Source organism: Nocardiopsis alba DSM 43377, assembly GCF_000341225.1.
Lineage (GTDB): Bacteria > Actinomycetota > Actinomycetes > Streptosporangiales > Streptosporangiaceae > Nocardiopsis > Nocardiopsis alba.
In genome coordinates this window covers 1-57,671 of record NZ_ANAC01000006.1, presented here as the reverse complement: position 1 = coordinate 57,671, position 57,671 = coordinate 1, and the positions used below count along the sequence as shown (strand labels likewise).

Here is a 57,671-nt window from a genome sequence, read left to right as displayed (position 1 = left end):
CACGCGGGGCCTTGTAGGGGTCGGCCTCGCCCGCGTGCTCGGCGCCGGTGGCCTTCTTGGCCACCTCCTCGTCGGACCTGCGCGCCTCGACCAGCAGCTTCTCGATGTGCTGGGCGTTCTCCTGGACCTCGTCGATGACGAAGGTCAGGCTCGGGGTGTGCCGAATGCCGGTCTGGCGACCGACCTCACTACGGATCAGGCCCTTGGCGCTCTCCAGAGCGGCGGAGCTCGCCGCCTTCTCCTCGGCGCTGCCGAACACCGTGTAGTACACCGTCGCGTCACGCAGGTCGGCGGTGATACGGGCATCGGTCACGGTGACGAATCCCAGGCGCGGGTCCTTGATCCGCCGGTCCAGCATCTCGGCGACGATCCGCTGGATCCTGTCGGCGATCTTCCGCGCGCGTGCGGCGTCAACCATCGTCAGTCTTCCTCTTCGTTGAAGAGCCGCTGCCTGGCGGACAGCAGCTCCAGTTCGGGACGGCCCGCGACGAAACGCTCGCAGGTGTCCATCTGGTCCCTGGCGTGGGCGGCCGTGGGCGCGACCACCGCGACACCGATCTTCGCCCGACGGTAGAGGTCGTGTTCGCCCACCTCCGAGACCGACACCGAGAACTTTCGGCGCAGATCGGAGACGACCGGTCGGACCACCGAGCGTTTCTGCTTGAGCGACTGGACGTCTCCGAGGAGCACGTCCAGGGTCAACGCCCCGACGTACAAGTGATCACCCGTGGTGTTGTTGTGCGGGCCGGCAAAGGCGGGGCCCCGGACACGAACGGTCCGGGGCCCCAGGTGGATGGCTCCACGACTAGTCGCGGGGCTTCTCCTGCATCTCGTAGGTCTCGATGACGTCCTCGACCCGAAGATCGTTGTAGCCGACACCGATACCGCACTCGAAGCCCTCGCGGACCTCGGTGGCGTCGTCCTTGAAGCGACGCAGCGACTCGACGTTGAGGTTGTCGGAGATGACGACCCCGTCGCGGATGAGCCGCGCCTTGCTGTTACGGCGGATGAGGCCGTTGCGGACGATGGAACCGGCGATGTTGCCGATCTTCGGCACCTTGAAGACCTCGCGGATCTCGGCGCTGCCGAGCTGGACCTCCTCGTAGACCGGCTTGAGGAGACCCTTCACGGCGGCCTCGACCTCGTCGATGGCCTGGTAGATGACCGAGTAGTACCGGATGTCGACACCCATACGGTCCGCCAGCTCGCTGTTCTTGCCCTCGGGCCGAACGTTGAAGCCGACGATGATGGCGTCTGCGGAGGACGCCAGGTTGATGTCGTTCTGGGTGATCGCACCGACACCGCGACCGATGATCCGGATGCCGACCTCGTCGCCACCGGCGTCGATCTTGAGCAGCGACTCCTCGAGCGCCTCGACCGAACCGGACATGTCGCCCTTGATGAGGAGGAGCAGCTCGGAGCGCTCGCCCTCCTTGATGGCGGACTGCCAGTTGTCGAGGGTGACCCGACGGGCCGAACGCGCCTGCTGGGCGAAGCGCTCGCGCGCCTCACGCTGCTGGGCGATCTGCCGCGCCACACGGTCGTCCTTGACGACCAGGAAGTTGTCACCGGCGCTGGGCACGTTGGTCAGACCCAGGACCTGGACCGGACGGGACGGCTCGGCCGACTGCACGTTCTGGCCGTGCTCGTCGAGCATGGCGCGAACGCGACCGTAGGCGTCGCCACAGACGATGGAGTCACCGACGTTGAGCGTGCCTCGCTGGACCAGGACCGTGGCCATGGAACCGCGTCCGCGGTCGAGGTAGGCCTCGATCGCCAGCCCCTGGGCGTCCATGTCCGGGTTGGCCTGGAGTTCCAGAGCGGCGTCCGAGGTCAGGACGACCGACTCCAGCAGGGTGTCGATGTTGTCGCCCTTGAGCGCGGAGATGTCCACGAACTGGACGTCGCCGCCGTACTCCTCGGCCACCAGGCCGTACTCGGTGAGCTGCGCGCGGACACGCTGCGGGTCGGCGCCCTCGACGTCGATCTTGTTGACCGCGACGACGATCGGGACCTCGGCCGCCTTGGCGTGGTCGATGGCCTCGGCCGTCTGCGGCTTGACGCCGTCGTCGGCCGCCACGACCAGCACCGCGATGTCGGTGACCTTCGCACCACGGGCACGCATGGCGGTGAACGCCTCGTGACCCGGGGTGTCGATGAAGGTGAGCTTGCGCTCCTCGCCGTCCACCTCGGTGGAGACCTGGTAGGCACCGATGTGCTGGGTGATACCGCCGGCCTCGCCGCTGACGACGTTGGTCTTGCGGATGGTGTCCAGCAGTCGGGTCTTACCGTGGTCGACGTGACCCATGACGGTGACCACCGGCGGGCGCGGACGCAGCTCGGCGGTGCCGCCCTCGTCCTCGCCGAACTCGATGGAGAAGGACTCCAGGAGCTCGCGGTCCTCGTCCTCGGGGCTGACGACCTCGACCTGGTAGCTGAGTTCCTCACCGAGGAGCTGAAGCGTCTCGTCGGGCAGCGACTGGGTCGCGGTGACCATCTCGCCCAGGTGCATCATGACCTGGACCAGCGACGCCGGGTTGACGTCGATCTTGTCGCCGAAGTCCGACAGGGAGGCGCCACGGGACAGACGGATGGTCTGGCCGTTGCCGCTCGGGATCTTCACGCCGCCGAAGGACGGGGCCTGAAGATCGTTGAACTCTTGACGCCGCTGCTTCTTGGACTTGCGGGCACGTCCGGGACGACCGCCCGGACGACCGAACGCGCCGGCCGTGCCGCCACCGCGGCCACGACCGCCGGGACGACCACCGAAACCGCCGGGACGACCGCCGCCGCCGCCACCGCCGGGACGCGGACCGGCACCGGCCGGAGCGCCGCCTCGACCGCGGCCACCGCCGCCACCGGGACGACCGCCACCGCGACCGCCGCCCGCGGGCGGGGTCGGACGGGACGAGGGCATGTTCATCGGGCTGGGACGCGGCCCACCCGGACGGGGACCGCCCGGACGCGGAGCGCCCGCGGCACCACCGGGACGCGGGGCGCCCTGGCCGCCGGGACGCGGAGCGCCACCGGGACGCGGGGCGCGCTGGTCGCCGCCACCCTGCGGGCCGCCGGGACGCGGGCCCGGACGGGGAGCGCCCGGACGCGGAGCGCCACCGGGACGCGGAGCGCGCTGGTCGCCGCCACCCTGCGGGCCGCCGGGACGCGGGCCCGGACGGGGACCGCCCGGACGCGGGGCCGCGGGCTTGGATCCCATGCCGGAGGCGTTGGACGCGAACGGGTTGTTACCCGGACGCGGACCCGGACGGGGACCGCCCGGACGCGGGGCACGACCACCGTCACGGCCGCCACCGGAGCGCTCGCCGCGCTGGGGACGGTCGGGGCGGTCGCCGCCGCGCTGCTGCTGTCCACCGGACGCGCCGGGCTTGGGGCCGGGCTTGGGAGCACCGCTCTTGGGCGCGGGCTTGGGGCCCGGCTTCGGAGCGGCCTCGAACGTCGGGACCGCGGGCTTGTCGACCGGAGCGGCCGGCTTCTCCGCGGGCTTGTCGGCGGGCTTCTCGGCCGGCTCACTCGGCTTGCCGGCGGTCGGCTTGGGAGCCGGACCCGGCTTCGGGCCGGGCTTGGGGGCCGGACCCGGCTTGGGCGCGGCGGGGCGCGCGGCGGACGGCTTGGGGCCCGGCTTGGGAGCCGGAGCACTCTTCTTGCCGCCGCCGTTGGAGCCCTCGTTGAAAGCTTCCTTCAGGCGTCGAACGACGGGCGCCTCTATCGTGGAGGACGCCGAACGGACGAACTCGCCCATTTCGTTGAGCTTGGCCAGCACGGCCTTGCTCTCTACACCGAACTCCTTAGCGAGTTCGTATACCCGGACCTTCGCCACTACTCTCCTTCAGCTTCGGTCCGGGACATGGGCTTGTGCCGGACCGTCGTTAGCTCGAGTTACTCATCGCTGCGTACTCATCAGGCGCTCATCGCAATCTCGACCTGCTTCCTCATCGCTACACAACAATGGGCCGGTGGATACGTGCCGACACAGCACTGTACGCCGACCTCGATCACTACAACCGTGAGGTCGGCCCGGACATTCCAACCCTATCCGGATCACGGCGCGTTCGATCACTCGGGATGTCATCGAACAGAGCCGCCACGCGTGAGACGTCCCACCCGGTGGGTGTCTCCTCGTTCCGGGCCCGGAAGGCGCGTGACCACACCCTGCGACGTTCGGCGAGTTCGAAGCAACGCCGATCGTGGTGCAGGTAGGCACCGCGCCCCGGACGACGACCCCGGGTGTCGGGCGTGATGGCCGTGCCCTCGGCCACCAGCCGCACGAGGTCGGACTGGACTGCCCGTGACCGACAGCCCACGCACGTTCGCACGGGACGGTCACGACCGTCTTCGGCCACCATATCGTGTCGAGGCATGGGCGCGACCCGTTTAACCGGCCGAAGAGGCGTCGTCGACGTCCGCGGCGCCGGAGGCGTCCTCGTCCTCGGCCGACCGCTCGGGCTCGGCGTCGGAGCGGATGTCGATGCGCCAACCGGTGAGTCGCGCGGCGAGGCGGGCGTTCTGGCCCTCCTTGCCGATCGCCAGCGACTGCTGGTAGTCCGGGACCACGACACGGGCCACACGGGCGGCCATGTCGATGATCTCCACCGAGTTCACCCGCGCCGGGGAGAGCGCGTTCGCGACGAACACGGCGGGGTCCTCGGAGTGGTCGACGATGTCGATCTTCTCTCCGTGGAGCTCGGCCATGACGTTACGGACACGACTTCCCAACGGACCGATGCAGGCGCCCTTGGCGTTGACGCCGCCCCGGTTGGAACGGACCGCCATCTTGGTGCGGTGACCGGCCTCACGGGCGATCGCCGCGATCTCGACGGTGCCGTCGGCGATCTCGGGGACCTCCAGCTCGAAGAGCTTGCGCACCAGGTTGGGGTGGGTACGGGACAGGGTCACCGAGGGACCGCGGTGGCCCTTGCGCACCTGGACCACATAGGCGCGCAGACGCTCGCCGTGGACGTAGTCCTCGGTGGGCACCTGCTCCTGCGGGGGCAGGATCGCCTCGAGCTTGCCGAGGTCGACCAGAACGTTACGGGGATCCTTGCCCTGCTGGATGATCCCGGACACGATGTCGTGCTCGCGCCCGGCGAACTCGCCCAGGGTCAGCTCGTCCTCGGCGTCGCGCAGACGCTGGAGGATGACCTGCTTGGCGGTGGAGGTCGCGATACGTCCGAAGCCGTTGGGGGTGCCGTCGAACTCTCCGACGACGCCGCCCTCCTCGTCGGTCTCGGCGACCCATACGGTCACGTGGCCGGTGGAACGGTTCAGCTCCACACGTGCCTTCTTGTCGGGGCCCTCCTCGCGGTGGTAGGCGATCAGAAGGGCGTCCTCGATCGCCTTGGCGACCAGTTCGACGGCGATGTCCTTCTCGCGCTCAAGGCCGCGAAGGACGCTCATGTCAATATCCACGGGGCTCCCCCTCTAGTCCGCCGCGTCGGTATCGGCTTCTCGGCGGAATTCCACCTCGACCTTGGCCTTGGCGATCGTGTCGTAGGCCAGGACGCGGGTACGGCCCTTGACGTCGAGGGTCACCCCTTGGTCGTCGGACTCGATGACGCGTCCGGTGAGGTTCCCCCCTTCGACGAGGGAGACCTTCACCAGACGACCGCGTGAGCGTCGCCAGTGACGGGGCAGGGTCAGCGGGCGGTCCACCCCGGGAGAGGTGACCTCCAGGACGTAGGGCAGTTCGCCCATGACGTCGGAGGCGTCCAGGGCCTCGTTGACCTCCTGGCTGACCTCACCGACCGTGTCCAGGTCGACCCCCTTGTCGGAGTCCACGATCACGCGCAGCACACGGCGTTTACCGGCCGGTGTCAGCTCGACGGCCTCCAGGTCCAGTCCGGCCTCGGCCAGGACCGGTTCCAGCAGCTCGACGATGCGCTCGTTGCGCGCCTGCGCTCCCATGCGTGTCAGCCCCTCAAGACGGCGAAATCCCGCCCGCTCGGCCGTGAGCCGTTGAACGGGGCGGTCCAGCTCTGTACATAGATCTGCGACGAATCCGCTCCGCACCCCCGAGAGGGGATGCGAAAGCCCCGCACGTCGTTCGCGACGGCGGGTGTGCTGCAAGGGTATCCACTCCCGGGTGCCTTCCAGGTCGCCGCGCGCGGGCCAGGCGCGTCGATGGACGTGGTCCCCCTTCCGAAGTCGCGTCCCGACAAGGGGTGTCGCCACGGATCGTGTCCCTCCGACGTCGTGGAAAGATGGGATCGACCGCCGTCGACGGCGGGAGCCGTCGGTCCCGTCCGGGACACCGGGCAGGGGGAGGAGACCTCGTGGGCCAGTGGAACGTCAGCCGTCGCACGCTGCTGGGTGCCACGGTGGCCGGTGCGGCCGCGGTCGGCCTGGTCGGCTGCGGCGAGGTCGACTGGTACCCCTACGCGGAGACGCCCGACGTCGCCGTCCTGCGCTCCCTGATCAGGGAGAAGGAACGCATGATCGCGCGGTACGAACGCGCTCTGGCCGACGGCGCGGGCCCCTCTGAGCTCCTGGAGGGGTTCCTGGGTCATCACCTGGCCCATGTGGACGCCCTGCTCGACGCTCTGCCCGAGGACGTCGGCCCCTACGGCGACCCCGAGAAGGGCGACGGAGAGACCTCCGCCCCTCCCGAGGAGGACCCGGGTCCGACCCCGGACCGGGCCGGTCTACGTCTGTTGGAGGCCGCCGCCGCGTCCGCCCGTCTCGACCAGGCCGCCGCCGTCACCGACGCGGCCCTGGCCCAGTTGGTGAGCGGGATCGGCGCCTGTGAGGCCGCGCACGCCCACCTGATGGACCGGATCTGAGCGGTGCCACCACCCATCGGAAAGGCAAGGTAGTCGGGTGAGCGACAGCCCCAACCCCGAGGAGACCGGTTCCCCGGAACCTCGCGAGGGTTCCGACCCCTCCGCCGAGGCCCTGGCCGAGGCCGTGAGCGCCGAGCACGCCGCCGTGTACGGCTGTGAGTTCGTCGGTGGCGCCGCGGGCGACGAGGGACGCCGTGAGCGCGCCTCGGCCTTCGCCCGTCAGCACAAGGCGCTGCGCGACACCCTGCGCGACGCCGCGAGGGAGCGCGGCTGGGAGGCTCCCCCCGCGAAGGCCTCCTATCCGCTGCCCGAAGGACGCGGCGACGAGGAGATGGACGCCTTCGCCGCGGAGCTGGAGCGCAGGACCATGGAGGCCCACCTGTGGCTGTCCTCCTCCCCCGACACCGACCTGCGGATCACCGCGGCCCGCGCCCTCCAGGAGGCCACGGCGCGCTCCCTGGACTGGGGCGCCGAACTGGACGCCCTCCCCGGCTTCGAACGCCTCTAGAGCCGGCCCCGTACACACGCGAAGGGGGCCTTCGCCCCACGACGAAGACCCCCGGTCCGTCCCTCGCTCCTCTACTGGGAGCAGGCGGCGACGGTACGCTCCACGATCTCCTCGACCGGGACGTCGGAACGCTCTCCACTGGCCCGGTCGCGCAGCTCGACGAGGCCGTCCTTGAGTCCCCGGCCCACGATGACCGTGGTGGGGATGCCCAGCAGCTCGGCGTCGTTGAACTTCACGCCCGGGGCGGCCTTGCGGTCGTCGACGAGCACGCGCAGCCCGCGCGCCTCCAGCTCGCCGCCGATGCGCAGCGCCTCCTCGACCTCGCCGCCCTTGCCCGTGCCGACCACGTGCACGTCGGCGGGGGAGATCTCACGCGGCCAGACGATGCCCTTGTCGTCGTGGGACTGTTCGACGACCGAGGCCACCGCGCGGGAGACACCGATGCCGTAGGAGCCCATGGTGACGCGCTTGGGCTTGCCGTCGGGGCCCAGGGCGTCGAGCTGGAAGGCGTCGGCGTACTTGCGGCCGAGCTGGAAGATGTGGCCGATCTCGATGCCGCGGGCGGTGTAGAGGGTGCCCTTCCCGTCCGGGGAGGGGTCTCCGTCGCGCACCTCGGCGACGTCGATCGTGCCGTCCGGGGTGAAGTCGCGCCCGGCCACCAGGTCGACGACGTGGTGGTCGGCCTCGTCGGCGCCGGTCACCCAGGCGGTGCCGGTGACCACACGCGGGTCGACCAGGTAGCGGACCTTGTTGTCCTGGAGGGCCTTGGGGCCGATGTAGCCCTTGACCAGGAAGGGGTTGGCGGCGAAGTCGGCCTCGTCCACGATGGCGACCTCGGTCGGCTCCAGGGCCGCCTCCAGACGCTTGAAGTCGACCTCGCGGTCGCCGGGAAGGCCGATCGCCAGCAGCTCCCACTCCTCGGTCCCGGGCGCCCTCGTCTTGACCAGGACGTTCTTGAGGGTGTCGGCCTCGGTGAAGTCGCGGCCCAGGTCGGCCCCGTTGAGGAAGTCCACCAGGGTCTGGATCGTGGCCGTGTTCGGAGTGTGGTGCTTACGGGCCTCGGGCAGCCCCTCCACGGAGCGGGGCTCGGGCGCCGGCACCGTGACGGCCTCGACGTTGGCCGCGTAGTCGGAACCCGTGCTGCGCACGAAGGTGTCCTCGCCGGTCGGCGCGACGGCCAGGAACTCCTCGGAGGCCGACCCGCCCATGGCGCCGGAGGTCGCCGAGACGATGACGTACTCCAGGCCGAGCCGGTCGAAGATCCGGATGTAGGCGGCGCGGTGCTTGTCGTAGGACTCCTGGAGGCCCTCGTCGTCGATGTCGAACGAGTAGGCGTCCTTCATGTGGAACTCGCGGCCGCGCAGGATGCCGGCGCGGGGGCGGGCCTCGTCGCGGAACTTCTCCTGGATCTGGTACAGCACGACCGGGAAGTCCTTGTAGGACGAGTACTCGCCCTTGACGAGCAGGGTGAAGAGCTCCTCGTGCGTGGGACCCAACAGGTAGTCGGCGCCCTTGCGGTCCTTGAGCCGGAAGAGCGTGTCGCCGTACTCCTCCCAGCGACCGCTGGCCTCGTAGTACTCCTTGGGGAGCAGGGCCGGGAGCAGCACCTCCTGGCCGCCCATGGCGTTCATCTCCTCGCGGACGACGCGGGAGACGTTCTCCAGGACGATCTTGCCCAGGGGAAGCCAGGTGTAGACGCCGGGGGCGGCGCGGCGGACGTACCCGGCGCGCACGAGCAGCTTGTGGCTCGGCACCTCGGCGTCCGCCGGGTCCTCACGCAGGGTGCGCAGGAACAGGTTCGACATCCGCAGTAGCACGGCCACTCCTCGGTGAACGCGTCCGGAAGAGGCCGGACGCGGGATCGGAACATCTGGGGAGACCCAGGCTAGCGCCCTCGACGGGGGTCTCGCGCGCCGGTTTCGCAGCCGGTCCACAGCGCCTAACGTTGGGGGATCTCGAAAAGTGAGGCGGGGACATGGGCCGACGTGTGCGTGACAGGAGCGAGCCTGAGGAGGAGCTCTCCCCCGTGCCCGGGGTGGATCTACTCGCCGACGCCGACCGGCCGAACTCGTGGTTCCTGTTGGTGGAGGGGACACCTCAGTCGCACGTCGACCTGGCCGACCCCTCCTACCTGGACTTCTCGTACGTACGTCGGATCGCCCACGCCGCCGATCTGGTCGCTCCGGAGGGGGAACCGATCGAGGCCCTGCACCTGGGAGCGGGGGCGTTGACGGTCGCCCGGTACGTGGCGCACACCCGCCCCGGTTCGACCCAGCGGGCGGTGGACGTGGACGCCGCTTTGGTGGAGATGGTCCGCCGTCGGCTGCCGTGGGATCGGCGGGCGCGGTTGCGGGTCGGGATCGACGACGCCCGCACGTGGATCGGGGCCCGTCACGACGCCTGCGCGGACCTGATCGTGTCGGACGTGTTCTCGGGCGCGCGGACCCCGGCCCGGTTGACGTCGACGGAGTTCTACGCCGAGGCGGCGCGTGTGCTGCGTCCGGACGGTCTCCTGGTGATCAACGTCGGCGACGGTTACGCGTTGAAGCACACCCGCGCCCAGGTGGCCACGGTGCGTTCGGTGCTGCCGCACGCGGTGCTGACGGCGGAGCCGGGGATCCTGCGCGGCCGCCGGTTCGGCAACCTGGTGATCGTGGCCGGCCACCGACCGCTGCCCGAGGAGGAGCTCGGCCGCAGGGCGCACCGGGACACCGAGATGGCCCGCATGGTCGCGGGCGAGGACCTGGACCGCTTCGTCTCCGGCCACGCCCCGGTCCACGACGCCGACGCGGTCGACTCCCCCGAGCCCCCCGTCGACCTCTTCTGACCCCGACCGGATGTGGACGAGATCCACCGAAAGGCGCGATGGTCTTCTACCTTCGTCGGCATGCGTCTCCTTCCCCGCCCCCCGGGCTTCGGCCGAGAGCCCCTGGAAACGAGCGCCTCCGGTGACGAGAGCCCGCCCAGGCTGTGGCTGCACATCGCCGTGACCTGGGTCATGGCCGGCCTGTGCATCGGAGCGATCGTGGGAGGAACCCTGTGGTTCCTCGGCTTCCCCGAGATCCCCAGGCCGGAGGAGCTTTCGCTGCGCGCCTTCGAGGCGGTCCTGGTCCGGGCGTTCGCCGTCATGGCCGGCCTCAGCGGTATCGCGCTTCTGGTGATCGCCTATCACCGACAGCGCAATAACGACCTGGAGAATCTGAGGGCCCACCGGGCGGCGGAGCGCGACGGGGTCAAGCTGTTCAACGACCGCTTCACCTCCGCCTACACCGAGCTCGGCAACGAGCAGGCCACCGCACGTCTGGGCGCGGTGTACGCGTTGGCCCACCTGGCCGACGACGCCCCCGACCCGGGGTTGAGACAGACCTGTATCGACGTACTGTGCACCTATCTCCGTATGCCGCACGCGCCGCGGCCCGGAGACGACGTCGAACCGGGCTCACCCGAGTATCAGGAGTACGAGGCCTTCAGAGAGGTACGGCGCAGCATCGTCCGGGCGATCGGCGACCGACTGCGCGACGAGGACTCACCCTGGCACGGGCACCGTTTCGACTTCTCCGACGTGGTCTTCGACGGCGGGACCCTTCGTTCGGTCCATTTCCTGCGCGGAAAGTTCATCTTCAATCGGGCCGTGTTCGCCGAGGGCGACCTGGACCTGCGGTACTCGCGGGTGGTGGACGCGAACATGAACTTCCGCAACGCGCGGTTCACCGGTGGCACCGTCAACCTGCGTCATGTCCGTTTCGAGGGCGGGTTCACCGACTTCTACAAGGCCGGGTTCGAGGGCTCGGAGGTGCTGCTGCACGACGTGCGGATCGCGCCGAAGACGATCAACCTGACCGGTGTCCGTTTCGCCTCCGGCCGGGTGGAATTCGACTCCCACCGCGGGGAACCCGCCCTGGGGGACCCGCCGGACGGTCTGCTCGACGCGGTGGCCGCGGGAGAGCCCGGTGTGGTCCGTCTACCCGGGTCCTGGACGTCGACGTCCACGGAGAACGGGGCGTTCGACGATCCGGAGGAGACGCCCTCTCAGGGGGAACGGGCGGGACGAAAAATGACCGGAACCGGACAACCGCACCTTTCCGGTACCGAGAACCTCTAGCTTGGAACCAAGCGCGCCACTCCCCCAGCGCCCTCCGAGGACCAGAGAGGCCCCCTTCTCCCCTCGGAGGTTTCTCGGCCGCCCGGAACCGGCCCCCCGGTACCGGGCGGCCGACGCATGTCCGGCGTGTACCACGAAAGGAGTAGGCCCGGCGGTCGAGTGACCCCTCCAGGAGGACGGACGATCGGAGACCGGGGCCGTACCTTCGAAGTCGTGGCAGCACTACTCCGAGCCGTTCCCCGTCCCACCCGCGCCGACCTGTGGATCACGATCACCCTGCTGGTCCTGTCCGTGGGCAGCACCATCGGGATCGAGATCGTCGATCCGGTCCCCGACGACCTGCGGCCGTGGCCGTGGGGGTACGCCCTGATGCTGGCGGCCTGCCTGCCACTGCTGTTGCGCACCCCTCTGCCCCGTGTCGTGGGTCTGCTCTCGGTGACGGCGTCGACCGTCTACTACCCGCTGGGGTTCCCCGACGGCCTGGTGATGCTGTGCACGGCCGTCATGCTCTACACCCTCGTCAGGCGCGGCCACCGGGTCTTCGGCTGGTCGCTGGGCATCGGCCAGTTCGTCTCGGTCAACGCCTACGAGTACCTCGCTCTGGGCTCGGTCCGCCCGGAGGCGATCGGGGTCGTGGGCTGGGTCCTGGTGCTGTTGTGCGCGGGCGAGGTCGTCCGGTGGCGGGCCGAGTACCAGCAGGCCGATCGGGAACGCGAGGAGGAGGCGGCCCGAGGCCGGGAGGAGGAACTCCTGCGCAGGGCGTCGGACGAACGTCTGCGGTTGGCCCGCGACGTGCACGACACCGTCGCCCACAACATCTCGCTGATCAACGTGCAGGCCGGGACCGCGCTCTACCTCATGGAGAAGGAACCGGAGCGGGCCGCGCAGGCGCTGAGCACCATCAAGCGGACCAGCAAGGAGACGCTCGTCGAACTGCGCGCCATCCTGGGGGTGCTGCGGGCGGTGGACGAGTCGGCTCCGCGATCCCCCGCCCCGGGACTGGACCGGGTCGACGCGTTGGTGGAGGGCACCCGGGACGCCGGAGTGGAGGTGGACCTGGAGATGGTCGGCGCCGAACGTCGGCTGCCCCGGGGGGTCGAGGGCGTGGCCTATCGGGCCCTCCAGGAGGCGCTCACCAACGTGGTGCGCCATTCGGGGGCCTCCCGGGCGAGGGTCCGGATCGTCCACGAGCCCTCGTGGACGACGGTGGAGGTCTCCGACGACGGTCGGGGGACGGTGGGTCCCCCCGCGGCCGGCAACGGGATCACCGGCATGCGCGAGCGGGCCGCTCTCGTGGGCGGCGAGGTGGACGTCGGACCGGCCGAGGGGGGAGGATTCCGCGTAGTGGTGCGGCTGCCGGTGGACGGCGGTCCCGACCGAGGAGAGGACAGACGTTGATCCGGGTACTGCTCGCCGACGACCAGGCACTGGTGCGTGCCGGGTTCGGTGCCCTGCTGAACAGCGAGCCCGACATCGAGGTCGTCGCCGAGGCGGGCGACGGTGACGAGGCGATCCGCCTCGCCCGTTCCACCCGCCCCGACGTGGTCCTGATGGACATCCGGATGCCGGGGACGGACGGACTGACCGCCACCGGTCGGATCCTCGCCGACCCGGCGCTGGAACGGACGCGGATCGTCATCCTCACCACCTTCGACCTGGACGAGTACATCTTCGAGGCCCTGCGCTCCGGGGCCAGTGGCTTCCTGGTCAAGGACACCGAACCCCGCGATCTGTTGCAGGCGGTCCGTGTGGTCCACGCGGGCGAGGCGCTGCTCTCCCCCGGGATCACGCGCAGGCTGATCGCCGACTTCGTCAAGAGACCGAACCGTTCTCCCGGCCCCTCTCCTCGGCTCAACGGTCTCACCGACCGGGAACGGGAGGTGCTGTCCCTGGTCGGCCGCGGGCTGTCCAACGAGGAGATCGCGGGGGAGCTGGTCCTGAGCCCGGCCACGGCGAAGACCCACGTCAGCCGGGCGATGGTCAAACTCGGGGTCCGCGACCGGGCGCAACTGGTGGTGCTGGCCTACGAGACCGGTCTGGTCACCCCCGGCCGGGCCGACCCCGGGTGACCCCTCGGGGGGACCCTGAGACCGGACGGGGTCGTCCCGTACACCCGAAGGCGTAGTCGGTCGTCCCGGGTGGACTCCCGGAGGACGATGCGCGCGGCCCGACCCTCGGCGGATGCTGTCTCGCGTCCCCACCTCCGAGAGTCGAAGGCGCCGACCGTGTTGCTCGAAGATCCTCTGGCCTTGGCCCGCCTCCAGTTCGCGTTCACCGCGGCCACCCACTACATGTTCGTGGCCTTGACCCTCGGCCTGGCCCCCTACATCCTGTTCACCCAGTTCGTGGCGGCTCTGCGCGGTGATCGTTCCCGCATGCTCTCGGTCCGTTTCTGGGGCGGCCTCTACCTGGTCAACTACGGCATGGGCGTCCTCTCCGGCCTGGTGATGGAGCTGCAACTGGCGTTGAACTGGAGCGGAATCCAGGAGACGTTCGGCTACACCTTCGCGGCCCCGCTGGCCATCGAGACGATGACGGCGTTCTTCGTCGAGTCGACCTTCCTGGGTCTGTGGATCTTCGGCTGGGACCGGATGGGCCGCTGGGCGCACCTGTTCTGCTTCCTGGTGGTCTCCCTCACCGCCTACGGTTCCGCCTGGTGGGTCCTGGTCTCCAACGGTTTCCTGCGTCACCCGGTCGGCTTCGAGATGGTGGACGGCGTCGCCCACCTGAGCGACCCGATGGCCCTGGTGACCAATCCGGCCGCGGTTTTCGCCTTCCTCCACGTGGTCACCGGCGCGATGACGGTCGGCGCCCTGGTGGTGGCCGCGGTCAGCGCCTATCACCTGCGCCGGGGGCAGGACGAACACGGGATCTTCCGGCGCGGAATCCGCTACTCGGCGATCATGATGTGCGTGATGCCGATGCTCGTGGTGGGTTTCGGTGGAGCCCAGTTCCAGATCTTCGGCCAGGATCCGCCCACCAGCGGGCTGACCTACACGGCCGAGGAGATCGCGACGATCGAGGCGTCGGGGGGTGGTGGTCTCGTGGCCGTGGCCAACCTGACCGGTGACGTCGTCATGATGACCTCTTGGGCGGTGATGTTCTTCCTCGGGCCGCTGATACCGCTGTTCCTGCCGCTGCTCTCCGCTCGACGCGGCCGGTGGGGGCGTCGTCTGGGGCTCGCGCCCGGTCCGGAGTTGTTCTCCCGTCCGCCGGCCCGATGGATCCGGTGGGCGCTGGCGCCCCTGCTCGTCTCCCCCGCCCTGCCCTACCTGGCGAGTATCGGCGGCTGGGTCTACCGGGAGACCAACCGTCAGCCCTGGGTGGTGGTGCACCACCTGACGACGGCCGACGCGATGACCCCTATGTCGCCCGCCGCCGCTCTGGCCTCGTTCACGTTCTTCACCCTCGCGTTCACCGTCCTGGCCGTGGTGACGTACACGCTCCTGTTCCGCTATGCCCGGCGCGGCCCCGAAGGGGGTCCCCTCGCCGAGCGACGCGCGGACGCCGACCCCGGGGCGGACGAGCCCGCCGCACCCGTCCACACGTTCTGAGACCTCCGGGAGACAGCCATGGACCTTCTCTCCGTACCCTCGCCCTCCGCCCTGCTCCTCGCCCTGTTCGTCGTGGGCTACCTGGTGCTGGCCGGGGCCGACGTGGGGCTGGGCATGCTCATGCCCCACGTGGCGCGCTCCCCCGATCAAAGACGCCGGGTGGTGGCGTCGATCGCCCCCTACTTCCTCGCCTCCGAGGTCTGGCTCGTCGCCGCGGTCGGGGTGATGGCCGGGATGTTCCCCGAGCTGGAACACCTGGTGGTGGCCCGGTTGTGGCCGGTCCTGGTCGTACTCCTGGCCGGGTGGCTGCTGCGCGACGCGGGCCTGTGGTTCCGTGCCCGGGTGGACACGCCTCGATGGCGCGGGCTCTGTGACACGGCGATCGTGGCCGGGAGTTGGACCCTGGCCGTGTCATGGGGGCTGGCGGTGGCCGGGCTCCTGACGGACGGGCTGTCGCCGTCCCCGTTCCCGGTGCTGTGCACGATCACGGTCGTCTGTCTGTTCGCGTTGCGCGGCGCGGCCTTCGGCGCCGAACGACTGGTGGGACCCTTCGAGGCGGAGAGCGCGGACGTGGCCGCGCGGGCGACCCGGTCTCTCGCCCGTTTCGCCTTGGGCGCGACGATCGCCACCGTGCTCGCGGCGCCGTGGAGCGGCGGCCCCTCCCCGACGAGTCTCGGGGCGGCCGTGACCTTGGCGGTGGTGTTGGCCGCGGCCCTGGCCCTGACCTCTGGCCTGACCGGGCCGATGTTCTCCCGGCACACGTCGGCGTTGGCCATCGCGATTCCCGGCCTACTGGTGGCGTCGACCGCGGGTCTGCCCACGTCCGGGCTCCCGGGCACGACGGCGGTGTTCGTGTGGTCGATGCTCCTGCCCGTGGTTCCGGTCATGCTCTTGGGGCAGGTCTGGTTGTACCGAATGACACGCCGACCGGCCACGGGAGCGACCTTCTTCGCCTGAGTCCGAAGCGGGGACAGCGCAGTTCAACCGGGCGATGGACGGTGCGCGCCCCGTCCATCGACGGGCGCGCCCCCGCATCGCGTCGACCGTCGCGGGTTGGCGGCGGAGGGTAGTGGGCACTCCATGTCTCGGAACAGGCCCCGTATCCCCGGGAGTGTCCCGGGTGCGACGGTGCGGGCGCCAAGACGAGCCCTGAGGAGGGACCGTGATCCACCCCCTGATGACTTCCCCGAGCCTGAGTTCCTGTAGCTGCGGGTCCGGCTGCTCCTGCGGTTGCCAGAGCGGCGGAAGCTGTAGCTGTGGCGGAAGCTGCTGATCCTTCCGACCGGGGCCGCCCCCGCCCCTCTGGGGGCGGCCTTCCCTGGTCGAGCTCGTCCGGCTTGGAGTCGGACGTCCCCATCAGGGCCCACACCTCCGGCATCGCGACAATGCGCAACGATATGTGTACTCTATGTCACAGTGCTTGCCCATGAGGGAAGCCGCTGCGTACCCACCTGCTGGGGGGAGATCAGCGATGTCGCCGTTCACGAGGCCGGCGGGCCGGAGAGGACGCCTCTCCGAACACGCGCGACTACTCGAATGCGTGCAGGGGATCCTCGAACGATCCGACCGCGCGGTGCCCTGGGAGCCGGATACCGTCGGATTACCCGACGCCCGCTCCGACAGTGCCCTGGCCCGGATCAACGACGTGGCCTTCTACGCCAACGCCCGCGACGAGGTCGCCGCGTTGGCCGGGGTCTGCGTGGACCTACTGCGACTGCACGGTCCCGCCGAGAACGACGAGGACCGCTGTCGGAACTGTCATCTGGACTGGCCCTGCCCGACCTTCGGAGAGATCTCCCGCCTTCTGCGCTGAACCAGCCCCCCGGACACGGACGCCGCCCGCCGGGGCCGGGGCGCGATCCGATCTCGACGGGCGGCGGTCCTGCGCGTGTCTGCCTCCGGCACCCCACGACCGAACTGTCGGGTGCCCTCACCGGACGAGGCGCACCCCGAGGCTAATACTGGAACCCGTTCTACCGCAATACCCGAATCAGGTTCGGAACAAGCGAGAAGCCCGGGGGAACGGACCCGCCGGGCTTTCTGGAACAGGATCCACCTCACCGCCGGTCGATGTCGGGGATCTCCAACTGGAGGGCGGACCGCTCGGCGAGCAGCGGTCGAACGACCGCGAGCGCGGCCTGGTGGTCGGGATGGTCCCGGTAGACGGCGTATCCGGCCGCGTCGGCGACGTCGGCCACCACCGCGAAGTCGAAATTACCCTCGGACAACCCCTCGTCCGGGCCGAAGGAGTAGTCGATGAGCTCGGGGATCGCCTCGGGCAGCGCCCCCAGCGCCTCGCCGACCCGGGAGATCTGCTCGGCCGTGGTGCCCTCGCGCCAGCGGAACAGTGCGATGTGTCGAAGTGCCATACCGCCGAACCTATCCGGCCCGGCGCCTCACGGACGTCGGGCCCAGGGGCGGGGGACAGCCCCTGGGACCGACCTCGGGATCGGCGCGGCGACCCGTGCCCCTCCAACGGTGAAGGGCCCTCCCCATGGACAGCGGGGCGCGCCGTACACCTCTGACATTAACGAATTGGCGGTAACGCGAACACCCCCTTCGGATAACCGGAACGTCTCGATTCATCCGGAGGAAACCGATCGGACCGGCACTGACCTGGGGTGTGACCCCGCCTTTGCGGCCTGACCGGCCACATCCACCGGACACGGGCCCCGCAGAACGGCTCACCCGAAAATCGGCGAAACAGAAAAAGCCCCCGCCGGAAAAACATAAGCCACTACCCTCGGCAACCTTCGGGGGAAAGGTTGCGGGGGGTTGCATTCCGGCGGAGGCCGGAGAGAACGACCTGTGTGCTCGAAGGTCGAGGTCAACTGACCCTGGTGGCCAGTAGATACGCTCCCGGCGAATCGGCGTCCACTATTTCAGTGACCCGCCACGCCTGACCTCCGATGCTGAAGACATCGCCCACACGAACGTCGATCATGGGCGTGGGTCGCCACTCCTTCGGACCACCGATCTTGGCCACCGGGCGGCCGTCGTCGTCGATCCAGAAACTGCCACCACCGACGGGACCGCCGGCGAAGCGGTCGTTGCGCCCGTAACTGATCTTCTCCTGCGCACCGATCTCGTGAACCAACGTGGATTCAGTCCCAACCGTCTCGGATCCATTGAAAACGCATCCATATTAACCCTCTCCCCACCATTACATGGGCAAGGGAGGACCTGGTTCAGCGTTTCATCAGAATAGACGACAAAAGTAATGCGCGGGCTAGGACTTTAGTCCTGACCCGCGCGAGCGAGAACGCAGGGAATGGCTCAGCCGCCGTTACTCGAACCCCGGTCGCCCTTGAGACGGCCCACCAGGGTCTCCAGCGCGGAGCTGAAGGGGTGGTCGTGGACCATGTAGGTCCACGTCATCGAAGGCCGTTTCACCCCGACCGAGCTCACGTCGAGCTCCCCGTCGACGACCTCCAGTTCGGCGAAGCTCTCGGCGGCCCGTGCGCGCGCCTGGTCGAGGAAGCCCTTGAAGACCGGGACCGCCTCGCGGTTGAACTCGTCCAGCGGGTCACGGCGCCCCAGGTACCGCAGGTGGATGCCCTCCCGCAGCTCCGACAGGAACGCGTTGTGGTCGGTCCAGCCCCGGTCCAGGTGGTAGAGCGTGATCAGCCGGGCCGCCGCGGCGACGCGTTCGGCGTCCAGCTCCTCGACCAGTTCCTCGTGCCGTTCCTTGCGGTCGAGCTTGACGTGCCGATCCCCCTGGTCACCGGTGAGGACCAGTTCGCGGTGTTCCAGGACCACCTCGCGCTGCACGTCGATGAGCTTGTTGTAACGCCAGGTGTTGCGGTGGACCTCCAGCAGGCGTCCCTCGGAGACCCGCTGCGCGTGGTCGACCACCGCCAGCCAGGCCTCGTCGGTGATCTCGCCCAGGGCCGTGGTCGTGTAGCCGGTGGTCTCCGACGCGTGCTCGACCAGCAGGTCGTCGTCCATGCTGACGAAGAAGATGGAGTCGCCGGGGTCTCCCTGACGTCCGGCGCGCCCGCGGAGCTGTCCGTCCAGACGGCTGCTGGGGTAGCGGCCGAAGCCCATCACGAACAGACCGCCGGCCTCGACCACCCGGTCGCGGTCGGACATGTCGCTGCCACCGAGCCGGATGTCGGTTCCGCGACCGGCCATCTGGGTGGAGACGGTGACCGCGCCGTAGGTGCCCGCCTCGGCGATGATGGAGGCCTCGTCGGCGTCGTTCTTGGCGTTGAGGACGACGCACTCCAGCCCCGCCTCGCGCAGCCGGTCGGCCAGGAGCTCGGACTCGGCGACGTCCTGTGTGCCGATGAGGATGGGGCGGCCGCTCTTGTGGACCTCCTCCGCCCGCGCGATGAGGGCGTCCTCCTTCTCCTCGCGCGTGGCGTACAGCCGGGTCCCGTGGTCCTCACGGATGTTCGGCTTGTTGGAGGGGACGACCGCCACCTCCAGCTCGTAGAACTCGCGCAGCTGCTCGGCGACCGACATGGCGGTACCGGTCATACCGGCGAGCGTCGGGTAGCGCATGACCAGGGCCTGGACGGTGATGGAGTCCAGGATCTCGCCGGTCTCGCTGATCGCCACCTTCTCCTTGGCCTCGACGGCGGCCTGAAGACCGTCCGGCCAGCGCTGGAGCAGGGCGATCCGGCCGCGCGACTCGTTGATGATGCGCACCTCGCCGTCGCGCACCACGTAGTGGACGTCGCGCTGGAGCAGCACCTGGGCGTGCAGGGCGAGGTTGACCTGGGGCAGGAGGGAGGAGTCGTCCTCCGCGTACAGGTCGACACCGCCGAGGGCCTTCTCCACGGCGTCGATACCGGCGTCGGTGAGCTGGACGTTGCGACCCTCGCCGTCGACCTCGTAGTGCAGACGCGGCTTGAGGTCGCGCACCACGTCGGCCATCTCGATGTCGGCGGGGACGCTCTCGGCGGCCCCGGCCAGGACCAGGGGCACGCGCGCCTCGTCGACGAGCACGGAGTCCGCCTCGTCGATGATGGCGACGTGGGGTTCGGGGACCACGCGGTCGTCGGCGTCGGTGACCATACGGTCGCGCAGGACGTCGAAACCGAGTTCGCTGACGGCCGCGTAGGTGACGTCGCGACCGTAGGCGCTCTTGCGCTCCTCGGTGTCGGAGTCCTCGTTGATCCAGCCGACGGTGACGCCGAGCATGCCGTAGAGCGGTCGCATCCAGTCGGCGTCGCGTCGGGCGAGGTAGTCGTTGACGCTGAGCACGTGCACACGCTTGCCCCGCAGGGCGAAACCGGCCGCGGCCAGGGCACCGGCGAGCGTCTTGCCCTCACCGGTGGCCATCTCGGTCACGTGGCCGTCGAGCAACGCCATGACTCCGAGGAGTTGGACGTCGAACGGCCGCTCGCCGAGCGTGCGGCGCGCGGCCTCACGGCCCACGGCGCACAGGTCGACGAGGTCGGCCGGAGAGTAGGGGAGCTCGGCGTAGCCGAGTTGGATGGCCTTCTCCTTCAGCTCGGCATCGCCGAGTTCACGCAGGCCCTCCTCTTCGGCCTCGATCGCCGGCAGGAGCTTGGTATAGGGCCGCAGGTCCACCGCACCGGGCTTGCCCAGTAGGCGGCGGACGCTTTCCGCCATTCGTCCGAACACCACGCCAGGGTAACGCCGGGCACAAGCGATTGGTTCCCCTCGGGCCGTCCTTTGTCCGCACGACAGGCACAGAACAACCCAAAAGGAACAATCAGCTTCATAAGTGATGCGACGTGTCCCGAGAACGTCGGAGGGGAGGAGGGCCACGCCAGGAGGGTCCGTGAAGAACGGTGGCGGGCGCGGGAGGGGCGGAACCGAAGGGGTTCGGAGGAGGGACGGAACGGTCAGGCGAGCTGACGGATACGCTGACGGGCCTCCACGGCCATGGCGTGCTTGACCAGGGTCAGCAGGACCTTGACCACGGACTTGCGGTCACGGGCGTCGCAGTAGACGACCGGCACGTCGGCGGTGAGGTCGAGGGCGTCGCGCAGCTCGTCGGCGCTGTAGGCCATCTCCGGGTCGAACTCGTTGACGGCCACCACGAAGGGAAGCTTGTACTGGCGCTCGAAGTAGTCCAGGGCCTGGAAGGTGTCCTCCAGGCGACGGGTGTCGGCGAGGATGACCGCTCCGAGCGCGCCGCGGACCAGCTCGTCCCACATGAACCAGAAGCGTTGCTGTCCGGGCGTACCGAACAGGAAGAGGGTCAGGTCGGTGTCGAGCGAGATGCGGCCGAAGTCCATGGCCACCGTGGTGCTGGTCTTGTCAGGGGTGTGCGAAAGGTCGTCCACTCCGGCGCTGGCCGCGGTCACGGCCGCTTCGGTGCGGACCGGAGGGATCTCGGAGACAGCACCGACGAACGTGGTCTTACCGACCCCGAAGCCCCCGGCGATGATGATCTTGGTCGACAGTGCGGTGGGGGCGTGGGCGTTGTTCGTGCTGTTGGCTGAGTGGATCACAGTTTGTCCTAGCGAGAGTGCCGGGTCTGCAGGGACGGTTGGCTCACGACCCGGTCTGGAGGGGCGCGGATCCTCTCCGGGTCCGAGCCTCCGTAGGAGGATCCGCCCCTGGAACCTAACACCGGACGGCGATGGAGTCCGGGTTTTCGGCAGAGTGGGGAACACCACCACGAACACCGACAAGGGCGGCTGTAACGGTCAACGCGCAGTTGACAGGGTCTTGAGGCGGGATGTCCACCTCGTGGCGACGTGTCCGTACTCCGAGACGGAACGTAGTCAGATAAGCACATGGGCGTACCCTGGAAGGTCGACTTTACGACATTGTGAGCGGCCATTTTCGGCCGCTTTCGGCCGCGCCGATCCCTGTCCGGAGCAGCCCCCTGCATCTACGGTGGAGTCCAGGGCACCCACCGAGTGCGGTCGTCGACGACTCCTGGCACGAGCGAACGACCCCACGGGGCCCGGCGGCGCCTTGGGGCGCACGACCACGACCGACGTCTCGCTCTTCGACGTCGGGCCGGCCGTACCACCCCGTCAGGGCGTTCAGAGCCCCACCGGCCCACAACCGTCCACGTGGGCCGGTGGCGGCCCGCCTCCCGCTCCCTCTTCTCCGCCACCCCTTCGCGCCCCAATGCGTAGGATGGACGCGCCGCCCCCTCCCCGACCGGTCCTCATCGCGCACGCGCGCGACACCGGGGCGGGCGCCGGGCGGCGATCAGACCAGCCACACCACTCCCGAGGGAGCCGAGAACCCCACATGTCCGAGCAGCGCGTCGTCCGCCCCACTCCCATCAGCGGTTTCCCCGAGTGGACCCCACAGGTCCGGGCCGTGGAGCAGCGCTGGCTGGACCATATCCGCGCCGGGTTCGAGTCCTTCGGCTTCGCCTCCGTCGAGACGCCCTCCGTGGAGAACCTGGACGTGTTGATGGCCAAGGGCGAGACCTCCCAGGAGGTCTACACCCTGCACCGTCTCCAGGCCGACGCCAAGGACGACTCCGACGCCAGGCTCGGGCTGCACTTCGACCTGACCGTGCCCTTCGCGCGCTACGTCGCCCAGCACTTCAACGAACTGACCTTCCCGTTCAAGCGTTACCAGATGCAGCGTGTGTGGCGCGGCGAGCGTCCGCAGGAGGGCCGGTTCCGCGAGTTCACCCAGTGCGACATCGACGTCATCAACGTCGACTCGGTCCCACTGCACTTCGACGCCGAGCTCCCGCGCATCGTGCACCGGGTGCTCAGCGGTCTCGACATCCCCGCCTGGACGCTCAACGTCAACAACCGCAAGGTGCTCCAGGGCTTCTACGAGGGGCTGGGCATCGAGGACCCGATCGCGGTCATCCGCGCGGTGGACAAGCTCCACAAGATCGGGGACGAGGGCGTGCGGGAGATCCTGTCCGCCGAGGGACTGACCGACGAGCGGATCGAGCCCTGTCTGGCCTTGGCCCGTCTCAAGGGCGACGGCCCCGACGTGGTGGCCAAGGTGCGAGAGCTCGGGGTGCGCTCGGAGCTGCTCGACGAGGGGCTGGAGGAGCTGGCGTTCGTCATGAACGACCTGGCCGACCTGCCCCGGGGCGACGTGGTCGCCGACCTGTCCATCGCACGCGGCCTGGACTACTACACCGGCACCGTCTACGAGGCCTCCTTCGACGACGACCCCGGTTACGGCAGCATCTGCGCGGGAGGGCGCTACGAGAACCTCGCCGGGCAGTTCATCCGCCGCCGGCTCCCCGGGGTGGGCATCTCCATCGGGCTGACCCGCATCTTCGCCAAGCTCGTCGCCGAGGGGCGCATCGAGGGCGGCCGGGTGTGCCCCACCGACGTGATGGTGGTGGTCCCCAACGCCGAACGGCGCGCGGAGGCGCTGCGCACCGGTGAACTGCTGCGCGCGCGGGGCCTCAACACCGAGGTCTTCCACTCCACGAGCAAGGTCGGCAAGCAGATCCAGTACGCGTCCAAGAAGGGCATCCCCTTCGTGTGGTTCCCGCCCTTCGAGGAGGGCGGCGACCACGAGGTCAAGGACATGGACGGAGGCGAGCAGGTCACGGCCGATCCGACCACCTGGTCCCCCCGCTGATCCCGTGAACCCTCGGAGGGGGCGTCGCCGCCCCCTCCCTCCGCCCCCTAGCAGGTCGCGGACCGGCATGGGCGGTTTTCCAACGTCCGTGCCGGAACCGGCCATTCCCGAGACAGTCCCGGGTACCGAGTGCCAGACTGGGACGGGCCGCCCCGCGACCGCACCCCGCCCGTGGGCGACCGACTTCGGTGTCCTAGTAATCGAGGCCATGTCTCCACCTCGCCACAATCTTCCCCTGTCCGCCGGTGAGTTCATCCGATTCGTCGGCCGTGAACGCGACATCGTCGACCTGGGTCGTCTGCTCGATACCGCCCGGATGGTCACCCTGACCGGCACCGGGGGGATCGGCAAGACCAGGCTCGCCCTCCACCTGGCCGAGCGTGTACTGCGTCGTTTCCCCGACGGTGTGCGGTTCATCGATCTGAGCGAGGCCTCCACCCACGAGCAGGCGCTGCGCACGGTCGCCGCGGGCCTGAACGCGGTCCAGGGCGACTCGGCGACCCTGTTGGACGGGATCATCACGGCCCTGCGGACCCAGCACCTGCTGCTGCTCCTGGACACCTGCGAGCACGCGGTGGGTCCGATGGCGGAGCTGTGCCGGGCCGTGCTGCGCGACTGTCCGAGGGTGCGCATCCTGGCGACCAGTCGCCAGCCGCTGCACGTGCCCGAGGAGAACATCTGGCGGGTCCCCCCGCTCTCGTTGCCCTCACGGCCCACGCCCACCGACCCCTACGCCGCCGTCCCGGTGCCCATCCCCCGGCGCGACGCCCAGCGCTACGAGTCGGTGCGGCTGTTCCTGACCCGCGCGCACGCCGCCCGCTCCGGTTTCGAGATGACCCGGGAGAACTCCGGCTACATCGCGGAGATCTGCCGGATGCTCGACGGCATGCCCTTGGCCATCGAGCTGGCCGCCGCCCGGGTCCGGGTCCTGTCCGTGCAACAGATCCTGCGCCGCCTGGACGACCGCTTCCGGCTCCTGAGCGGCGACGGCGCCGGACACCTCCCGGAACGTCAGCGCACCCTGCGCGCCGTGCTGGAGTGGAGTCACGGCATGCTCACCGACGCCGAGCGCGCCCTCCTGCACCGGTTGTCGGTCTTCTCCAGTTGGTACCTGGAGATGGCGGAGGAGGTCTGCTCCGGCGAGGGCGTGGAGGCCACCGACATCCTGCCGCTGCACTTCTCCCTGTTGGACAAGTCGCTGGTGGTGATGGACGCCGAGATCGACGGGACCGCCCACTACCGACTGACCGAGACCGTGCGCGCCTACGCCGCCGAACGTCTGGTGGAGAACGGGGACGGCGAGGAGCGTTGGAGCCGCTACCTGGCCTTCACCATCGACCGTCTGGAGCGGGCCGCCAAGACCGGCGAGGGCCCTCTGGAATGGTCCGAGCGGCTGGGCCGGCTGCGCATGCAGGACCACCACCGTGAGAACCACGCCCGGGTGGTCCTGTGGGCCCTGGCCAAGGGGCGCTCGGACGACGCGCTGCGCGTGTGCGTGGCGCTGCGCTCCTACTGGCTGGTGCGGGACCTGACCGCCGAGGGCAGCCGACTGCTGGAACAGGCCCTGGATCGCGACCCCGACTCCCAGTCGCCGCCGCTGCGGGCCCGCGCCCTGGCCCTGCGCGCCGAGCTGCGCCTGGACGTGGACCCGGCCCCTCGGGTCGCCACCCTCGCCCTGTGCGCGTTGGAGGCGGCCCGTGCCTGTCGCGACGCCGCGGCCGCCGCCTCCGCGCTGGCGACCCTGGCCGCGCTGTCTCTGCGCACCGGTGCCCTGGAGGAGGGGGAACGCCGGGCCCGTCGTTCCCTGGAGTGGGTGGCCGAGGCCGGCGACCATCTGACCGAGGGCATCGCCCTGAGGGTCCTGGCCCGTCTGGCGCGGCGCCGGGGTTGCCCGGAGGAGGCCGTCGGCCATCTGGAGGAGGGTCTGGAGAAGGCCCGCCGGCTGAACGATCACTGGAGCCAGGCCCGCTGTCTGCACGAGCTGGGTTCGATCGCGGTCGAGGCCGGCGACCACGAGGGCGCCGAGGCCCTGCTGTCGGAGGCTTTGGAGATCTTCGGCGACATGCCTTCGGACCTGGCGTTCGCGCACTGCGCGGCCGACCTGGGCCGGCTCCACCTGGCCAGGCACGATCCCCTCTCCGCGCGCGCCCCGCTGGCCCGCTGTCTACGGGTCGGTTTCACCTCCGGTCGTCGGATCGCGGTGGCCCGGGCCTTGGAGGCCCTGGCCGAGCTCGCCCTGGCCGAGGAGGAGTCCAGCCGCGCCGCCGCGCTCGCCGGTGTGGCCGCCGACCTGCGCACCTCGTTGGACCGGCCCTCGGCCGAGACCGTCCGGCTGCGTTCCGCGGTGGAACGCAGGGTGGGCGCGGGTCCGGCCGCCCAGGCCTGGAACGCCTGGCGGTCACTGCCTCTGGAACAGATCCGTGATCGGGCCCTGGCCTTCCCCCGCCCCCAGGGCGCGCAGCCGAGCGGGCCCGACTCCCTGACCCCGCGCGAACGCGAGATCGCCACCCTGGCAGAACGGGGTCTGTCCAACCGTGAGATCGCCGAGGAGCTGACCATCAGCCAGGCCACCGCGGCCCGCCATATCGCGAACATCTTCAGAAAACTTTCGATTTCGTCCCGGACGCAGTTGACCGGCTGGGCCGCACCCCGCGAACCCGGGTGAACCCGCCGAGAACACGCCGGGGCACTTGCACAGTGCGCGTGCACCCGCTAAACCAGAAAGCCCAAGCAGCACCGCCCCTCTCGATGACGCCCACCCCTCGATCACCCGGTCATCGGCGGTGCGGCCCACCCCCGACAGCCCCTACATGTGAAGGCCATGGCACCTTTGACCGCGCCGGCGCGGCACAACCTCCCCCGGCCGGGCACCGGCTTCGTTGGCAGGGAACCGGATCTGAGCGATCTGCTCCACCTGCTCGGTACCGGCCGCTCGGTGAACATCCGCGGTGTCGACGGCATCGGCAAGACGCGGCTGGCCCTGCGCGTGGCCGAACAGTCCACCGTGTCCTTCCCGGACGGGGTGTGGTTCGCCGATCTCACCGATGTCCGAACAGGGCTGGAGGTCCACGCCCGGATCGCGGAGGCGGTGGGCGTGGTCGAGGAGCCGGGGCAGCCTCTGGCCATCACCGTGACCGAGGCCCTGCGCGACCGGCGTCTGCTGCTGATCCTGGACTCGTGCGAGCACGTGGCCGCCGAGGTGACCGAGGTCGGCGAGGCCCTGTTGGAGTCCTGCCCCTCGGTGACGTTACTGCTCACCAGTGAACAGCCGGTGCGGCTCTCGGGCGGAACGGTGTGGATGGTCCCGCCGATGTCCCTGCCGCCGACCGCGCGCAATGCGCCGCCGCCCGACCCGACCACGGCCGAACCGGTGCGGCTGTTCATGGACCGCGCGCGTGCGCGAGACCCCCGGTTCACCGTTTCTCCGGCGGAGTCGGAGACGGTGGCGGCCCTGTGCGCCCTGGCCGGCGGGATGCCGTTGGGGATCGAGGTGCTCGGCGCGGCCGCGCCGGAGCGGGGTGTGTACGAGCTGTTCCGAGGGGTGCACGACCACCTCTCCTCCCCCGAGGCGCTGCCCGGGCCGGGGCAGGCGGTCACCCGCAATCAGGTGCTGCCGTTGGTGTTGGGCTACGTCTACCTGGGCCTTCCGGAGCCCGAGCGGGTGCTGCTGCGGCGTCTGTCGGTGTTCCGCGGGTGGGATCTGGAGCTGGCCGAACAGGTGTGCTCCGACGAGGGCCTGCCCGAGACGGACATCCTGGATCTGCTCACCTCCCTGTTGGACCGTTCGCTCATCACCGTGACCGGCGAGTTCGAGGGGCGGGTGCGCTACCGGCTGCCCGAGGCCGTGCGCAGGTTCGCCGAGGAACGGCTCATCGCCGCGGGCGAGTCCGACACCTTCCAGGACCGTCTTCTGGAGCGGATGCTGCTCTTGGTGGAGGACCTGGGGCGCAAGCTGGAGTCGAGCCGTTCGATGTCCTGGTCCGAGCGGGACTCCGGCCGTCAGCGGGTGATCGCCGAGTACGACACCCTGCGTTCCCTGTTGCGCCGGTCGCACCAGCGCGGCGCGGCGGAGTCGGGTCTGCGGCTGTGCGTGAGTCTGGTGGCGCACTGGGTGAGTCACAACAACTACTCGGAGGGCGCCCACTGGATGGACCGACTGCTGGCGTTGGAGGAGGCCGACAAGGCCCCCTCTCGGGCGCGGGCGCTGGTGGGCCGGGCACAACTGGCCCGGGTCCGTCGCGACCACGACCTGGCCCTGTCCCTGGGTGAGGAGGGGCTCCGGCTGTGCCGGGAGAACGGCGACGACACGTTCGTCCGCACCTCGCTGAACCTGCTGGCCCTGGTGGAGGTCCGCGAGCACCGGACCGACCGGGCCTCGGTGCGGGTGGAGGAGGCCTTGCGGCTGTGCCGGGAGTCCGGTGACCTGTGGGGCGAGGCGATCGCCCTGGGCACCCGGGCGGTCCTGGTGGCCCGTCAGGGTGACTACCCGACCGCCGACCACCACTACAACGCCGCGTTGACGCTGCTGCGGGGGATCGACCACCGCTGGGGTGTCGGGGTGATCCTGATCGGGCAGGCCCGGGCCGCCGAGGCCAACGGCGATCTGATGACCGCCGACCGTTGTTACCGGGAGGCCCTGGACACCCAGCGGCTGATCGGCGCGACGGCGGAGGAGGCGCGGTGCCTGTCGGGGATCGGCCGGGTGGCGCACGCCCAGGGATCGATCGGTCAGGCCTATGACTACCTGAGCGAGGGGCTCCTGCTCAGCCATCAGAGCGGCCAGCGGGCGGAGGCCGCCCGGAGTCTGCTCTCCATCGCCCGTCTGGCGTTCGAGAACGGGCTGCGCGAGCCCGCCTGCCGGCTGGCCGGGGCCGCGGTCGTCCTGCGCGAGCGGGTGGGGCTGCCCGCCCACGGCGCCCCGTGGCCGTTCGTCGACGTGGAGCGGGTCCGTCGCCGTCGACGGCAGTTGGTGGCGTGGTGGGAGCAGGGACGTCTCCTCGGACAGACCGAGGTGGTCGCCGAGGCCGAGCGGCTCGCCGAGGAGGGACGGCGCGCGCCCATGGCGCCCCGGCGCCGGACCGAGGAGCCCGAGCCCTCCCGTCCTCGGAAGCGGGCCGCCCGTCGGCCGACCGGTCCGACGCATTCTCCGGAGACGACCAGCCCCCAGGAGAGCCTCACCAAGCGGGAGCTGGAGATCGCGCGTCTGGTCAGTACCGGCAAGAGCAACCCGGAGATCGCCCGAACGCTGTTCATCACCCCGTCGACGGCCGCGCGGCACGTCGCCAACATCAACCGCAAGATGGGGTTCCATTCCCGCACGCAGATCACCGCGTGGGTGGAGCTCCACCAGGCCGGTTGAGCCTCTCGTGGACGCCCCGAGACGCGTCCGCACTCCCTCGTACGAGGGCTGTGTAGACCACTCCTGCCCAGAATCTACATATGCACATGCATGGCAAGATGCATGTGCATTTGACTGTGAAAGCGCTAGGCTTCCAGCCATGGGAGAACACACTCACGACATCGCCCGGGCGAGCGGGGGCATGTTCCCCTACCGGCCGTCGGAGACCGGGCCGCACACCGGCGTTCCGACCGGCCTTCGGTCTCGAGGTGGCCCTCGGGATCGGTGGGTGACCGTGCCGGCGCGAGGGAGAACCTGGGGAGGGACCTCGCCGCGAGACACCGGCACGGCGCCTCCGGGCTCGCCACGCGGAGGGGGCGTGACGAGCCCGGGGCGCACCCGCGCATACGACGCCGACTGGGGGAACGCATGGGGGTAGGGCTGTCTTCTGGAACCGGACGACCGGGCCGGCACCTTCCGCGCCGGGACGACCCGATCGGCTCCCTCACCGGAGGCCTTTGCGAGCGGCTACGGCTGCGCTCCGGTCGAGGGGGGACGATCAGGGGCGGCTCGGGACGCACCGACGCACTGGCCTTCGCCGCGACCATCGAACAGGCGGCGGCGGGGCTGAGCCGTCGCGGGCTGTGCCTGGGAGACGTGGTGGGCGTTCTCGCCCCGGTCTCCCCCGACCGTTTCCTGGCCTCCTACACCGTGATGGCGGTCGGCGGGCGCGCCCTGACCGTGCTTCCCGAATCGGACCCCGAGACACAGTGCTCGGCGCTGGCCGAGACCGACGCCCGGCTCCTGTTCGTCAGCGAGGACATGGCCGAACGCGGGCTCGAACTGGCCGAGCGCTCCCGGGTACGGCAGATCATCACCTTCGGTTCGGCGCTGGGCACCACGCCCTTCGCCGAACTCCTGCTGCCGAGCCCCGACGGGAACGGCTACAGCCCGGCCCGCGGGCTCTTCGACAACGGTCTCCTGGGTTACGAGAACACCGGCGACGGTATGTTCACCACCCTGTACACCCACCACGACCTGCTGGCCCGCTTCGCCGAACTACGCGAGGAGCTGGCGCTGACCCCCGACGACGTCGTCGGGGTCGATCGGCGCGGGGACGAGGCCACCCGGCACGCCCTGGTCGCGCTGGCCCTGTGGACCGGCGCCTGCGTGGTGGCCGGGGACGACTGCCCGCCTCCCGAGGGACGGAGCGTCACGGTCGAGTGCTCGCCCGAGCCCACCAGGATCTCCCGGCCCGACCGTCCGCGGTAGCGGGAGGCCGCCCCGCGCGGTGATGAGAAGGGGGTCGAGGGCCCACCCTCGCGCCCGGACTCAGGAGTCCCGCGCGGCCGATCCCTCGTCGTCGATCTCGAACCAGGCCACGTGCGTGGCGTCGCTCCAGTACTCGCCGCTGCGCGTGGCGCAGTTGTCCACGATGAGCTTGCCGCGACCGTAGTCGTCGCCGTCCTCGCGGGTGTGCTCGTCGGCCACGCCCTCGGGCTCACGCGCGCCCTGGTCGGCGACGGCCACCCTCAGGCGCTGCTCGTCGGAGCGGATGAACAGGGTCATGACCCCGCCGCTCTGCCCGGAGCGGGAGTGCAGCAGGGCGTTGGTCGCCAGCTCGCTCACGGCCAGCTCGGCGTCGTCCAGAGCACCCTCGGAGTGCCCGGTACGGGTGAGGAACTCACGAACACGGGCGCGGATGGAACGCACGGCGGTCAGGTTCCCCGCGCAACTCCACACGGTGTGGTCGGTGACCCCACCCGTCAGATCGCCGACGTCGATCGTCGGCGCCGTCGACGACGCGGCCTCCGGGGCCTCCGCGGGCACATAGTCCCGGAGTTGCCTCGCCTCAGCCATCCGGTCACTCCAATCACCCGCGTCGGGCGCGCGGGTCGCGCCGTCCGCACTCACCTTAGACAAGGGTGTACCGAGTCCAGAACAGCACACCCGCGTTCGTGGCGCCGGGTATTGGCCACAAAAGCCCCTCCCGTGTCCTCCCCGATGTGCACAAAGGAAACAGTCCGGCCCCTGAAGAGATGCCTGTGAGGTGCAACACGTTGGCAATGCGCTGTCACAATCCTCCCCATGGGGACCGCCGGAACCCACCGACCCCCCGAAGGGTATGCGATCGCCCTCCCCCCTGAACTCGGGAGAACTACCCAGAGTGATCGACCCCCTGGCAAAGACGAAAAAAACTCTCTTAAACACCACGTTTTCGCTTCCTGGGGACAACGATGGTGAAACAACACCGGGCGCCCCAAGGGCACCAAAGCCCACTACCACGGCTCATCGACCGCACAGAACCGAACACGCAAAGTCACCTCTACCCCACGCGAGAACGCCCTGATCACAACGGGTTTCGGCGAGAACCCCACTCCGCGTCGACACGCTCACCGGATCTCCCCGAAGAGCACCCCGAAGGTCTCTGGGCATCGTTTGACGCTTGATGTAGGGCGAACAAGGATCTTGATGCCGGCATCCCGCACCACCCGGGGGCAGCCCCCCAGTCACCGCGTGTCATCGACGTGTCGGCCGACCGATGTTCCCCGTCCCTTTGAGGTGCCACGTGCCGTCCCTGTCCGAAGAGTCCACCCCCGCGTCCAAGATGCTCACCAGCCGCCGCAGCCTCCTCAAGGCCTCAGCGGCCGGAGCGGCTCTCGCCCCGGTCCTGGCCGCCTGCGGCGGATCGGACTCCGGTTCGGGCGGTGGCGCGGAGGGCGAGCCCCAGCGTGGCGGCCGACTCAAGATCGGTGTGGCGGGCGGCGGCGCCAACGACACCCTGGACGCGCACGACCCCACCGACAACGTCGACATCGCGCGTAACTTCGCGCTCTACGCGGCGTTGATGCGCTACGACAACGACGGCACCATCGAGCCGTACCTGGCCGAGTCCCTGGAGCCCAACGAGGACGCCACCGAGTGGACCCTGGTCCTCAAGGAGGGGCTGACCTTCCACGACGACTCCCCCGTCGACTCCGAGGCGGTCGTCTACTCCCTCAAGCGCATCCTCGACCCGGACGACCCCCAGCGCGGCAAGGGCGACATGCCCGGCGTCGACCCCGAGAAGCTGGAGATCGTCGACGAGCGGACCGTGATCATCCACGTCGACGAACCGCTGGTCACCCTCCCCGAGGCTCTCGCCGAGTACTACAACTGCGTCGTCCCCGTGGACTACGACCCGGAGAACCCGATCGGCTGTGGCCCCTTCAAGTTCGCCGAGTTCCGGGTCGGCGAGTACAGCGTCTTCGAGCGGCACGAGGGCTTCCATATGGAGGGCCTTCCGTACGTCGACGAGCTGGAGATCATCGACTTCCCCGACGACGACGCGCGCGTCAACGCCCTCAACAGCGGCAACGTCCACGTCATCAGCCAGGTGCCGCACACCCAGGTCGCCATCATCGAGGGCGACCCGAACATGACGATCATGGAGTCCGAGACCGGCATGTGGCTGCCGTTCACCATGAACGTCGAGGAGAAGCCCTTCGACGACGTGCGCGTCCGTCAGGCCTTCCGCCTCATCGTGGACCGCCAGCAGATGGTCGACCAGGCGCTGGCCGGGTACGGCCAGATCGGCAACGACATGTACGCCCGCATGGACCCGTCCTACCCCGAGGACTTCGATCAGCGCGAGCAGGACATCGCCGAGGCCAAGCGTCTGCTGGCCGACGCCGGTCACGAGAACGGCCTGGACGTCGAACTGGTCACCTCCGACATCAGCGCCGGTGTGGTCGCCGCCGCCGAGGTCTTCCAGGAGCAGGCCCGTGAGGCCGGGGTGAACGTGACCCTTCGCCGGGTCAACCCCAGCGACTACTGGAACCCGGAGGAGGGCTTCCCCTACCCCTTCGGCCAGGACTTCTGGAGCGCCCGCAACTACATCACCCAGACCACCCAGGGCTCCGTCGTGGGCGCCCCCTACAACGAGACCATGTGGGGCGAGCACGAGGAGTGGCTGGAGTACCTGGAGAAGGCCCGTAGCACCCCCGACGAGGACGAGCGCAACGAGCTCATCCGCAAGGCCCAGGAGATCGAGTACGAAGAGGGCGGCTACATCGTGTGGGGCTTCGTGAACCTGCTCGACGCCCACTCGGTCCGGGTGCACGGCCTGTCCCCCGCCGTCTCCGGCCACCCGCTGGGCTCCTACGCCTTCCACACCATGTGGATGGAACAGGACTAGGTCGCCTCCTTCGGAGCGTTCGCCCGTGCCCTCCCCCTCTCGGGGAGGCGCGCGGGCGCCCCGAGAGGGCCGGCCGGCTCCGGCCCCGGGTACGCGCTTTCCGAAGCGTTCCCTTCGACCCCCGTCCTCTCGGGCCCGCGCCTCCTCTCTCCCCCGGCGGAACTCCTCGGGCCCGCTACCGAAAGTTCACCATGACTCGACTCATCGTCGTCCGCCTGTTCTTCGGCGCACTGACGCTCTGGGCGGTGTCGCTCGTGGTCTTCGCGGCCACGCAGGCACTGCCGGGTGACGCGGCCCAGCTCATCCTGGGCCGGGACGCCACCCCCGAGCGTCTGGCGGCCCTCCGCGACCAGCTCAATCTGGATCAGCCGGTGGCCGTGCAGTACCTCCAGTGGCTCCAGGGGATCCTCCAGGGGGACCTGGGCACCTCCTTCTCCAACAGGCTGCCCGTCGCCGAATACCTGGCCGACCCCATCCGCAGCTCGATGACCCTGATGGGACTGTCCGCCCTCGTGGCGACCCCCATCGCCCTGTTCGTCGGCGCCTTCAGCGCGCTGCGCCGGGACCGCGGCTTCGACCACGCCTCCTCCATGGGCACGCTGGTCGTCGCCTCCATCCCCGAGTTCGTCATCGGCATCCTGGCGATCCTCCTCCTGGGTCCCGGCGGACTGGGCCTGTTCCCATCCGTCTACGCCCGTGACGGCGGCCCCGAGCAGTGGGTGCTGCCCGTCCTGACCCTGGCCCTGGCCGTGGCCCCGCCGATCGTCCGCATGATGCGGGCGACGATGATCGAGGTCCTGGAGAGCGAGTACGTGCAGCAGGCGCGACTCAAGGGCATGTCCGAGCGCACGGTGCTGTGGCGTCACGCCGCCCCCAACGCGATCGGCCCCGTGGCCCAGGTCGTCGCCCTCCAGCTCGCCTGGCTGGCCGGTGGCGTGGTGGCCATCGAGTTCCTGTTCAACTTCCCCGGTATCGGCAAGATCCTCATGGACGCCATCGAGAACCGTGACGTTCCGCTGATCCAGGCCGTGGTCCTGCTCATCGCGGGGATCTACATCCTGGTCAACCTGATCGCCGACGTGATCGGGCTGGCGGCCAACCCGAAGGTGAGGGTCGCGAACCGATGAACGCGTCTTCGACGAACACCGTCTCCGAGGCTCCGGCCCGGCGTCGTCCGGGTCTGTTCCGCACCGCGTGGCGTTTCGGCCGCACCAAGGTGGGTGTGGTCCTGACCGGTCTGATCGTCCTGATCGCCGTGGTGGGCCCCTTCATCGCCCCCTACACCCCGACCGAGTTCGTGGCCAGGCCGTTCGAGGCGGACGCCGCCGGCGCCATGTTCGGCGGCGACAACCGCGGCCGTGACGTCCTGACCCGCTTCCTGTGGGGTGGATGGACCCTGCTCCTGCTGGCCGGCGCGGCCGCGGGCATCGGTGTGGCCGCCGGAACGGTGGTCGGCATCGTCGCCGGTTACCGTCGCGGTTGGGTGGACGACGTCCTCATGCGGACCAACGACGTGCTGCTGGCCTTCCCGCAGCTCATCGCCGCGCTGCTGGTGATGTCGATCATCGGCCCGAAGGTCTGGCTGATCGTGGCCGTCATCGCGGTCTCGCACATGCCGCGTGTGGCCCGGGTGATCCGCGAGGCGACCCGCAAGGTGATCGAACAGGACTACGTGAAGGCGGCCGAGGCGATCGGTCTGCCCCGTTGGCGGATCATGGTCGTGGAGATCCTCCCGAACGTGACCAGCCCGCTCCTGGTGGAGCTGGGCCTGCGTCTGACCTACTCCATCGGCGTGGTGGCCGTGCTGGGCTTCCTCGGCATGGGTCTGCAACCGCCCACCGCCGACTGGGGGCTGATGATCAACGAGAACCGGCAGGGCATGGCGGTCCAGCCGTGGGCGGTGGCACTGCCCGTGACGGCGATCGCCATCCTGACCGTGGGCGCCAACCTCATCACCGACGGGCTCTCCCGCGCGGCGATCGGTATCGACCGGGGGGTCGAGAAGTGACGGAGCAGACGGAGAAGAACACCGGACCGGAGACCCGGAACGGTGTCGTCCTGGAGGTCGACGGGATCACGGTGATCGGCCGTCCCTCGGACGTCGAGATCATCAGCGACGTGTCCCTGACCGTGAACCGGGGCGAGATCCTCGGTCTGGTGGGCGAGTCGGGGTCGGGCAAGACCACCCTGGGCCTGTCGCTGCTGGCCCACCTCAAGCGAGCCACGGAGATCGTCCGGGGCCGGGTGCGGGTCGGCGAGCACGACCTGGCGGCGCTGTCCGAGCGACAGGTGCGACGGCTGCGAGGCCGCGCCGTGGCCTACATCCCGCAGTCGCCGGCCTCGGCGCTCAACCCCGCGCTGCGCCTGGGCGTCCAGCTCTCCGAGGCCCTGCACGACGCCTCACTGGGCCGGGACCAGGTGATGGAGCGGGTGCGCGAGGTCCTCCGCGAGGTGGCGCTGCCCGACGACGACGCCTTCCTGCGCCGCTACCCGCACCAGCTGTCCGGTGGACAGCAGCAGCGCGTGGCGATCGCGATGGCGTTCGTGGGACGTCCCGACCTGATCGTGATGGACGAGCCGACCACGGGTCTGGACGTGACCACCCAGGCGCACGTGCTGGAGACCATCCGGTCGATGACCCGCGACTACGGGACCGCCGGTGTGTACATCAGCCACGACATGGCGGTGGTCGCGGACCTGGCCGACGACGTCGCCGTCATGTACCGGGGCGAGCTGGTCGAGCACGGCCGTACCACCGAGGTCCTGTCCGACCCTCGACACGAGTACACGCGCCGTCTGCTGATGGCGGTGCCCCTGCTGCGGACGTCGGGCCACGAGGAACCCGAGGCCCGTACGGACGAGCCGCTGCTGCGGATCGGCGATCTGTCCGCGGGGTACGGACGCACCCGGGTGCTGGAGGGGATCGACCTGTCGGTCTCCGCCGGCGAGTGCGTGGCCCTGCTCGGCGAGTCCGGGTCGGGAAAGACGACCCTGTCGCGTTCGGTGGCGGGTCTGCACCACCAGTTCTCCGGGGAGATGCTCTTCGACGGCTCGCCGCTGGCGACCAGCAGCTACCGGCGCACCGCCGACCAGCGTCGACGGATCCAGTACGTGTTCCAGAACCCGTACGAGGCGCTGAACCCGCGCAAGCGGGTCCGCGAGCAGATCCTGGGCCCCTACCGCCACCTGGTGGGCCGCCCCGACTCCCCCGACCGGGTCGTGGCCGAGGCGCTGGAGCGTGCGGCGTTGCCCGCCTCCTACGCCGATCGTTTCCCCGAGCAGCTCAGCGGCGGTGAGCGTCAGCGCGTGTGCATCGCGCGCGCCGTGGCGACCCGCCCCGACCTGCTGGTGTGCGACGAGATCACCTCGGCGCTGGACGTCTCGGTGCAGGCGGAGATCGTCAAGCTGCTGCGTTCGTTGCAGGACGAGGGCATGGCCCTGCTGTTCGTCACCCACAACATCGCGTTGGTGTCCAACATCGCCGACCGGGTGGCGATCCTCAACAAGGGCGAGATCGTGGAGTACGGTCCGGTCGGCACGGTGATGTCGTCCCCCGAGCACGAGTACACGCGCGCCCTGATCGCCGACACCCCCGACTTCGAGCTGTCCTTCCCCGGCGCCCCCGAGCGTCTCGGTATGGACGCCGAGAGCGACGAGGTCCGCGAGGTCTAGCTCCGTGGCCGAGGGGAGGGGCGGGGCGCGCGCGGCGTGCCCCGCCCCTCCGTCGTCTCATGTCTTTGAAATCCTCTCGGTCTCCCGCCCGGGCGCGCCGGTCATCGTGACCAGGGCGAGGAGACCCAGGGCCGAGGTCGCGCACAGGAGGATCCCCATGGGGACGGCCGTGGTCTCGTCCACTCCGACCAGGGGCGCCACGACGGCGCCGATCAGCATCGGGAGGGCGCCCAGGAGAGATCCGGCGCTGCCCGCCCGGCTCTCCTGGCCCTCCATCGCCAGGGCGAAGGATCCGGTGAGGATCACGCCCATGCAGGTCATGTAGACGAAGATGGGGACGACCAGGAGGATCAGCGGCCCTTGGAGGAGCGCGGTGCCGAGCACCACCGTCGTGGCCGCCAGGGCGGTGACGACCGCGAGGCGGAGCAGAGGACGTTCCCCCACGCTCTCGCCGAGCCGGCCCACCGCCGCGCTGCCCAGGATGATCGCGACGCCGTTGACCCCGAACAGCAGGCCGAACACCTGCGGGGAGACCCCGTACAGGTCCTGGTAGACGAAGGGGGTGCCGGCCACGTAGGCGAAGCTGCCACCGTGCAACAACCCGACGACGAGGGTGTACCCCAAGTAGCGGCGGTCCCGGAGGAGGGCTCCCATGGCGCGCAGGCTCCCGCCCAGGGTGGCGGGGATACGCCGTTCCGCGGGGAGGGTCTCGGGAAGACGCGCCGCCACCACCAGGACGATCACCACGCCCAGGAGGGCCAGCGACCAGAAGACGCTCCGCCAGTCCGTGAAGGGCAGCCACAGGACACCGCCGCCCAGGATCGGCGCGACCATCGGGGCGACCGCGACGACCACCATGATCAGGGCGAAGAAGCGGGTGAGCGCCGCCCCGTCGAAGACGTCGCGCACCACGGCCCGCGAGAGGACCACCCCGGCCCCGGCGGTGAACCCCTGGAGGAAACGGCCCAGGATCAGCACGAGGGTTCCGGGGGCCAGCGCGCACAGCGCGGAGGCCAGGACGAAGAGGACGCCGCAGACCAGGAGGGGACCTCGCCGTCCGCGCGCGTCGCTGACCGAACCGATGACGACCTGTCCCACCGCGAGCCCGATCAGGCAGGAGGTGAGGCTCGCCTGGACCTGGGACGCGGAGGCGCCGAGGTCGGCCGAGATCTCCGGGAAGGCCGGAAGGTACATGTCGATGTTGAGCGGGCCCAACACCGTGAGCATGGCGAGCAGGAGGGCCAGGCCCAGCCGGTCGCGCCCGGTCGGGTTACGGAGCATCGGTCTTCCTCGGACGCGGGGGAACGGGGGCGGGGTCCCTCCACGCTACCCGGGGGTCCTCGCGGCGTCCGTGGAGCGGGGCGAACCTGACGGGGAAACGTCGGAAACGGGCGGGGCGGGGTCAGAACAGGACGGACATGACCTCGCCGACCTGGCGGAAGCCGACCCTCCGGTAGGTGGCGCGGGCCGCGGTGTTGAAGTCGTTGACGTAGAGGGTCACCCGGGGCGCGAACTCGGCGAGGGCGTAGGAGACCACGGCGGCCATGCCGGCGGTGGAGTGGCCTCGGCCGCGCAGGTCGGGGTGGACCCACACGCCCTGGATCTGGCAGACCTGCGGGGTGACGGCGCCGATCTCGGCCTTGAAGACCACCCGCCCGTCCTCGATGCGGGCGAAGGCGCGGCCGGTGCGGACCAGCTCCTCGACCCGGGCCCGGTAGAGCGCTCCGCCGTCGCCGGAGTCCGGCGGGACCCCGACCTCCTCGGTGAACATGGCCACGCAGGCGGGCACGAGGGCGTCGAGTTCACTGATACGGACGCGACGTACGAGGGGGTCGGCGGGTACCGCCGGCGGGCCGTCGATCTCCAGGACCGGCTGGCTGGCGCGGATGGCGCGGGCGGGGCCCCAGGCCGGTTCGATCTGTTCCCAGAAGTCGCCGACGGCCTCGACCGGGCCGACGATCGACGAACAGCGTCGTCCTCGCCAGCGGGCGTGGTCGGCGAAGCTGCGGATGGCGGCCGGTCCGGCGTTGACCGGGACGAGGTTGGCCCCGGAGTAGCACAGGGCGGTGAGCCGACCCCGCTCGACGTGTCCCCACACCTCGGCGCCGCCGCCACCGGAGATCCCGGTGGTGCTCAGGCGCGAGGCCACGAAGACGTTGCCCACGGGGTCGGCGTCCAGGAGCGCGTACACGGCCTCCCGATGGCGTTCGCCCAGAATCCGAACCGGTGCGGTCCGCAGCATCGCATCTCCCCATCTTCCCGTGGACCCGCCGGACCGGTATCCGGAACGGTCCGCGGTGCCACGACGAATGAGCGCCGAACCCAGCCTATTCGACCGACGCTTCGCTCTCACCCGGGTATTCGAGACCGATCGGTCCGAGTCGGTCCACCGGGGTGTGCGAGGAACTCTGCGAGGTGCGGGGCTCCGGTTCGGGTCGCCCGTCACAGGTGAGGTCGGCCCCGCCCTCTCCGCGTTCGGGCAGGCGTCCCTCGCGGAGGTAGGCGACGACGGTCTCGTCCACACAGGTATTGCCGGTGAGCGAGACTCCGTGGGTGATGCCGCCGTCCTCGATCACCAGCGAGGAACCGGGCAGACGCTCGCGCAGGGCCAGAGAGCCCTCCACCGGGGTGGCGCCGTCGTGGGTGGCGTGCACGATGAGCGCGGGGCCGTCGTAGGCGGGGTGTTCGCCGGGGCCGTCGCCGACCTGGAACCAGGGCTCGGACTCGGCGCTCCAGGTGGCGCACGGAGCGTTGTACCAGGTGTTATGCCACCCCATGAAGGGGGCGTCCGCGTCGACCCCGCGCGCGTCGGCGGACCAGGTCCCCCACTCCCTCGGCCACACGGCGTCGGTGCACTGGACCGCGAGGTAGCCGCCGTAGGCGGGGTCGCTGCCGGCGTCGTCGCCGTAGTCCTCGTGCAGTTCCAGTAGCGGGGCGGAGTCGCCCTCGCGGATCCGGGCGGACAGGGCCCGGGCCACGTCGGGCCAGGTTCCGCCGCTGTAGGCCACCACGATCACGGCCCCCTCCAGTTCGGTGGGGCCGACCGTACCCTCGGCCGGGGTGGCGCGCAGTTCGGACCGCAGGTCGTAGTAGGCGCGGGCGACGGTCTCGCCGTCGGTCCCGAGGCCGTAGACGTCGTCGTGGCGGGCGACCCAGTCGAAGAAGTTCCGGGCGGCACGGTCCAGCGAGCGGCTCTGCACGTGGTTGCTCTCGTACCAGGGCCGGTCCGGGTCGACGACGCTGTCCAGCACCAGGGCGCGGACCCGGTCGGGGTAGAGCGCGCTGTAGACGGTGCCGAGGTAGCTGCCGTAGGAGTAGCCCAGGTAGTCGATGCGGTCGAGGCCCAGGGCCGCCCGGATGGCGTCCATGTCGTGGGCGGTGTCCTCGGTGCGCATGTGGTCCAGGATCGGTCCGGTGTTCTCGGCGCAGGCGCGGGCGTAGGCCTCGGCGTCGGCGCGCAGGGCCGCCTCCTCCCGCTCGTCGGCGGGGACGGTGTCCTTGCGGACCGGGGCGAAGAACGCGGGGTCGCAGGAGACGGAAGGGGTGGAGGCGCCCATGCCCCTCGGGTCGAAGGCGACCACGTCGTAGATCTCGCGTAGCTCCTCGGGCATGCGCAGGTGGGTGTGGGAGGCCCAGCGGCGTCCGGCGCTGCCGGGGCCGCCCGGGTTGACCAGCATCGTGTGCTCGGCGGTACCGGTGGCGGGCACTCGTGAGAGTGCGATGTCCACGGTCTCGGCGAGGTCCCGGGTGTTCGCGGGGGCGACGTCACGGGCCAGGGGCACGGTGAGGGTCGCGCATTCGAGTGTCTCGTTCTCGACCGGTTCGAGGTCCTCGCAGGGGCGCCAGTCCAGGGAGCGCTGGTCGACCCGGGTGACGGGGGCCGCGGCCTCCGGGGCGAGCCCCTGCGGGGCGGCCTGGGCGGGGGGCATCGCCACCAGGGATGCGAGAAGGGCCCCTCCGCCGCAGAAGGCGACCCATGGTGTACCGGTTCGTGCTCGCACTGGTCCATCCTCCGCGTTCCGGTCGAATCGTCCACTGCATTCTTTCCATCACGGAGCGTGACGAGAGGAAACGACACGGGCCCCGTTCGGGGTCTTCGGCGGTAACATGTGCCCTGGTCAGATCAGACGTGGACAAAAGGGGCGCAATGCGGCTGGATCGTGTCGATGAGCGGATCATCGCGATACTCGGCGCGGACGCGAGGATGAGCTTCGCCGAGATCGGGGGCGAGGTCGGTCTCAGCCCCTCGGCGGTCAAACGCCGTGTGGATCGGCTGGTCGAATCCGGCGCCGTGCGCGGCTTCACCGTCGTGGTCGAACCCGAGGCGATCGGATGGACCACCGAGGCCTTCATCGAACTCTACTGCCGGGCCCGCACCTCCCCCGGGGAGATCCGCACCGGACTGGCCGGCTACGCCGAGGTCACCTCGGCCTGCACCGTCACCGGGGACGCCGACGCCGTGGTGCAGGTCCGCGCCCGCGACACACGCCACCTGGAGGAGGTCATCGAGCGCATCGGCGCCGAGCCCTTCGTGGTGCGCACCAAGAGCACCCTGGTGCTGTCCCGACTGATCGATCGCCCCGTCCTCGCCGGCTCCGCCGACCTCTCCTAGGACCGCCGAGGGCGGCGACGGCTAGAGGTACCAGTGGGCGGCCAGGAACGCCCCCGCCCAGGTGAGGCCGAAGGCCATGGGTGCCACCAGCACGGGTATCGGGGACCAGGAGCGGCGCGCCCGGGACAGGCCGTCGTCGTGCCACACCCGATCCGCCCGGAGCTCCTCCACCCGCGCGGAGATCCGCTCCGCCGGCCGTTCGGCCGGGCCGGTGCCGAGGAACATGGTGGGTCGGGAACGCCGGTAGGTCCGGACCACCACGAGCCCCTCGCCCCTCGTGCGGATCTCGATCCGGGCGTCCTCGGTGACCCGCACACTCTCGACATCGACCCACCGGACCCGGGTGACGGTCCGGAACCCCCCTGTGAGGAGCCCGTCCTCCCGCATCAGGGTCACGTAGCCGAAGGCGCTCGCGCACCAGGCCCACAAGAGGAGAAAGACGATCACATGGCCCCCGACGCCGAACCACGGGGAGATCTCCCACGCCGCCTCACCGGTCTCGATGAGCAGTACGAAACAGGCGAAGAGAACGATGGGCGCGGACATGGCCGTCACCGGTGACCAGTGGACGCTGCGGAGGGGGTCGCGCGCGGGGGTACGCATGGGGGAATCCCGTCGGGAGGTCCGGGCCCGGAGCGGGAACCGGGAGGGGTACCGGATCGATACCCGCGGGGACCGACGGAACACGCGCACCCGCGGGCCGAAAGCGGCCACCCCGCACGGGGCCCGGACCGAAGGACCCTTCCCCGCGTGAGAAGGGCCCCGGCCCACGTCGGAACGCGGGCCGGGGCCGGATACGCGAGGGAGCGCGCGCTCTCGGATCAGTCCTCGGGGAGGGCGACCGGGGCCATCTCGTCGAACAGGTCGCCCGGGCCGGGGTTGGTCGCGTCCGTCTCGCCACCGAAGTGGTGCATGACGCCCCACACCGCGTTCAGCGCGGTCTGCACCGCGCCCTCGGCCCAGCCGGCGGTCCAGGAGATGTCGTCGCCCGCCAGGAACAGGCCGCGGTGACGCTCCTCCAGGTCGTCCTGGCGGAAGTGGGTGAACAGGCGGCGCTGGTACCGGTAGTGGCCGGGCAGGTTGGCCTTGAACGCGCCCATGAAGTAGGGCTCGTCCTCCCAGGAGATCGTGACCGGGTCGCCGGTGATGTGCGAACGGATGTCCACGCCCGGGTAGATCTTGCCCAGCGAGGCCAGCATGACCTCCAGCCGCTCGCCGGCCGACAGCGGCAGCCACTTGAGCGAGTCGTCGCACCAGGTGTAGGACATGCAGATCGCGGCGGGCGCGTCCGGGTCCTCCCCCTCCAGCAGGTAGGTGCCGCGGGTCATACGGTCGGTGAGCGTCATGCTCATGACGTCACGGCCGGTCTCGGGGTCCTTGTCCCGCCAGAAGGCGCGGTCCACCGGAACGAAGAGCTTCGAGGACTCCATGTAGTGGGTGCGCTCGATCGCGGTCCAGTGGTCGATGGGCAGCAGGTCGTCGTCGCAGTCGATCTTGGACAGCAGCATCCAGGCCTGGCCGGTGAAGACCGCGGTCGGGAAGGTCCGGGTGGAGCCGGAGGCGTCGGTGACCGTGATGTTGCCCTCGGGACGCCCCTTGGCCGCGGTGCGCCGCAGCGCGGTCACGGCCGGACGCGGCTCGCCGTCGTGCAGCGAGGCGAGGGAGGTGCCCTGCGCCCAGTACACGAGCTTGTCCGGGGCGTCCTCCCACAGACGCAGTGGGAGCCGGTCGACGCCGCCGACGATGCCCATGTGGTCGTCGTCCGCGCCGGTGTAGGTGACCCGCAGGATCTCCAGGATGGAGTTGGGGAAGTCGGTGTCCCAGCCGCCGGTGCCGAAGCCCACCTGGCCGAAGATCTCCCGGTGACGGAAGGAGGAGAAGGCCGGGGAGTCGCACAGGAAGCCGTAGAAGGTCTGGTTGTCGAGCCTTTCGACCAGGCGGTTCCAGATCTCCTTCTGAGTGGCGACGTCGCGTTCGCGGATGGCCCGCTGCATGCGGGTGTGCTCGACGCTCTCCAGGGTCCGGTCCCAGGCCCGCGCGACCTCGCGGTAGACCTCGGGAAGGTCGTCGAGTTCCGTGGCGTAGTGCGACTCGCCCTTGAGGTCGACGACGGTGCTCGGGGTCGAGGAGGCCAGCGGGTTGGGGAAGGGCGTGGTGCGCAGGCCGACCCGGTCCACGTAGTGCCAGAAGGCGGTGGAGGACGGCGGGAAGCGCATGGCGCCCATCTCGGCGACGACGTCGTCGGGGCAGCCCTTCATCCGCTCGGTGCGCAGACGTCCGCCGATCCGGTCGGCCTCGTACACGACCGGCTTCAGGCCCATCTTCATGAGCTCGTAGGCGGTGACGATGCCGGACAGGCCACCGCCGATCACCGCGACCTCGGTGCCGTGGTGTTCGGCGGGCACCTGGCCCAGCCCGGCGGGGTGCGCCAGGTAGGAGTCGTAGGCGAACGGGAAGTCCGGCCCGCACATGTTCAGGGGAGGTTCACCCTGGGAAGCGGTTCCGGCGGCCGTGGGCACGGCAGACGTCATGGGGCCCTCCTTCACTGGGGCTGGATCGTGGGTGTGGCGGTGGTGGGTGTGGCGGTGATCGGTCAGCGGTGGCCGTACAGGTCCGCTCGACGATCGTCCGTGTAGGACTGTTCGGCCCGGACCTCCGCGACGGCGGCCGGATCGACGTCGCCGAACAGCAGTTCCTCGTCGGGGCCTGCGCGCAGCAGTTCGCCGCCGTCGGGGCCGACCAGGGCGCTCAGCCCGACGTAGTCGAGGTCGCCCTCGGTGTCGCAGCGGTTCACGTAGGCCAGGTGGATCTGGTTCTCCATGGCCCGGGCGGGCACGAGGAGGGTGGCCACCGAGGTGGTGGGCGCCATCAGGCCGGTGGGCACGACCAGGAGGGTGGTACCGGCCAGGGCGTGCGCCCGCACCATCTCGGGGAACTCCACGTCGTAGCAGACGAGGAGGCCGATACGGTGTCCGCCCAGGTCGGCCTGGACGATCGGCTCCGTCCCCGGGGAGAACAGGCTCCGGTCCAGGTCGCCGAACAGGTGGGTCTTGCGGTAGAGCGCGAGGGAGGCCCCCGTGGCGTCCACGAGCCGTACCGCGTTGTACACGTTCCCGTCGGCGAGTTCGGGGAAGCCGTAGACGATCGCCACGCCGGTGTCGGCGGCGATGCGGGCGACCTCCTCGAAGAGAGGGCCGTCGGCCGGCTCGGCCAGTTCCCGCACCCGGGGGCCGATGTTGTAGCCGGACAGCGACATCTCGGGACCGACGAGGAGGGCGGCGCCCTCGGCCGCGGCCTCGCGGGCCCGATCGGCGAGACGGCTCAGGGAGGAGGCGGTGTCGCCGCTACGTCCGGTGCCCTGGTCCAGGGCCACGCGCAGTGGTGCGGGCATCGCTCTTTCCTCCGTATCGTCGCTGATGGGACCGTTCGAGGACGTTCCCGAAGGCCGCTCCCACTCTAGGTGGACGGGGGCGTCGGAAGCGTGTGCCGGAGCATCGACCTGTTGCGAGTTCGCGCGCTCCGACGCCGGTTCGTTGCGCGGTGACGCACGTCCACGCCGGTTACCGTCCTGGAGGAGAACACGGGGGCGCTCCGGAGGATTCCCGCCCCCGCCCGTTCACCGTCGCGCCCCTGCCCCCTGCTCCCCCTCCTCGGTCAGTTCGGCGGCGGATTCGGTCTGGATCCGGGCGACCTCTTCGAGGAGGTCGGCGAAGGCCTCCAGCTCACGCGCGTCGTAGCGCTCCAGGAGTCCGTCGAGGCGCCGGAGGAAGCCGGCGAACAGCCGTTGGACGTCGCCGGGGAGGTCGGGGCCGAGCTCGACCAGGACCCGCCGGCCGTCCCGTTCGTCCTTGCGTCGACGGACGTAGCCGCGCCGTTCGAGGCGGTCGGCGACCCCGGTCACCGAGGCGGGGGCCAGACCGCACAGTCGCACGAGCTCTCCCGCGGCGAGCGGGCCGTTCTCCTCCAACAGACCGAGGATCTTCCAGTCGGTCACGCCGATACCGAGCCGATCGCCCAGCGCGGTGTGGAACATGACGGCCGCGTTGCTCTGGTGCCGCCCGGCCTCCGAGACCCGGGCCCGCGCCCGCTCGAGGCGCTCGTGTTCGACGTTCTCCTCGTCGGGTGTTGACATCGATCGCCACTCCTTCTTAATATTTCGTTCGAGCGAAAGAAATAACTGGGCGACACCAGACTACCCGAGGTGGTTCTCATGCGTGTTCTGATCATCGGCTCCGGAATCGGCGGCCCGGTGGCGGCGACCGCCCTGCGCCGCGCGGGGATCGACGCCACCGTCTTCGAGGCCCACGACGGCCCCGGCACGAACCTCGGCGCCCACCTCGGGCTGGCCCCCAACGGCCTGGCGGTGCTGCGCTCACTCGATCTGCTGCGCCCGGTCCTGGAGGCGCCCGGGACCCTGCCCTCCTCCAGGATCGAGTTCCGCGACGGCCGGGGACGGATCATGGGACGCCTGTCCGACGGATCCACCGAACTCGAACCGGAACTGCGCAGTGTGAGCGCACGACGGGGCGTGCTCCAGACGGTCCTGGCCGAGACCGCCGCCGACCTGGGCACCACCGTCGAGTACGGTCGCCGCCTGGTCCGCCACACCGACACCGGGACCGAGGTGATCGCGGAGTTCGCCGACGGGTCCGTCGAGAGGGGCGACGTCCTCGTCGGGGCCGACGGGATCCACTCCGTCGTGCGCCGATCCCTGTTCCCCGACGCCCCCGCGCCGACCTACACCGGCCTCCTCGACCTGGGCGGACGGACCCCGAACGCGGGCGCCCCGCCCACCCCGGAGGACACCTCCCGGCTGATCTGGGGACGTCGCGCCTTCGCCGGCTACCAGACCGCGCCGGACGGGGACGCCTACTGGTTCGTCAACGTTCCGCATCCCGAGCTCACCCGGGAGGAGATCGCCGCACGCCCGGACTCGGAGTGGAAACGTTTCGCCCTCGACCTGGCGATCGACCGGACCGGCGACCTCGACACCGTGCTGCGGGCCTCCGAACCGCGCCTGTTCCGACCGCGCGGTGTGTACACCATCCCCACCCTGCCGCACTGGCGCCGAGGCCGGGTCGCGCTCCTGGGCGACGCCGCCCACGCGCTGCCCAACTCCAGCGGCCAGGGGGCGTCGATGGCGATGGAGGACGCGCTGGTCCTGGCCATGTGCCTGCGGGACTCCGACACCCCGGAGCGCGGTCTGGCCGCCTACGAGCGGATCCGCCGGGGGCGGGTGGAGGCGATCATCGAGGAGGGCACCCGGAGGGGCGACCTGAAGCTCGTCACCCATCCCGTGGGGGTCTTCCTCCGCGACCGGTTGCTGCTGCCCCTGGTGTTCCGCCGGGCGGCCGGGGCCGGCGGCCACTCCCCGGTCTTCGACCACAGGGTCGACTTCGACGCGCCCGTGGCCACATGAGACGGGGCGGCGGGGAGATCTCCTCTCCCCGCCGCCCCGTACCCGTTCGAGCGGTCCGCGTCAGACGCGGACGTCCACCTCGGGCTCGTCCTCCAGCGCCGAACGGCGCATGCTGTAGCCGAAGTAGATGATCAGGCCGACCACGAGCCAGGCGCCGAAGGCGATCCACACGCTCAGCGACATGCTGAACATCAGGTAGGCGCAGGAGAGCACGCCCAGGACCGGGGTGACCGGGGCGCCCGGCATACGGAAGGAGCGCTCGAGGTCGGAGCGGGTCCTGCGCAGCACCAGGACGGCGACGTTGACCAGGGCGAAGGCGAACAGCGTGCCGATCGCGGTGGCGTCGGCGAGCGGGCCGAGCGGGATGAAGGCGGCCAGGGCGGCGATGAACACCGAGGTGATGACGGTGTTGGCGCGCGGGGTGCCCTTGGCGTCGACCTTGGAGAAGGCCTTCGGGATGAGGCCGTCGCGCGACATCGCGTAGAGGATGCGGGTCTGGCTGTAGAGGACGACCAGAACCACGCTGGCCAGCGCCAGGACGGCGCCGGCGGCGAAGACGACCGCCCAGATCGGGGTTCCGGTGACCATGGTCAGGATCCCGGCCAGCGTGGTCTCGCCGTCCGCGAAGTCGTTCCAGTTGAGGGCGCCCACGGCGCTGAAGGCCACCAGGCAGTAGATCGCCGTCACCAGGATCATGGAGAACATGATCGCGCGCGGAAGGTCGCGCTGCGGGTTCTTGGCCTCCTCGCTGGCGGTGGAGGCCGAGTCGAAACCGATGTAGGAGAAGAACAGGGTGGCTCCGGCCGCGGAGACGCCGGCCATGCCCATCGGCATGAAGGGCGCGAAGTTGCCCCGCTGGACGGCGGTGATCGCGATGGCCACGAACATGACCAGGATGAGGACCTTGATCGCGACCATGACGGCGTTGACCCGGGTGCTCTCGCGCACCCCGGCGAGCAGGGCGAACATCGACAGGAGGATGACGACCGCGGCGGGCACGTTGACCACGCCGCCTTCCAAGGGGCCGGCCAACAGCGCGGGGGGAAGCGCCAGTCCGGTGGTCAGGTGGAGTAGCTCGTTGATGTACTGCCCCCAGCCGACGCCGACCGCGGCGATGGAGACGCCGTAGGTGAGCATCAGACACCATCCGCACACCCAGGCCATGAACTCGCCCATGGTGGCGTAGGAGTAGGAGTAGGCCGAACCGGAGGCGGGGATCATCCCGGCCATCTCGGCGTAGGCCAGCGCGGAGAACAGGGCGGTGATGCCGGCCAGGACGAACGCCACGATGACGGCGGGGCCGGCGATGGGCACGGCCTCGCCCAGGACCACGAAGACACCGGTGCCCAGGGTGGCGCCGATACCGATCATCGACAGTTGCCAGAATCCCATGGTGCGGCGTAGACCGCTGTCGCTCTCGGTCTCGGCCACCAGCTTCTCGACCGGCTTGCGTCTGCTCAGACGCCGACCGAGTGTGGGCGCGACCGTGTCCCCCTTGGCGGGTGTCTTCTGGTCAACCACGAATCGACTCCTCGATGTTCTGCGGGTGGACACGGAGGGGATAACGCCGCATCAGACCAACGGAATCCCAAATGTGCCCCAGGCAACATTAATGCTGTTGCCTGAGTAACATGACCCACATTCGTTGCGTTTGTCGTGTTCAGTCGCCTTGTTCGTGCGTATCCACGCAAGAAAACGTCACCGAACGTGACACTTGCCACAGATGGATACCCTGGGTAACAGCGCTTTTCTGACCTGCGACGACATCACTCGACACCCACCGGCACCTGTAAGCGCCACCGTCGGCGGGCTGTTCCCTCCCCCGGAAACGAGTGAGGGGGAGCACGGCCCACGCCGTACTCCCCCTCACGAACGCTCGATCCCCGCGGGGCCGAGCGTGGGATCAACCGGTCACCGAGACACTGGGCTCACCCTCGGCCCCGGCCTCGCCCATCTCCTCGGCGATGCGCATGGCCTCCTCGATGAGGGTCTCGACGATCTTGGACTCGGGCACGGTCTTGATGACCTCGCCCTTGACGAAGATCTGACCCTTGCCGTTACCCGAGGCCACACCCAGGTCGGCGTCACGCGCCTCACCGGGGCCGTTGACGACGCAACCCATGACGGCCACGCGCAGCGGCACCTCCAGGCCCTCCAGACCGGCGGTGACCTCCTCGGCGAGCGTGTAGACGTCCACCTGGGCGCGGCCGCAGCTCGGGCAGGAGACGATCTCCAGGCCGCGCTCGCGCATGCCCAGCGACTCCAGGATCTGGGCGCCGACCTTGACCTCCTCCGCCGGCGGGGCCGACAGGGAGACGCGGATGGTGTCGCCGATGCCCTCCGAGAGCAGGGCGCCGAAGGCCACCGAGGACTTGATCGTGCCCTGGAAGGCCGGGCCCGCCTCGGTGACGCCCAGGTGCAGCGGGTAGTCGCAGGCCTGCGACAGCAGACGGTAGGCGTTGACCATCACGACCGGGTCGTTGTGCTTGACCGAGATCTTGATGTCCCGGAAGCCGTGCTCCTCGAACAGCGAGCACTCCCACAGCGCGGACTCCACCAGCGCCTCGGGGGTGGCCTTGCCGTACTTGGCCAGCAGACGCTTGTCGAGCGAACCGGCGTTGACGCCGATCCGGATCGGGGTGCCCGCCTCACCCGCGGCCTTGGCGATCTCGGCGACCTTGTCGTCGAACTTCTTGATGTTGCCCGGGTTGACGCGCACGGCCGCGCAACCGGCCTCGATGGCCGCGAACACGTACTTGGGCTGGAAGTGGATGTCGGCGATCACCGGGATCTGCGACTTCTTCGCGATGATCGGCAGCGCGTCGGCGTCGTCGTTGGTGGGCACGGCCACCCGGACGATCTGACACCCCGTGGCCGTGAGCTCGGCGATCTGCTGGAGGGTCGCGTTGATGTCGGAGGTGCGGGTCGTCGTCATCGACTGCACGGACACCGGGGCGTCACCGCCCACGGGAACGTTCCCGACCATGATCTGCCGCGTCTTGCGCCGGGTCGCCAGCGGGCGCGGCGGAGTTGCGGGGATACCGAGATCGACGGTCACGCTTGATTCACCTCGTCTGCCGCCGGAGGGGGGCGGCACTTGATGTCGCGGTTCGTGGGAGCGAGGGGCGCCGAAGCGGCGCCGGCTCCGCGTTCGGGTGCACCGTTCGGTCGGCCGATGGGCCGTGCCGTCGTTCCCGGAACGCGCACCCAAGGTTACCCGCCTCCGAAGCACCGCTCCGCCCCTCGTGGCGGCACTCACACCGGTTCGTCCCCTGTTCACCCCCGTATCCGCCCCGAGACGCGCCGAGGGGCACGGATGTTCCGTGCCCCTCGGTGGTCTTTCGGCCCGGCCGGATCGATCAGCCGAACAACAGGACCGGGTTGAACAGATCGGCCACGAGCAGGATGACGCTGAACACCAGGAAGCAGGCCACCACCACATAGGCCACGGGGGTGAGCATCGCGATGTCCACCGGCCCCGGGTCGGGGCGTCGGAACAGGCGCGCGGCCCCGCGCTTGATCGACTCCCAGATCGCCCCGGCCATGTGCCCGCCGTCCAGCGGCAGGATCGGCACCAGGTTGAAGGCGAACAGGAAGAGGTTGACGCCCGCCAGGATGCTGATCATCAGCGCGGCGGTGTCCGCGACCGGCAGCCCCTGCGACATGATCTCGCCGCCGATGCGGGAGATGCCGACGATCCCGACCGGTGAGTCCTCGGTGCGCTGTTCCCCCAGGAAGGCGGCGCCGAACACCTCGGGCACCTTGCTCGGCAGGGCGATGATCGCCTGGCCGACGTTGACCAGCATGTCGCCCGTCTCGGAGGCGGACTCGGCGACCGTGAGGGTCTCCCGCTCCTTGGCGAAGACGATGCCCAGGAAGCCGACCGTCTCGCTCTCCAGGACACGACGGCCCTGCTCGTCGTAGACGTGGTCGCCCTTCTCATCGGTCTCGTAGATGAAATCGCCCTGGGCGTCACGGGCGGGCAGTTCGCTCTGGATGATGTCGACGGTGGTGGTGAAACGCTCCCCGTCCCGCTCGACACCGAACTCGGTCGGGCCGTCGGCCGCCCGGATCTCCCGGTTGGCGTCGACCCACTCGGGGGTCTCGGTGCCGCCCACGGAGACGATCACGTCGCCGGGCAGCAGCCCCGCCTCCGCCGACGGGGTCGGCGGCAGGTCGTCGGTGCACTCGGTGGCGGTACTGCCCATGGGAGCCACACACTCGGTGACCAGGCCGATCTCGGTGGTGTCCTTGTAGACGCCGATGCCCATGAAGAGCACGCCCAGCAGGGCGACGCCCAGGATCAGGTTCATCGCGGGACCGGCGAACATGACGATCAGACGCTTCCAGGGTGAGCGCTGATAGAACTGCCGGTCCTCGTCCTCGGGGCTCAACTCGACGTAGGAGGCCTCACGGGCGTCCTCGGCCATGGCCCGCCACCGGGACATCTTCTTCGCGCTCTGATCCGCCTCGCGACGGGACGGCGGGAGCATGCCCACCATCCGCACGAAACCGCCCAACGGCACCGCCTTGACGCCGTACTCGGTCTCGCCGCGCTTCGTCGACCACAGGGTCTTGCCGAAGCCGACCATGAACTCGGTGCACTTGATGCCGAACATCTTGGCCGTGGCCATGTGGCCGAGTTCGTGCCAGGCGATCGAGAGCAGCAGTCCCAGGACGAGCAGGATGATCCCGACCACGGTCAGCAGCACGACCATGTATCTCTCCTCAAGCCAGAATCGGTCCTCAGCCGCGCGCCAGCAGCTCGCGCGCGCGGGTTCGGGCCCAGGTGTCGGCGGCGTACACGTCGTCCAGGGTCAGGGTCGAGGCTCCCGGGCGGTCCGTCCGCTGGTGTTCAGAGACTACCTGGGAGACGGTGTCCATGATCGCCGGGAACGCGAGCCTTCCACCGAGAAAGGCGTCGACGGCCTCTTCGTTGGCCGCGTTGTAGACGGCCGGGGCGGTGCCGCCCTCGGCGCCGACCTCGGCGGCGATCCGCACGGCGGGGAAGGCCTCCTCGTCCAGGGGCTCGAAGGTCCAGCTCTGGGCCTTGGTCCAGTCCATGCCCGGGGCGGCGTCCGGCACCCGTTCGGGCGCGCCGAGGCCGTAGGAGATCGGGATCATCATGCTCGGCGGGCTGGCCTTGGCCAGGGTGGTGCCGTCCACGTACTCGACCATGGAGTGGACGATCGATTGGGGGTGGACGACCACGTCGATCCGCTCGAAGGGGATGTCGAACAGCAGGCTGGCCTCGATGACCTCCAGACCCTTGTTGACCAGGGTCGCGGAGTTGACGGTGATGACCGGGCCCATACTCCAGGTCGGATGGTCGAGCGCCTCGGCCGGGGTGACCTCGGCCAGGTCCTCTCGCTTACGGCCGCGGAAGGGGCCGCCGCTGGCGGTGATGACGAGACGACGCACCTCGTCGCGGCGGGCGTGCACCAGCCCCTGGGCCGGGCTGGCCAGCTCGCCCTCGGGCAGATACGGGAAGCACTGGGCGAGGGCGTAGTGCTCGGAGTCGACCGGGACGATCTGCCCGGGGGCGGCCAGGTCGCGCACCAGCGGGCCGCCGATGATGAGGGACTCCTTGTTCGCCAGGGCCAGGGTGGTCCCGGCGCGCAGCGTGGCGAGGGTGGACTCCAGTCCCAGGGCCCCGGTGATCCCGTTGAGGACGACGTCGCAGGGGGAGCCGGCCAGCTCGGCCACGCCCTCGGCCCCGGTCAGCACCTCCGGTGAGGCCCCCCGCTCCTTCAGCGGACGGGCGAGCTCGGCCGCCCGTTCGGGGTCGGCCACCGCCACCCGCTCGACGCCGAGCCGTGCCGCCTGCTCGGCGAGCAGATCCACGCGTCCGCCGCCCGCGGCCAGCCCCACCACCCGGAAACGTCCGGGGTTGCGCAGGACGATGTCGATGGCCTGGGTCCCGATGGATCCGGTGGACCCGAGGATCACTACTGTTCGCTGCTGTTCTTCTCGCACCGTCCCATTGTCGCCCACCGGCACGGGGCTCCGCCGTGCTTCGGGGTTCCTCGACCCGGGCGACATCGTGGCGTCACGGGAGGTTTACAGGCGGGCGCGTATCGCTTAACTTGACCACTGAGTAAGTTACCTCACAGTAAAGTGAGACGCCGAACACGGCCGGTCCGACCGAACGCCGGCCCTCCCCCCGATGGTGAGGCGCGACGACCCATCGGAACCTCTCCCCCGCCCCGAACGAGGTTTCGCCATGATCCCCGTCAGAACCCGTGCCCGCGTCGGCACGCTCCCCCGTGTACTCGCCCTGGCGGTGACGACCGTACTCGTCGCCGCGTTCCTGTCCCCGGCCCCCGCCGCCGCCCAGAGCGTGGGCTCCACCATCACCTACGAGACCATCGCCGGCCACGGCGGCACCGAACTGAGGGCCAAGGTCATCACCCCGACCGGTGTCGAGGGCCCGCACCCGCTCCTGGTCATGCCCTCCGCCTGGGGCACCCCGCACATCCTCTACGTCGGCGCCGCCAAGAAGCTGGCAGAGGAGTCCGGCTACCAGGTGGTCGCCTACACCTCCCGGGGCTTCTGGGACTCCGAGGGCGGCATCGAGGTCGCCGGCCCCGAGGACCGCGCCGACGCGAGCGCCGTCATCGACTGGGCCCTGGAGCACACCGAGGCCGACCCCGAGCGGATCGGCATGGCCGGCATCTCCTACGGCGGCGGCATCAGTCTGCTGACCGCCGCCGAGGACGACCGGATCGGAGCGGTCGCCTCCATGAGCGGCTGGGCCGACCTGGGCGCCTCCCTCTACCCCGGCGAGACCGTCGACGTGCAGTCCGCCGAACTCCTGCTCCTGGCCGGCAACCTGCTCGGGCGCCCCGGAGCGGCTTTGGAGGAGATCGAACGCGAATACCGGCGCGGCAACATCCAGCCCGCCCTCGACCTGTCCCCGGACCGTTCCGCCGCCACCAAGGTGGACCGGATCAACGAGAACGGGACCGCCGTGATGATCGCGCACGGCTGGAACGACGGGATGTTCCCGGTCGGGCACATCACCGACTTCTACGAACGGCTCTCGGGCCCCAAGCGGCTGATGCTCACCCCCGGAGACCACGCCACCCCCGAGGCCTTCGGCGCCGTGGGGCTGCCCAACGAGGTCTGGGAGGACCTGGCCCGCTGGTTCGACCACCACCTCAAGGGCGAGGACAACGGGATCGGCTCCGAGGACCCCGTGCGCGTCAAGCCCAACAACGGCCGCGGCGGATGGACCTCGCACCCCGACTGGGCCTCGGTGACCACCGGGACCGACGAGTACTACCTCGGGGAACCGAGCAAGGACTGGCTGCGCTGGCAGAGCTCCGGCGCCATGGAGACGGAACCGGCGACCGGCTGGGACTACGACTTCCGGACCGGGATCGGCACGACCGCGCGCAGCGGGACGGTGATCCTGTCGGGCGCGCTCCAGCAGTTCTTCGACGTGCCCACCGGGGTCCTGCTGCCCACCGTGGACCGGTACCGGGCGGCCGTGTGGACCAGCCCCGCCTATCCGGACGGCGCCCGGGTCGCCGGCACCCCCGAGGTGACGTTCACGTTCACCCCGACCGCCGTGGACCAGTCGGTGTTCGTGTACCTGTACGCGATCGACTCCCGGGGAGTGGGCTCGCTGCTGAGCCACGCCCCCTACACCCTGCGCGACGGCACCCCCGGCACCCCCGTGACGGTGGAGACCGAACTGTCGTCGGTGGTGTGGGACGTCCCCGCCGGACACCGGCTGGCGGTCGTGGTCGACAGCCGCGACGCCCGCTACCTCTCCGAGAGCACCGTCGGCCACCGCGTCGAGGTGACCTCCCCCGAGGAGAACCCCACCCGCGTCTCCATTCCCCTGTCTCTTTAGTGTTCGCTTCGGCCACCCCACCCCCTGCGGTGAGATAGGAGGGTGGGCGGCCGTCGCACCCCCTGGGGTTGTTGTAGGAGACCGTGCACCGGTCACCACAGGGGGTGACGGGGTACCTGCCCTTCCCACCTCAACCACCTCGAGGGGCGCTCGTTCAAGAGAAGAGCCAGAACGAACACGGCCGGGCCAAAACCGGACACTCGGGTGCCCGAAAAACCTGCGACACAAACCCGAAGTAGCTAAAGGGTTACTCCGGGTATGGAAAGATCGTGGGCATGACCTCGTCCACCACATACAAGATCCTCGCCCCGTTGGCCGCGGCCGCGGTGGCCCTCGGGGGGCTGGCGATGATCGACCGGCTCCCCGAGCCCGCATCGGCCGTCACACAGGCCCTCTACACCTCGTCCGAAACCCCGACCGAATCCTCGGACCCCTCCGACGATCCGGCCCGTTCCCCCCAGGCCGCCGCCACTCGTGTGGACGGGGTCGCCCACCAGACCGGGGCCCTCACCGAGGCCCAGAACACCCGCGTCCTCGACTACTGGACCAGCGAGCGGATGGCGTCGGCCCAGCCGATCACCAGCCTGCTCGACTCCACCCTCGACCTGGCCTCTCCGAGCGGAGCCACCGAGACCGAACCGCAGGCCTCCCGCCCCGACAGCGACGGCGAGCGCTGGAACGACGGCGGTCTGGTCACCCGCACCACCGGCAAGGTGTACCTGACCATGGACGGACGCGACTTCACGTGTTCGGCCTCGGTGGTGGACTCGGCCAACAAGAGCACGCTGGTCACCGCCGGCCACTGCGCCAAGGACGGCCGCGGATCCTGGGCCCGCAACTGGACCTTCGTGCCCGGCTACGCCGACGGGGAGAGCCCCTACGGCAAGTACACCGCCCGTGACCTGATGGTCCCGCCGCGGTGGGCCGACAAGGCCGACGACAGCTACGACTTCGCGATGGTCGTGCTGAACAAGAACGGTTCCACCGCGGTGCAGGACGAGGTCGGCGCGCAGCGGATCTCCTTCGACACCTGGACCGACGAGCGCGCCCGGCAGGGGGTCCAGGTGTACACCTTCGGCTACCCCTCGGCCTCCCCGTTCGACGGCAGCTCGCTGCACTACTGCTCGGGCCGGACCGTTCCGGACACCGGCGGCACCACCGCCAACGGCGTGCGCTGCACGATGACGCAGGGCTCCAGCGGCGGCCCCTGGTTCTCCGACTTCGACCCGGCCACCGGGCAGGGCACCATCTCCTCGGTGGTGAGCTTCAAGTACGCCGACGACCGCAACACCCAGTACGGTCCCCGGTTGGGAGCCGAGGCCCGGCAACTGTTCGAGCACGCGAGCGGGGTCTGAACCGCCCTCCTCTCGAACCTCGCGAACACGGCCGGCGGCCACCCGTTCTCCCGGGTGACCGCCGACCGTTCGTCGTCCGCCCCTCGGGCCGGACCGCCCCTACAGGTCGATACCGGTGAGGACCATGACGCGCTCGTCGGTGAGGTCGGTCATCGCGGAGCGCACGCCCTCCTTGCCCACGCCCGAACCCTTGACGCCGCCGTAGGGCATCTGGTCGGCGCGGAAGGTCGGCACGTCGCCGATGACCACGCCGCCCACCTCCAGCTCGCGGTGGGCCCGGAAGGCGGTGGGCAGGTCGCGGGTGAACACCCCGGCCTGGAGGCCGTAGTCGCTGTCGTTGACGGCGGCGAAGGCGGCGTCGGTGTCGGCGACGCGCTGGACGACCAGGACCGGCCCGAAGACCTCCTGACGCACCACCTTGGCGTCGGCGGGGGCGTCGGCCACGACGGTGGGGGCGACGGTCACCCCGCCGCGGACGCCTCCGGTGAGCACTCGGGCGCCTCCGGCGACCGCCTCCTCGACCCAGGAGACGACCCGCTCGGCGGAGGCCTCGTCGATCAGCGGGCCGACGTCGGTCTTGGGGTCGGCGGGGTCGCCGGTCCCGAGCGTCTCCACCTCGGCGACCAGGCGCGCCACGAAGTCGTCGTGGACGGCGTCGGTGACCACGACGCGCTGTACGCCGATGCACACCTGCCCGGCCTGGTTGTTGCCGAACAGCGCGATGCGCTTGGCGGCGTGCTCCAGGTCGGCGTCGTCCAGCACCACGGCGGCGGCGTTACCGCCCAGTTCGAGGGTGACGTGCTTGTGCGGGGCGCGTCGCTGGATCTCCCAGCCGAAGGCGCCGCCGGTGAAGGAGACCACGGGCAGCCGCTCGTCGACGATCAGGGAGGCGGCCGACTCGTTGGGCATGGGCAGCACCGAGACCATGCCGCGGGGCAGGTCGGTCTCGGCGATGATCTCGCCGAGGATGAGCGCGGTCATCGGGGTGGCGGGCGCCGGCTTGAGGATGATGGGGGCGCCCACGGCGATGGCGGGGGCGATCTTGTGCGCGACCAGGTTGATCGGGAAGTTGAACGGCGAGATGCCCAGGATCGGGCCCTTGGGCACGCGCCGGATCAGGGCCATGCGGCCGACGCCGCCGGCGTCGGTGTCCAGACGCTGGAGCTCTCCACTGTCCCGGCGGGCCTCCTCGGCGGCCCAGCGGAAGACCGACACGGCGCGACCGGCTTCGGCGCGGGCCCACTTGATGGGCTTGCCGCTCTCGGCGGTGATCACCTGGGCGATCTCCTCGGCGCGTTCGCCGATCCGCCGCTGGATGTGGTCCAAGGCGGAGGCCCGCACGTGCGCGGGCAGGGCCGCGGCCTCGGCGGCGACCGCGTGGGCGGCGGCCACGGCCTCCTCGACCTGCTCCGGGGTGGGCACGGAGACGGTGCCCGCGGCCTCGCCGGTGTAGGGGTTGAGAACGGTCATCTCGGTGTCGCCGGTCGCGGCGGTGCCGGCCAGCCAGAACGGGTGCGTGGTCATGTCGGCGACGCTAACCGCCGCTCAGGCCGGTCCGCCTTGTCCACCCTTGCCAAACGAGGGCCCGCTCTTGGCCACAGTGGAGTAGTGGCCGGTCTCCGAGGCCGGATCGTCGGTGCTCGGCGGCATGATGGCCGTCCACGACCCGGGAAGGGACCCACAGGATGAGCGTCGGCCTCTACTACACCGCCCATCGCGACACCCCGCTGTCCGACGACGAGCGCGCCGTCCTGACGAGGATCGTGGACGAGGG

General features: G+C 70.1%; 45 protein-coding genes (1 of these 45 running past the window's edge). 21 read left to right on the top strand and 24 right to left on the bottom strand.

Features of this window, described 5'->3' with window-relative positions:
• From rbfA to rimP, 6 genes are all read right to left on the bottom strand, one after another.
• On the bottom strand, nt 1-418 hold the 5' portion of the coding sequence (rbfA, locus tag D451_RS0105085; RefSeq protein WP_014908642.1) for a 30S ribosome-binding factor RbfA. It extends 26 nt beyond the left edge of the window; the window shows 418 of its 444 coding nt (coding positions 1-418); it begins with the start codon at nt 416-418; its stop codon lies off the left edge, out of view.
• 2 nt (nt 419-420) lie between these two features.
• Nucleotides 421-717: a DUF503 domain-containing protein gene (locus D451_RS0105080; RefSeq protein WP_014912439.1), complete on the bottom strand. Its 297-nt coding sequence runs from the start codon at nt 715-717 to the stop codon at nt 421-423.
• Between the two features lie 88 nt (nt 718-805).
• The gene (infB, locus tag D451_RS0105075; RefSeq protein WP_017533635.1) at nt 806-3,835 is read right to left on the bottom strand and encodes a translation initiation factor IF-2; all 3,030 of its coding nucleotides are present in this window, start codon (nt 3,833-3,835) and stop codon (nt 806-808) included.
• A 178-nt stretch (nt 3,836-4,013) separates the two neighbouring features.
• Nucleotides 4,014-4,361: a YlxR family protein gene (locus D451_RS27220; RefSeq protein WP_081536461.1), complete on the bottom strand. Its 348-nt coding sequence runs from the start codon at nt 4,359-4,361 to the stop codon at nt 4,014-4,016.
• A 28-nt stretch (nt 4,362-4,389) separates the two neighbouring features.
• On the bottom strand, nt 4,390-5,412 hold the full coding sequence (gene nusA / locus D451_RS0105070) for a transcription termination factor NusA (RefSeq protein ID WP_026124843.1): 1,023 nt from the start codon (nt 5,410-5,412) through the stop codon (nt 4,390-4,392).
• Nucleotides 5,413-5,436: 24 nt separating this feature from the next.
• Entirely contained in the window at nt 5,437-5,919 is a 483-nt protein-coding gene (rimP, locus tag D451_RS0105065) for a ribosome maturation factor RimP (protein ID WP_014912698.1), read from the bottom strand.
• A gap of 368 nt (nt 5,920-6,287) precedes the next feature.
• On the opposite strand from rimP, the gene D451_RS0105060 reads away from it, so the two are divergent.
• On the top strand, nt 6,288-6,794 hold the full coding sequence (locus D451_RS0105060; protein ID WP_017533634.1) for a hypothetical protein: 507 nt from the start codon (nt 6,288-6,290) through the stop codon (nt 6,792-6,794).
• Nucleotides 6,795-6,831: 37 nt separating this feature from the next.
• On the top strand, nt 6,832-7,302 hold the full coding sequence (locus D451_RS0105055) for a ferritin-like domain-containing protein (protein ID WP_017533633.1): 471 nt from the start codon (nt 6,832-6,834) through the stop codon (nt 7,300-7,302).
• A gap of 71 nt (nt 7,303-7,373) precedes the next feature.
• Here D451_RS0105055 and D451_RS0105050 read toward each other — a convergent pair whose 3' ends face one another.
• Nucleotides 7,374-9,107, bottom strand: a complete 1,734-nt coding sequence (locus D451_RS0105050; RefSeq protein ID WP_026124842.1) for a proline--tRNA ligase — start codon at nt 9,105-9,107, stop codon at nt 7,374-7,376.
• A gap of 170 nt (nt 9,108-9,277) precedes the next feature.
• Between D451_RS0105050 and D451_RS0105045 the strand changes: the two genes are divergently transcribed.
• The 7 genes from D451_RS0105045 to D451_RS0105015 all read left to right on the top strand — a co-directional run bounded on the left by D451_RS0105045 (nt 9,278) and on the right by D451_RS0105015 (nt 16,771).
• Nucleotides 9,278-10,129, top strand: a complete 852-nt coding sequence (locus D451_RS0105045; RefSeq protein ID WP_017533631.1) for a spermidine synthase — start codon at nt 9,278-9,280, stop codon at nt 10,127-10,129.
• 60 nt (nt 10,130-10,189) lie between these two features.
• Nucleotides 10,190-11,404: a hypothetical protein gene (locus D451_RS0105040; protein ID WP_017533630.1), complete on the top strand. Its 1,215-nt coding sequence runs from the start codon at nt 10,190-10,192 to the stop codon at nt 11,402-11,404.
• 213 nt (nt 11,405-11,617) lie between these two features.
• Nucleotides 11,618-12,802 carry a sensor histidine kinase gene (locus D451_RS0105035; RefSeq protein ID WP_026124840.1) on the top strand — a complete coding sequence of 395 codons (1,185 nt, stop codon included), beginning with the start codon at nt 11,618-11,620 and terminating at the stop codon, nt 12,800-12,802.
• Nucleotides 12,799-13,473 carry a response regulator gene (locus D451_RS0105030; RefSeq protein ID WP_017533628.1) on the top strand — a complete coding sequence of 225 codons (675 nt, stop codon included), beginning with the start codon at nt 12,799-12,801 and terminating at the stop codon, nt 13,471-13,473. The genes D451_RS0105035 and D451_RS0105030 overlap by 4 nt, the downstream gene beginning before the upstream one ends.
• A 159-nt stretch (nt 13,474-13,632) precedes the next feature.
• On the top strand, nt 13,633-14,958 hold the full coding sequence (locus D451_RS0105025; protein ID WP_026124839.1) for a cytochrome ubiquinol oxidase subunit I: 1,326 nt from the start codon (nt 13,633-13,635) through the stop codon (nt 14,956-14,958).
• Nucleotides 14,959-14,976: 18 nt separating this feature from the next.
• Nucleotides 14,977-15,915, top strand: a complete 939-nt coding sequence (locus tag D451_RS0105020) for a cytochrome d ubiquinol oxidase subunit II (protein WP_017533626.1) — start codon at nt 14,977-14,979, stop codon at nt 15,913-15,915.
• Between the two features lie 514 nt (nt 15,916-16,429).
• The gene (locus D451_RS0105015; RefSeq protein ID WP_014908370.1) at nt 16,430-16,771 is read left to right on the top strand and encodes a hypothetical protein; all 342 of its coding nucleotides are present in this window, start codon (nt 16,430-16,432) and stop codon (nt 16,769-16,771) included.
• Between the two features lie 244 nt (nt 16,772-17,015).
• Here the strand turns inward: D451_RS0105015 and D451_RS0105010 are convergent, their stop codons facing one another.
• The 4 genes from D451_RS0105010 to D451_RS0104995 all read right to left on the bottom strand — a co-directional run bounded on the left by D451_RS0105010 (nt 17,016) and on the right by D451_RS0104995 (nt 21,389).
• Nucleotides 17,016-17,327 carry a Dabb family protein gene (locus D451_RS0105010; protein ID WP_014912731.1) on the bottom strand — a complete coding sequence of 104 codons (312 nt, stop codon included), beginning with the start codon at nt 17,325-17,327 and terminating at the stop codon, nt 17,016-17,018.
• 458 nt (nt 17,328-17,785) lie between these two features.
• Nucleotides 17,786-18,055 (bottom strand): DUF6406 domain-containing protein, encoded by a 270-nt coding sequence (locus D451_RS0105005; protein WP_014911062.1) that lies wholly within the window; start codon nt 18,053-18,055, stop codon nt 17,786-17,788.
• Nucleotides 18,056-18,234: 179 nt separating this feature from the next.
• Nucleotides 18,235-20,541 (bottom strand): accessory Sec system translocase SecA2, encoded by a 2,307-nt coding sequence (gene secA2 / locus D451_RS0105000; protein WP_020379935.1) that lies wholly within the window; start codon nt 20,539-20,541, stop codon nt 18,235-18,237.
• A 236-nt stretch (nt 20,542-20,777) separates the two neighbouring features.
• Nucleotides 20,778-21,389 (bottom strand): GTP-binding protein, encoded by a 612-nt coding sequence (locus tag D451_RS0104995; protein WP_014911233.1) that lies wholly within the window; start codon nt 21,387-21,389, stop codon nt 20,778-20,780.
• A 757-nt stretch (nt 21,390-22,146) separates the two neighbouring features.
• Between D451_RS0104995 and hisS the strand changes: the two genes are divergently transcribed.
• The 4 genes from hisS (at nt 22,147) to D451_RS0104975 (ending at nt 30,073) form a co-directional block, all read left to right on the top strand.
• A complete protein-coding gene (hisS, locus tag D451_RS0104990; RefSeq protein WP_017533625.1) occupies nt 22,147-23,463 on the top strand; it encodes a histidine--tRNA ligase in 1,317 nt (438 codons plus the stop codon).
• Between the two features lie 208 nt (nt 23,464-23,671).
• On the top strand, nt 23,672-26,128 hold the full coding sequence (locus D451_RS0104985) for an ATP-binding protein (RefSeq protein WP_014909358.1): 2,457 nt from the start codon (nt 23,672-23,674) through the stop codon (nt 26,126-26,128).
• A gap of 165 nt (nt 26,129-26,293) precedes the next feature.
• Entirely contained in the window at nt 26,294-28,822 is a 2,529-nt protein-coding gene (locus D451_RS0104980; protein ID WP_017533624.1) for a LuxR C-terminal-related transcriptional regulator, read from the top strand.
• Between the two features lie 408 nt (nt 28,823-29,230).
• Nucleotides 29,231-30,073: an AMP-binding protein gene (locus tag D451_RS0104975; protein WP_014909407.1), complete on the top strand. Its 843-nt coding sequence runs from the start codon at nt 29,231-29,233 to the stop codon at nt 30,071-30,073.
• Between the two features lie 60 nt (nt 30,074-30,133).
• On the opposite strand, the gene D451_RS0104970 is transcribed toward D451_RS0104975, so the two are convergent.
• Entirely contained in the window at nt 30,134-30,661 is a 528-nt protein-coding gene (locus D451_RS0104970; RefSeq protein WP_014912178.1) for an ATP-binding protein, read from the bottom strand.
• Between the two features lie 709 nt (nt 30,662-31,370).
• Here D451_RS0104970 and D451_RS0104965 point away from each other — a divergent pair.
• The 4 genes from D451_RS0104965 to D451_RS0104950 all read left to right on the top strand — a co-directional run bounded on the left by D451_RS0104965 (nt 31,371) and on the right by D451_RS0104950 (nt 36,650).
• A complete protein-coding gene (locus tag D451_RS0104965) occupies nt 31,371-32,978 on the top strand; it encodes an ABC transporter substrate-binding protein (RefSeq protein WP_014912561.1) in 1,608 nt (535 codons plus the stop codon).
• A gap of 191 nt (nt 32,979-33,169) precedes the next feature.
• Nucleotides 33,170-34,105 (top strand): ABC transporter permease, encoded by a 936-nt coding sequence (locus tag D451_RS0104960; RefSeq protein WP_014913593.1) that lies wholly within the window; start codon nt 33,170-33,172, stop codon nt 34,103-34,105.
• The gene (locus D451_RS0104955; protein ID WP_017533623.1) at nt 34,102-34,986 is read left to right on the top strand and encodes an ABC transporter permease; all 885 of its coding nucleotides are present in this window, start codon (nt 34,102-34,104) and stop codon (nt 34,984-34,986) included. Before D451_RS0104960 ends, D451_RS0104955 begins: the two co-directional genes overlap by 4 nt.
• On the top strand, nt 34,983-36,650 hold the full coding sequence (locus D451_RS0104950; protein ID WP_026124838.1) for an ABC transporter ATP-binding protein: 1,668 nt from the start codon (nt 34,983-34,985) through the stop codon (nt 36,648-36,650). Before D451_RS0104955 ends, D451_RS0104950 begins: the two co-directional genes overlap by 4 nt.
• Nucleotides 36,651-36,707: 57 nt before the next feature.
• On the opposite strand, the gene D451_RS0104945 is transcribed toward D451_RS0104950, so the two are convergent.
• The 3 genes from D451_RS0104945 to D451_RS0104935 all read right to left on the bottom strand — a co-directional run bounded on the left by D451_RS0104945 (nt 36,708) and on the right by D451_RS0104935 (nt 40,651).
• A complete protein-coding gene (locus D451_RS0104945) occupies nt 36,708-37,931 on the bottom strand; it encodes a multidrug effflux MFS transporter (protein ID WP_017533622.1) in 1,224 nt (407 codons plus the stop codon).
• Nucleotides 37,932-38,052: 121 nt separating this feature from the next.
• Nucleotides 38,053-38,892: a GNAT family N-acetyltransferase gene (locus D451_RS0104940; RefSeq protein ID WP_014909790.1), complete on the bottom strand. Its 840-nt coding sequence runs from the start codon at nt 38,890-38,892 to the stop codon at nt 38,053-38,055.
• 85 nt (nt 38,893-38,977) lie between these two features.
• Complete coding sequence (locus D451_RS0104935; protein WP_017533621.1) at nt 38,978-40,651, bottom strand: alpha/beta hydrolase; 1,674 nt, start codon at nt 40,649-40,651, stop codon at nt 38,978-38,980.
• 146 nt (nt 40,652-40,797) lie between these two features.
• Here D451_RS0104935 and D451_RS0104930 point away from each other — a divergent pair, with 146 nt between their 5' ends.
• Complete coding sequence (locus D451_RS0104930) at nt 40,798-41,262, top strand: Lrp/AsnC family transcriptional regulator (protein WP_014910969.1); 465 nt, start codon at nt 40,798-40,800, stop codon at nt 41,260-41,262.
• 21 nt (nt 41,263-41,283) lie between these two features.
• Here D451_RS0104930 and D451_RS0104925 read toward each other — a convergent pair whose 3' ends face one another.
• From D451_RS0104925 to D451_RS0104910, 4 genes are all read right to left on the bottom strand, one after another.
• Nucleotides 41,284-41,865 (bottom strand): hypothetical protein, encoded by a 582-nt coding sequence (locus D451_RS0104925; RefSeq protein ID WP_241463286.1) that lies wholly within the window; start codon nt 41,863-41,865, stop codon nt 41,284-41,286.
• A gap of 218 nt (nt 41,866-42,083) precedes the next feature.
• A complete protein-coding gene (locus D451_RS0104920; protein ID WP_014908855.1) occupies nt 42,084-43,793 on the bottom strand; it encodes a flavin monoamine oxidase family protein in 1,710 nt (569 codons plus the stop codon).
• 62 nt (nt 43,794-43,855) lie between these two features.
• Complete coding sequence (locus tag D451_RS0104915; protein WP_017533619.1) at nt 43,856-44,653, bottom strand: carbon-nitrogen hydrolase family protein; 798 nt, start codon at nt 44,651-44,653, stop codon at nt 43,856-43,858.
• 225 nt (nt 44,654-44,878) lie between these two features.
• Nucleotides 44,879-45,394 (bottom strand): MarR family transcriptional regulator, encoded by a 516-nt coding sequence (locus tag D451_RS0104910; RefSeq protein ID WP_017533618.1) that lies wholly within the window; start codon nt 45,392-45,394, stop codon nt 44,879-44,881.
• A gap of 78 nt (nt 45,395-45,472) precedes the next feature.
• Between D451_RS0104910 and D451_RS0104905 the strand changes: the two genes are divergently transcribed.
• Nucleotides 45,473-46,681, top strand: a complete 1,209-nt coding sequence (locus D451_RS0104905; RefSeq protein ID WP_026124837.1) for an FAD-dependent monooxygenase — start codon at nt 45,473-45,475, stop codon at nt 46,679-46,681.
• Between the two features lie 60 nt (nt 46,682-46,741).
• Here the strand turns inward: D451_RS0104905 and D451_RS0104900 are convergent, their stop codons facing one another.
• The 4 genes from D451_RS0104900 to dxr form a co-directional block, all read right to left on the bottom strand.
• The gene (locus D451_RS0104900; RefSeq protein ID WP_014909099.1) at nt 46,742-48,202 is read right to left on the bottom strand and encodes an amino acid permease; all 1,461 of its coding nucleotides are present in this window, start codon (nt 48,200-48,202) and stop codon (nt 46,742-46,744) included.
• Nucleotides 48,203-48,584: 382 nt separating this feature from the next.
• The gene (gene ispG / locus D451_RS0104895; RefSeq protein ID WP_017533616.1) at nt 48,585-49,739 is read right to left on the bottom strand and encodes a flavodoxin-dependent (E)-4-hydroxy-3-methylbut-2-enyl-diphosphate synthase; all 1,155 of its coding nucleotides are present in this window, start codon (nt 49,737-49,739) and stop codon (nt 48,585-48,587) included.
• A 301-nt stretch (nt 49,740-50,040) separates the two neighbouring features.
• Entirely contained in the window at nt 50,041-51,399 is a 1,359-nt protein-coding gene (locus tag D451_RS0104890) for a M50 family metallopeptidase (RefSeq protein WP_017533615.1), read from the bottom strand.
• A 28-nt stretch (nt 51,400-51,427) separates the two neighbouring features.
• A complete protein-coding gene (gene dxr, locus D451_RS0104885; protein ID WP_017533614.1) occupies nt 51,428-52,630 on the bottom strand; it encodes a 1-deoxy-D-xylulose-5-phosphate reductoisomerase in 1,203 nt (400 codons plus the stop codon).
• Between the two features lie 274 nt (nt 52,631-52,904).
• Between dxr and D451_RS0104880 the strand changes: the two genes are divergently transcribed.
• Both D451_RS0104880 and D451_RS0104875 read left to right on the top strand, forming a co-directional pair.
• Entirely contained in the window at nt 52,905-54,542 is a 1,638-nt protein-coding gene (locus D451_RS0104880; RefSeq protein ID WP_017533613.1) for a CocE/NonD family hydrolase, read from the top strand.
• Nucleotides 54,543-54,817: 275 nt separating this feature from the next.
• Complete coding sequence (locus D451_RS0104875; RefSeq protein ID WP_017533612.1) at nt 54,818-55,897, top strand: trypsin-like serine peptidase; 1,080 nt, start codon at nt 54,818-54,820, stop codon at nt 55,895-55,897.
• Between the two features lie 99 nt (nt 55,898-55,996).
• On the opposite strand, the gene D451_RS0104870 is transcribed toward D451_RS0104875, so the two are convergent.
• Entirely contained in the window at nt 55,997-57,421 is a 1,425-nt protein-coding gene (locus D451_RS0104870) for an aldehyde dehydrogenase family protein (protein ID WP_017533611.1), read from the bottom strand.
• Nucleotides 57,422-57,671 lie beyond the last annotated feature (250 nt).

Bases quoted from the DNA above. Each gene is read 5' to 3' on its own strand.
- secA2 (WP_020379935.1), bottom strand. From the start codon at position 20,541: ATGGCGGAAAGCGTCCGCCGCCTACTGGGCAAGCCCGGTGCGGTGGAC.
- D451_RS0104945 (WP_017533622.1), bottom strand. From the start codon at position 37,931: ATGCTCCGTAACCCGACCGGGCGCGACCGGCTGGGCCTGGCCCTCCTG.
- D451_RS0104870 (WP_017533611.1), bottom strand. From the start codon at position 57,421: ATGACCACGCACCCGTTCTGGCTGGCCGGCACCGCCGCGACCGGCGAC.
- D451_RS0104930 (WP_014910969.1), top strand. From the start codon at position 40,798: ATGCGGCTGGATCGTGTCGATGAGCGGATCATCGCGATACTCGGCGCG.
- D451_RS0105040 (WP_017533630.1), top strand. From the start codon at position 10,190: ATGCGTCTCCTTCCCCGCCCCCCGGGCTTCGGCCGAGAGCCCCTGGAA.
- D451_RS27220 (WP_081536461.1), bottom strand. From the start codon at position 4,361: ATGGTGGCCGAAGACGGTCGTGACCGTCCCGTGCGAACGTGCGTGGGC.
- D451_RS0104970 (WP_014912178.1), bottom strand. From the start codon at position 30,661: ATGGCTGAGGCGAGGCAACTCCGGGACTATGTGCCCGCGGAGGCCCCG.
- rimP (WP_014912698.1), bottom strand. From the start codon at position 5,919: ATGGGAGCGCAGGCGCGCAACGAGCGCATCGTCGAGCTGCTGGAACCG.
- D451_RS0104890 (WP_017533615.1), bottom strand. From the start codon at position 51,399: ATGGTCGTGCTGCTGACCGTGGTCGGGATCATCCTGCTCGTCCTGGGA.
- D451_RS0105015 (WP_014908370.1), top strand. From the start codon at position 16,430: ATGTCGCCGTTCACGAGGCCGGCGGGCCGGAGAGGACGCCTCTCCGAA.
- D451_RS0104905 (WP_026124837.1), top strand. From the start codon at position 45,473: ATGCGTGTTCTGATCATCGGCTCCGGAATCGGCGGCCCGGTGGCGGCG.
- D451_RS0104985 (WP_014909358.1), top strand. From the start codon at position 23,672: ATGTCTCCACCTCGCCACAATCTTCCCCTGTCCGCCGGTGAGTTCATC.
- D451_RS0104940 (WP_014909790.1), bottom strand. From the start codon at position 38,892: ATGCTGCGGACCGCACCGGTTCGGATTCTGGGCGAACGCCATCGGGAG.
- D451_RS0104920 (WP_014908855.1), bottom strand. From the start codon at position 43,793: ATGACGTCTGCCGTGCCCACGGCCGCCGGAACCGCTTCCCAGGGTGAA.
- D451_RS0104955 (WP_017533623.1), top strand. From the start codon at position 34,102: ATGAACGCGTCTTCGACGAACACCGTCTCCGAGGCTCCGGCCCGGCGT.
- D451_RS0104925 (WP_241463286.1), bottom strand. From the start codon at position 41,865: ATGCGTACCCCCGCGCGCGACCCCCTCCGCAGCGTCCACTGGTCACCG.
- hisS (WP_017533625.1), top strand. From the start codon at position 22,147: ATGTCCGAGCAGCGCGTCGTCCGCCCCACTCCCATCAGCGGTTTCCCC.
- D451_RS0105010 (WP_014912731.1), bottom strand. From the start codon at position 17,327: ATGGCACTTCGACACATCGCACTGTTCCGCTGGCGCGAGGGCACCACG.
- D451_RS0104880 (WP_017533613.1), top strand. From the start codon at position 52,905: ATGATCCCCGTCAGAACCCGTGCCCGCGTCGGCACGCTCCCCCGTGTA.
- D451_RS0105045 (WP_017533631.1), top strand. From the start codon at position 9,278: ATGGGCCGACGTGTGCGTGACAGGAGCGAGCCTGAGGAGGAGCTCTCC.
- D451_RS0105050 (WP_026124842.1), bottom strand. From the start codon at position 9,107: ATGTCGAACCTGTTCCTGCGCACCCTGCGTGAGGACCCGGCGGACGCC.
- D451_RS0105020 (WP_017533626.1), top strand. From the start codon at position 14,977: ATGGACCTTCTCTCCGTACCCTCGCCCTCCGCCCTGCTCCTCGCCCTG.
- D451_RS0104910 (WP_017533618.1), bottom strand. From the start codon at position 45,394: ATGTCAACACCCGACGAGGAGAACGTCGAACACGAGCGCCTCGAGCGG.
- nusA (WP_026124843.1), bottom strand. From the start codon at position 5,412: ATGAGCGTCCTTCGCGGCCTTGAGCGCGAGAAGGACATCGCCGTCGAA.
- D451_RS0104975 (WP_014909407.1), top strand. From the start codon at position 29,231: ATGGGGGTAGGGCTGTCTTCTGGAACCGGACGACCGGGCCGGCACCTT.
- D451_RS0104875 (WP_017533612.1), top strand. From the start codon at position 54,818: ATGACCTCGTCCACCACATACAAGATCCTCGCCCCGTTGGCCGCGGCC.
- D451_RS0104960 (WP_014913593.1), top strand. From the start codon at position 33,170: ATGACTCGACTCATCGTCGTCCGCCTGTTCTTCGGCGCACTGACGCTC.
- D451_RS0104915 (WP_017533619.1), bottom strand. From the start codon at position 44,653: ATGCCCGCACCACTGCGCGTGGCCCTGGACCAGGGCACCGGACGTAGC.